This window comes from Pseudomonas sp. GZJR-8 (assembly GCF_002916705.1).
GTDB lineage: Bacteria > Pseudomonadota > Gammaproteobacteria > Pseudomonadales > Pseudomonadaceae > Aquipseudomonas > Aquipseudomonas synxantha_A.
In genome coordinates, this window is the sequence record NZ_JXSI01000014.1 from 57,672 (window position 1) to 98,588 (window position 40,917).

40 protein-coding genes (1 of these 40 cut by a window edge) are annotated in these 40,917 nt (G+C 60.7%); 20 read left to right on the forward strand and 20 right to left on the reverse strand.

Going from position 1 to position 40,917, the window contains the following annotated elements:
- The 4 genes in view from pqqB to pqqE are tightly spaced (at most 11 nt apart) and all read left to right on the forward strand, a layout consistent with a single transcriptional unit that may run on beyond the window.
- Positions 1 to 10: the 3' end of a pyrroloquinoline quinone biosynthesis protein PqqB gene (gene pqqB, locus TK42_RS23255; RefSeq protein ID WP_103735240.1), read on the forward strand. Its footprint begins 902 nt before the window's first position; 10 of the gene's 912 nt are visible here — the last part of the coding sequence; the start codon falls outside the window, past its left edge; it ends in the stop codon at positions 8 to 10.
- Positions 11 to 21: 11 nt separating this feature from the next.
- On the forward strand, positions 22 to 774 hold the full coding sequence (gene pqqC, locus TK42_RS23260) for a pyrroloquinoline-quinone synthase PqqC (RefSeq protein ID WP_017138042.1): 753 nt from the start codon (positions 22 to 24) through the stop codon (positions 772 to 774).
- On the forward strand, positions 771 to 1,046 hold the full coding sequence (pqqD, locus tag TK42_RS23265) for a pyrroloquinoline quinone biosynthesis peptide chaperone PqqD (protein WP_032879124.1): 276 nt from the start codon (positions 771 to 773) through the stop codon (positions 1,044 to 1,046). Before pqqC ends, pqqD begins: the two co-directional genes overlap by 4 nt.
- On the forward strand, positions 1,039 to 2,169 hold the full coding sequence (gene pqqE, locus TK42_RS23270) for a pyrroloquinoline quinone biosynthesis protein PqqE (RefSeq protein ID WP_050549385.1): 1,131 nt from the start codon (positions 1,039 to 1,041) through the stop codon (positions 2,167 to 2,169). The genes pqqD and pqqE overlap by 8 nt, the downstream gene beginning before the upstream one ends.
- 5 nt (positions 2,170 to 2,174) lie before the next feature.
- Here the strand turns inward: pqqE and TK42_RS23275 are convergent, their stop codons facing one another.
- The 4 genes from TK42_RS23275 to TK42_RS23290 form a co-directional block, all read right to left on the reverse strand.
- Positions 2,175 to 2,333: a YqaE/Pmp3 family membrane protein gene (locus tag TK42_RS23275; protein ID WP_003194776.1), complete on the reverse strand. Its 159-nt coding sequence runs from the start codon at positions 2,331 to 2,333 to the stop codon at positions 2,175 to 2,177.
- Positions 2,334 to 2,426: 93 nt separating this feature from the next.
- A complete protein-coding gene (locus tag TK42_RS23280; RefSeq protein ID WP_032879122.1) occupies positions 2,427 to 2,747 on the reverse strand; it encodes a DNA-binding transcriptional regulator in 321 nt (106 codons plus the stop codon).
- Positions 2,731 to 3,096, reverse strand: a complete 366-nt coding sequence (locus TK42_RS23285; RefSeq protein ID WP_032879120.1) for a type II toxin-antitoxin system RelE/ParE family toxin — start codon at positions 3,094 to 3,096, stop codon at positions 2,731 to 2,733. The genes TK42_RS23280 and TK42_RS23285 overlap by 17 nt, the downstream gene beginning before the upstream one ends.
- A gap of 225 nt (positions 3,097 to 3,321) precedes the next feature.
- Positions 3,322 to 4,590, reverse strand: a complete 1,269-nt coding sequence (locus TK42_RS23290) for an aspartate aminotransferase family protein (protein WP_103735241.1) — start codon at positions 4,588 to 4,590, stop codon at positions 3,322 to 3,324.
- 209 nt (positions 4,591 to 4,799) lie between these two features.
- Here TK42_RS23290 and TK42_RS23295 point away from each other — a divergent pair, with 209 nt between their 5' ends.
- Positions 4,800 to 5,699: a LysR family transcriptional regulator gene (locus tag TK42_RS23295; RefSeq protein ID WP_005792083.1), complete on the forward strand. Its 900-nt coding sequence runs from the start codon at positions 4,800 to 4,802 to the stop codon at positions 5,697 to 5,699.
- A 226-nt stretch (positions 5,700 to 5,925) separates the two neighbouring features.
- On the opposite strand, the gene TK42_RS23300 is transcribed toward TK42_RS23295, so the two are convergent.
- From TK42_RS23300 to bioB, 9 genes are all read right to left on the reverse strand, one after another.
- Entirely contained in the window at positions 5,926 to 7,704 is a 1,779-nt protein-coding gene (locus tag TK42_RS23300; protein WP_078822486.1) for an acyl-CoA dehydrogenase C-terminal domain-containing protein, read from the reverse strand.
- A 143-nt stretch (positions 7,705 to 7,847) separates the two neighbouring features.
- The gene (locus TK42_RS23305; RefSeq protein WP_103735242.1) at positions 7,848 to 9,137 is read right to left on the reverse strand and encodes a diguanylate cyclase; all 1,290 of its coding nucleotides are present in this window, start codon (positions 9,135 to 9,137) and stop codon (positions 7,848 to 7,850) included.
- 218 nt (positions 9,138 to 9,355) lie between these two features.
- The gene (locus TK42_RS23310; protein WP_103735243.1) at positions 9,356 to 11,161 is read right to left on the reverse strand and encodes a phenylacyl-CoA dehydrogenase; all 1,806 of its coding nucleotides are present in this window, start codon (positions 11,159 to 11,161) and stop codon (positions 9,356 to 9,358) included.
- A gap of 334 nt (positions 11,162 to 11,495) precedes the next feature.
- Complete coding sequence (locus tag TK42_RS23320; protein ID WP_032879113.1) at positions 11,496 to 11,777, reverse strand: hypothetical protein; 282 nt, start codon at positions 11,775 to 11,777, stop codon at positions 11,496 to 11,498.
- Between the two features lie 105 nt (positions 11,778 to 11,882).
- Positions 11,883 to 12,563, reverse strand: a complete 681-nt coding sequence (gene bioD, locus TK42_RS23325) for a dethiobiotin synthase (RefSeq protein ID WP_032879112.1) — start codon at positions 12,561 to 12,563, stop codon at positions 11,883 to 11,885.
- The gene (bioC, locus tag TK42_RS23330; RefSeq protein WP_103735245.1) at positions 12,560 to 13,372 is read right to left on the reverse strand and encodes a malonyl-ACP O-methyltransferase BioC; all 813 of its coding nucleotides are present in this window, start codon (positions 13,370 to 13,372) and stop codon (positions 12,560 to 12,562) included. The genes bioD and bioC overlap by 4 nt, the downstream gene beginning before the upstream one ends.
- Complete coding sequence (locus TK42_RS23335) at positions 13,365 to 14,096, reverse strand: alpha/beta fold hydrolase (RefSeq protein WP_032879110.1); 732 nt, start codon at positions 14,094 to 14,096, stop codon at positions 13,365 to 13,367. Before TK42_RS23335 ends, bioC begins: the two co-directional genes overlap by 8 nt.
- Positions 14,089 to 15,270 carry an 8-amino-7-oxononanoate synthase gene (bioF, locus tag TK42_RS23340; RefSeq protein ID WP_103735282.1) on the reverse strand — a complete coding sequence of 394 codons (1,182 nt, stop codon included), beginning with the start codon at positions 15,268 to 15,270 and terminating at the stop codon, positions 14,089 to 14,091. Before bioF ends, TK42_RS23335 begins: the two co-directional genes overlap by 8 nt.
- A gap of 11 nt (positions 15,271 to 15,281) precedes the next feature.
- Positions 15,282 to 16,337 (reverse strand): biotin synthase BioB, encoded by a 1,056-nt coding sequence (gene bioB / locus TK42_RS23345; RefSeq protein WP_005792092.1) that lies wholly within the window; start codon positions 16,335 to 16,337, stop codon positions 15,282 to 15,284.
- 92 nt (positions 16,338 to 16,429) lie between these two features.
- Between bioB and TK42_RS23350 the strand changes: the two genes are divergently transcribed.
- The 5 genes from TK42_RS23350 (at position 16,430) to rarD (ending at position 22,114) form a co-directional block, all read left to right on the forward strand.
- Positions 16,430 to 17,167: a ComF family protein gene (locus TK42_RS23350; protein WP_032879109.1), complete on the forward strand. Its 738-nt coding sequence runs from the start codon at positions 16,430 to 16,432 to the stop codon at positions 17,165 to 17,167.
- A 57-nt stretch (positions 17,168 to 17,224) separates the two neighbouring features.
- Positions 17,225 to 17,989: a TOBE domain-containing protein gene (locus TK42_RS23355; protein ID WP_103735246.1), complete on the forward strand. Its 765-nt coding sequence runs from the start codon at positions 17,225 to 17,227 to the stop codon at positions 17,987 to 17,989.
- Positions 17,990 to 18,059: 70 nt separating this feature from the next.
- Positions 18,060 to 19,958, forward strand: a complete 1,899-nt coding sequence (locus TK42_RS23360) for a PhoX family phosphatase (protein ID WP_078822492.1) — start codon at positions 18,060 to 18,062, stop codon at positions 19,956 to 19,958.
- A gap of 169 nt (positions 19,959 to 20,127) precedes the next feature.
- A complete protein-coding gene (locus tag TK42_RS23365) occupies positions 20,128 to 21,102 on the forward strand; it encodes a serine/threonine protein kinase (RefSeq protein ID WP_103735247.1) in 975 nt (324 codons plus the stop codon).
- 127 nt (positions 21,103 to 21,229) lie between these two features.
- Positions 21,230 to 22,114, forward strand: a complete 885-nt coding sequence (gene rarD / locus TK42_RS23370; protein WP_005792097.1) for an EamA family transporter RarD — start codon at positions 21,230 to 21,232, stop codon at positions 22,112 to 22,114.
- A gap of 222 nt (positions 22,115 to 22,336) precedes the next feature.
- On the opposite strand, the gene TK42_RS23375 is transcribed toward rarD, so the two are convergent.
- Entirely contained in the window at positions 22,337 to 22,849 is a 513-nt protein-coding gene (locus tag TK42_RS23375; RefSeq protein ID WP_005792098.1) for a glycine cleavage system protein R, read from the reverse strand.
- A gap of 267 nt (positions 22,850 to 23,116) precedes the next feature.
- On the opposite strand from TK42_RS23375, the gene TK42_RS23380 reads away from it, so the two are divergent.
- Positions 23,117 to 25,294: a malate synthase G gene (locus TK42_RS23380; protein ID WP_103735248.1), complete on the forward strand. Its 2,178-nt coding sequence runs from the start codon at positions 23,117 to 23,119 to the stop codon at positions 25,292 to 25,294.
- Positions 25,295 to 25,456: 162 nt separating this feature from the next.
- On the opposite strand, the gene TK42_RS23385 is transcribed toward TK42_RS23380, so the two are convergent.
- Positions 25,457 to 25,903 (reverse strand): response regulator, encoded by a 447-nt coding sequence (locus TK42_RS23385; protein WP_032879104.1) that lies wholly within the window; start codon positions 25,901 to 25,903, stop codon positions 25,457 to 25,459.
- A 245-nt stretch (positions 25,904 to 26,148) separates the two neighbouring features.
- Between TK42_RS23385 and TK42_RS23390 the strand changes: the two genes are divergently transcribed.
- The 8 genes from TK42_RS23390 to TK42_RS23425 all read left to right on the forward strand — a co-directional run bounded on the left by TK42_RS23390 (position 26,149) and on the right by TK42_RS23425 (position 35,134).
- Complete coding sequence (locus TK42_RS23390) at positions 26,149 to 28,071, forward strand: putative nucleotidyltransferase substrate binding domain-containing protein (RefSeq protein ID WP_103735283.1); 1,923 nt, start codon at positions 26,149 to 26,151, stop codon at positions 28,069 to 28,071.
- The gene (locus tag TK42_RS23395; protein WP_005792102.1) at positions 28,068 to 28,775 is read left to right on the forward strand and encodes a PolC-type DNA polymerase III; all 708 of its coding nucleotides are present in this window, start codon (positions 28,068 to 28,070) and stop codon (positions 28,773 to 28,775) included. Before TK42_RS23390 ends, TK42_RS23395 begins: the two co-directional genes overlap by 4 nt.
- Before the next feature lie 100 nt (positions 28,776 to 28,875).
- The gene (locus tag TK42_RS23400; RefSeq protein ID WP_103735249.1) at positions 28,876 to 29,394 is read left to right on the forward strand and encodes an RNA polymerase sigma factor; all 519 of its coding nucleotides are present in this window, start codon (positions 28,876 to 28,878) and stop codon (positions 29,392 to 29,394) included.
- The gene (locus TK42_RS23405; protein WP_103735250.1) at positions 29,391 to 30,359 is read left to right on the forward strand and encodes a FecR domain-containing protein; all 969 of its coding nucleotides are present in this window, start codon (positions 29,391 to 29,393) and stop codon (positions 30,357 to 30,359) included. Before TK42_RS23400 ends, TK42_RS23405 begins: the two co-directional genes overlap by 4 nt.
- A gap of 207 nt (positions 30,360 to 30,566) precedes the next feature.
- Entirely contained in the window at positions 30,567 to 32,996 is a 2,430-nt protein-coding gene (locus TK42_RS23410; RefSeq protein WP_103735251.1) for a TonB-dependent siderophore receptor, read from the forward strand.
- Positions 32,997 to 33,059: 63 nt separating this feature from the next.
- Positions 33,060 to 34,163 carry a PepSY domain-containing protein gene (locus tag TK42_RS23415; protein ID WP_005792106.1) on the forward strand — a complete coding sequence of 368 codons (1,104 nt, stop codon included), beginning with the start codon at positions 33,060 to 33,062 and terminating at the stop codon, positions 34,161 to 34,163.
- Complete coding sequence (locus TK42_RS23420; protein WP_078822500.1) at positions 34,160 to 34,342, forward strand: hypothetical protein; 183 nt, start codon at positions 34,160 to 34,162, stop codon at positions 34,340 to 34,342. Before TK42_RS23415 ends, TK42_RS23420 begins: the two co-directional genes overlap by 4 nt.
- A gap of 162 nt (positions 34,343 to 34,504) precedes the next feature.
- Complete coding sequence (locus TK42_RS23425; protein WP_032879098.1) at positions 34,505 to 35,134, forward strand: glutathione S-transferase family protein; 630 nt, start codon at positions 34,505 to 34,507, stop codon at positions 35,132 to 35,134.
- A gap of 186 nt (positions 35,135 to 35,320) precedes the next feature.
- Here TK42_RS23425 and creD read toward each other — a convergent pair whose 3' ends face one another.
- The 4 genes from creD to TK42_RS23450 are packed head-to-tail and all read right to left on the reverse strand — an operon-like array spanning position 35,321 to position 39,339.
- Entirely contained in the window at positions 35,321 to 36,670 is a 1,350-nt protein-coding gene (gene creD, locus TK42_RS23435; RefSeq protein ID WP_103735253.1) for a cell envelope integrity protein CreD, read from the reverse strand.
- A gap of 52 nt (positions 36,671 to 36,722) precedes the next feature.
- A complete protein-coding gene (creC, locus tag TK42_RS23440; protein WP_103735254.1) occupies positions 36,723 to 38,162 on the reverse strand; it encodes a two-component system sensor histidine kinase CreC in 1,440 nt (479 codons plus the stop codon).
- Entirely contained in the window at positions 38,162 to 38,830 is a 669-nt protein-coding gene (creB, locus tag TK42_RS23445; RefSeq protein WP_078822503.1) for a two-component system response regulator CreB, read from the reverse strand. The genes creC and creB overlap by 1 nt, the downstream gene beginning before the upstream one ends.
- Positions 38,831 to 38,838: 8 nt before the next feature.
- Positions 38,839 to 39,339, reverse strand: a complete 501-nt coding sequence (locus TK42_RS23450; RefSeq protein WP_103735255.1) for an ATP-dependent zinc protease — start codon at positions 39,337 to 39,339, stop codon at positions 38,839 to 38,841.
- A gap of 173 nt (positions 39,340 to 39,512) precedes the next feature.
- Between TK42_RS23450 and TK42_RS23455 the strand changes: the two genes are divergently transcribed.
- Positions 39,513 to 40,421 carry an acyltransferase gene (locus tag TK42_RS23455; RefSeq protein WP_032879094.1) on the forward strand — a complete coding sequence of 303 codons (909 nt, stop codon included), beginning with the start codon at positions 39,513 to 39,515 and terminating at the stop codon, positions 40,419 to 40,421.
- A gap of 92 nt (positions 40,422 to 40,513) precedes the next feature.
- Here TK42_RS23455 and TK42_RS23460 read toward each other — a convergent pair.
- Positions 40,514 to 40,917 (reverse strand): hypothetical protein (locus tag TK42_RS23460; RefSeq protein WP_158254348.1); only part of this gene is annotated, 404 nt, incomplete at its 5' end.

Genomic DNA, 40,917 nt, shown 5'->3' on the forward strand with positions numbered 1-40,917 from the left:
TGAATTGTAGGAGCCACTGAAATGACTGACACACCGCTGACGACCGCCGAGTTCGAAGCAGCCTTGCGGGCCAAGGGCGCCTTCTACCATATCCATCACCCCTACCATGTGGCGATGTATGAAGGCCGCGCTACCCGCGAGCAGATCCAGGGCTGGGTCGCCAATCGCTTCTATTACCAGGTGAACATCCCCCTGAAAGACGCCGCGATCCTGGCCAACTGCCCGGACCGTGAGATCCGCCGCGAGTGGATCCAGCGTTTGCTCGACCACGACGGCGCACCGGGGGAAGACGGCGGTATCGAAGCCTGGCTGCGCCTGGGCCAGGCTGTTGGCCTCGACCCGGACCAGCTGCGCTCCCAGGAACTGGTGCTGCCCGGCGTACGCTTCGCGGTGGACGCCTACGTCAACTTCGCCCGCCGCGCCAGTTGGCAGGAAGCTGCCAGCAGCTCGCTGACCGAGCTGTTCGCGCCGCAGATCCACCAATCGCGCCTCGACAGCTGGCCGCAGCACTACCCGTGGATCGACCCGGCCGGCTACGAATACTTCCGCACCCGCCTGGGCCAGGCTCGTCGCGATGTGGAACATGGTTTGGCGATCACCTTGCAGCACTACACCACCCGCGAGGGGCAGGAGCGCATGCTGGAAATTCTCCAGTTCAAACTGGATATTCTATGGAGCATGCTCGATGCAATGAGCATGGCCTACGAACTCAAACGCCCGCCCTATCACAGCGTGACCGAGCAGCGGGTGTGGCATAAAGGGATCACCCTATGAGCTTTGATCGCAGCAAAATACCGACCTGGCGCCAGGGCTACCGTTTCCAGTATGAGCCTGCGCAAAAAGGCCATGTGTTGCTCTACCCGGAAGGCATGATCAAGCTCAACGACAGCGCCGCGTTGATCGGCGGTTTGATCGACGGCGAGCGCGACGTGGCAGCCATCATCGCCGAGCTGGACCAACAATTCCCCGGCGTACCGGAGCTCGGTGAAGACATCGAGCAATTCATGGAGGTCGCCCGTGCTGAGCACTGGATCACCCTTGCCTGAAAAACCCGCCATCGGCTTGCCGCTGTGGCTACTCGCCGAGTTGACCTATCGCTGCCCGCTGCAGTGCCCGTACTGTTCCAACCCGCTGGATTTCGCCGAGCAGGGCAAAGAGCTGAGCACCGAGCAATGGATCAAGGTGTTTCGCGAAGCCCGCGAGATGGGTGCCGCACAGCTGGGGTTTTCCGGGGGTGAACCACTGGTGCGACAGGACTTGGCCGAACTGATCGCCGAGGCCCGCAAGCTGGGCTTCTATACCAACCTGATCACCTCCGGTATCGGCCTGACCGAGCAGAAAATCAGCGACTTCAAAAAAGCCGGGCTGGATCATATCCAGATCAGTTTCCAGGCCAGCGACGAACAGGTGAACAACCTGCTGGCCGGCTCGAAAAAAGCCTTCGCGCAAAAGCTGGAAATGGCCCGTGCGGTCAAGGCACACGGCTACCCGATGGTGCTGAACTTCGTCACCCATCGGCACAATATCGACAAGATCGACCGCATCATCGAGCTGTGTATCGCGCTGGAAGCGGATTTTGTCGAACTCGCCACCTGCCAGTTCTACGGCTGGGCGCAGCTTAATCGTGTGGGCTTGTTGCCGACCCGAGACCAGTTGGTGCGCGCCGAACGCATAACCAACGAATACCGCGCCAAACTGGAAGCCGAGGGTCATCCATGCAAGCTGATCTTCGTGACACCGGATTATTATGAAGAGCGTCCTAAAGCCTGCATGAACGGCTGGGGCAGCATATTTCTGACGGTGACACCGGACGGCACCGCCCTGCCCTGTCACGGCGCGAGGCAGATGCCGGTGCAGTTTCCCAATGTGCGCGACCACAGCATGCAGCACATCTGGTACGACTCGTTTGGTTTCAATCGCTTTCGCGGCTACGACTGGATGCCCGAGCCCTGCCGCTCATGCGATGAAAAGGAAAAGGATTTCGGCGGCTGCCGTTGCCAGGCGTTCATGCTCACCGGTGACGCCAGCAATGCCGACCCTGTATGCAGTAAGTCCGAGCAGCACGGCATCATCCTGCAGGCACGGGAAGAAGCCGAACATGCCACCCAGACCATCGAGCAACTGGCCTTTCGCAATGAGCGCAACTCACGGCTCATTGCAAAAGGCTGAGGGCTTCAACGCTTGGCGATGATGTACACCGCGTGGATGATGCCAGGGAAGTAACCGCACAGGGTCAGCAGGATATTCAGCCAGAATGCACCGCCGAAGCCTACTTGCAGGAACACACCCAGTGGCGGCAGCAGAATAGCGATGATGATACGAATAATGTCCATGGGTCAGCTCCAGAAAATCGGCTCGTGTGAGCCGTGTAGCTAATCGACATTGGCGGCTCGTGAGGGTTCAGTGGATTCTGGCATCGGGCCATCTCACGCCAGAATCTGCAGACCATGCTTCTTCACGACGCTCAACAACTTGAGTGCCATGCCGCTGGGCCGTTTCTCGCCCGACTCCCATTTTTTGACCGTGGAAGCACTGGTGTTCAGGTAGCGGGCAAATACAGGTTGGCTGACATGGCTGCTTTCACGCAGTTGCTTGATCTGTTCGGCAGGGATTTGGTCCGGCATGGCAGATAAGCATGCTTCATCATATTCTCGAAGCGTGGTTTTGCTGATGGCGCCGATGGCATGAAGCGCTTCGGCAGACTGATGAATGGACTCAAGCGCCTCACTTTTATACTTCTTGGTCATGATGTATCTCCACAAACTCCCTGAGATCCAGCATGCGCTGAATCTGTGCTTCGTTTAACCCTTCATAAGTTTTGGCAAGTGTTCGAAACCAGACAAGTTCGCTCTGCGTTATATTGCTTTGATCCTGCTTCGCGAACAGAAACTGATAAACCCAATAATGCCTGCCCTTGGCCAATACAACAGACCGATGCCGATTCTGGTTGAGACGTTTTTTCCAGACACCACCTCCCAGATTATCTGCCTGCCCCCTCAACATTTCGCCAAACGCCTTCCTCAACTCAGAATCGCAGATCCAGACTTTAGTGGCCGCCTCGGCAAATCGCCTTGTTTTGAACAACCTGAGCCTCATGGAGATCCCTTCCTAAAACATACCACCCAGTGGTATAGATTAAAAGTCGAGCACGTCGTGCCCCTCCGGCAGTCCTTGCCGACGCTCGCTAAAAAGCCATCGTTTCCAAAGAGACTCAATAAACGTTTTCACACCAGAAATTACTCAGGCAAAAAAACGCCCCCAGCCAAAAGAATCAGGCTGAGGGCGCCGCGTATACCGCGAGACGGTTCAGGAATTGGACGGTTAAACAGCAATGCCCTTTCGGCATTGCAGTTGCGCGGTGCGCACCCGTGAGAAGGCGCGGGCCAGGCGCAGGAGCATTTCGTCGATGTTGCTTTTGCTCACCGTCAGCGCCGGTGTGAAGCGCAGGCAGTCGGGTTGCGGCGCGCTGAGGATCAGTCCCTCTTGCAGCGCGGCTTTTACCACCGCATCCGCAGAATCATCCGACAAGGTAAGCCCCCACATCAGGCCATTCCCGCGCAATGGGCCATGGCCGTAGCGATAGGCCAGACGGGCAAGCCCTTCGCCCAGGTGACAGCCCAACACGCGTACATGCTCAAGAAAACCGGGCTCAAGCACGGTATCGGTGACGGCCAACCCAGCCGAGGCCATCAATGCATTGCCATGATGGGTACCTTCCAGCTCACCCACTTCAAAGCAACAGGCCTTGCCCCGTGCCAGCAGCGCCGCCAACGGAACACCGCCGCCCAGGCCCTTGCCCAGGGTGATGATGTCGGCATGCACGCCGTACTGTTGCTCGGCAAGCAAGGTGCCACAGCGGCCCATGCCGGTTTGCACTTCGTCGAGGATCAGCAGGATCCCCAGTTCGCGGCACAGCCGCTCGACGCCTTTGAGATAGTGTTCGGTCGCCGGGATCACGCCGGCTTCGCACTGGATCGGTTCCAGCAGAATGGCCACCGTCTGGGCATCCACGGCAGCATGCAGGGCGGGAAGATCATTGAAGGGAACGTGACTGAAGCCCGACAATTGCGGTTCGAAGCGGTTTACCAAGGTACCAGCCGAAGCGGCTAGCGTAGCGAAGCCATGTCCATGGCAACCGTTGCTGGCGCTGATAATGCGATAGGCCCCGCCACGGTGCAGTTGCCCCCACTTGCGCGCCAGTTTGATTGCCGCCTCGCAGGCTTCCGCGCCGCTATTGAGCAGGTAAGCCTGGTCGCTGCCGGTATGCTGGCAAAGGCGCTCGACGAGATTGAGTTGGGCACGGTTATGCAGGCCATTGCCGGGATTGATCAGCGCCTGGGTTTGCGCAGCCAGGGCCTTGATCAATACCTGTGGGCTATGGCCCAGGCTGTTGGCGGCATTGCCTTGGCTGAAGTCCATATAGGCACGCTCATCACTGTCCCACAGCCACGAGCCCTGGCCTCGCACAAACACTTGAGGTGGGCGCGCCACAGTGGGCATCAAATGCTCGGTTGAATGCGTGTCGCGTGGGGCATCCTGGATCAGGTCATCCAGGCTCGGGGCGGGGCGGCGGATGTTGAACAGATTCACAACTTACCCCCGTTGGCAACCTGACCTTGGTGGTTACGGCCGGACCATTGCACCTGAGTTTTTTTTGCCTTGCCTATGTAAACGCTATCAACAAAAACGCTGTTCATTGTCCGATCCGGCCCTGTAAGCCCTGCGAATAGGCGCTAGACTAGGCGTCTCGGGGGCCAGCGGCCATTTCGATTTTCCAGCTTTTTCGATAAGTAAGCCTTATGGATTTCAAGCAACTGCGTTATTTCGTCGCGGTGTATGAGGAAGGCCACGTAGGGCGTGCTGCGGAGCGTCTTTCGATCTCGCAACCGGCCTTGTCACAACAGATTCGCCAGCTGGAGCAGAACCTTGATGTAAGTCTGTTCGAACGCAGCAGCAAGCGGCTGCTGCCGACCCTGGCGGCGCACACCTTATACAACCACGCGTTGCCGCTCATTGATGGCATGCAGCAAGCCGTCGAAGCGCTACGCAACTTCAAGGGCCAGGCCATGCGGACCCTGGCCATCGGCGTGCTGCAAACCGTGCACACCAGCCTGGTGCCGCAAATGCTTGAGCGCGTGCGCAAGGCCCAGCCTCATTTGGTGGTGCAGATTTACGAGCTGACGGGGCTTGAGATTGAGCGGCGGTTGCTCAACGGCTCCCTCGACATTGGCATCAGCTACCTGCCGCCACGTCAGCCGGGCCTGCACGGTGTGCTGCTGTATGAAGATGAGTTGAAGGTGGTGATTCCCGACGACCATCCGCTGCGCGAATTCAAGAAAGTCTCGCTCAAACAAGCTGCCGAGTTACCGATGCTGCTGTTGGGGGAGGAGTTTCAAGTCAGGCAGATCTGGCAGGGCCAGTTGGCCAACCTGGGGCGGCGCCCGCAGGTGCAAGCGGAGCTCAACACCATGGTGGGAATACTCGACAGCCTGCCCCACACCAAGCTGGCGACGGTGCTACCGGGGCGTTCCCAGGACGAACACAACAGCCAGGCGCTTTTGTGGAAACCCTTGAGCGAACCGAGGGTGCCATTGAAGGTGGGGCTGGTGTGCCGCGATGTGCAACGCCAACAGGCCACCGTCGCATTGCTGCGCACCCTGCTGGAAGACGTGATGAATGCCCCGCAGGCAAGCGCCTGACTTTTTCGCGGGCAAAAGAAAACCCCGCCGAAGCGGGGCTTTGCAGACTGTTTCCCTGACATCCATTTCACTCCGCCGTCCTGGCAGAATCCTACGTGTCCGTGTTGTTGCTTTGCGCTTCCTGCGCGACGTCCATGTGAAGTAGATTATCCGTGGATCCAATTTGGCGATAGAGGACGATTAGCAGCACGTCATGTAAGAGATTGCTTACACGCCCTACAGGCCCTTAAAACAGTGCTTCATCCATCAGGAACAACGATTCGCTACCGGCTTTTACCGACGCGCTCAACGAATGGATACGCGGCAGCAGACGGGCAAAGTAGAAACGTGCAGTCCCCAATTTGCTGGCGTAGAAAGCCTCCTCGGCCTCTTTGCCCAACGCGGCCTTGGCCATGCGCGCCCACATATAGGCGTAGGCCATGTAGCCGAATGCATGCAAGTACTCCACCGACGCTGCGCCGATTTCATTCGCGTTGCTCTTGGCGCGGTCCAGTACCCAGGCCGTCAATTCATCCAGGTTATCCACCGCTGCGCTGAGCGGCGTGGTGAACTCGGCCAGCTCGGCCCCCGATTCAGCGATGAACTGGCGGATCTCATCGGCGAACAGCGTGTAGAACGCACCGCCGCTGCCGACGATCTTGCGTCCCATCAAATCCAGCGCCTGAATGCCGTTGGTGCCTTCGTAGATCTGGGTGATGCGCACGTCACGCACCAACTGCTCCTGGCCCCATTCGCGAATATAGCCATGGCCACCAAACACTTGCTGGCCGAGCACAGTGGTTTCCAGGCCCAGGTCGGTGAGGAACGCCTTGGCCACGGGTGTCAACAACGCCACCAGGTTATCGGCGCGCTCGCGCGCCTGCGCATCGTCGCTGAACTTGGCGATGTCCAACTGCGTCGCCACGTAGGTGGAGAACGCACGACCGCCTTCGTTGGCCGCCTTCATGGTCAGCAGCATACGGCGTACGTCCGGATGCACGATGATCGGATCTGCCACTTTATCCTTGGCCTGTGCACCCAGCGGGGAGCGGCTTTGCAGGCGGTCGCGGGCGTATTCAATCGCGTTCTGATAGGAGCGCTCGCCGGACGCCAGGCCCTGGATGCCCACCCCCAGACGCTCGTAGTTCATCATGGTGAACATCGCCGCCAGGCCACGGTTAGGCTCACCGACCAGATAACCCACGGCTTCGTCGAAGTTCATCACGCAGGTCGCGGACGCCTGGATCCCCATCTTGTGTTCAATCGAACCGCAGGTCACCGGGTTGCGCGCGCCAAGGCTGCCGTCGGCGTTCACCATGAACTTGGGCACCAGAAACAGCGAGATGCCCTTGGGCCCCGCCGGTGCATCCGGCAGTTTGGCCAGCACCAGATGGATGATGTTCTCGGTCAGGTCGTGCTCGCCACCGGTGATGAAGATCTTGGTGCCGCTGACCTTGTAGGAACCGTCCGCCTGAGGCTCGGCCTTGGTGCGAATCATGCCCAGGTCGGTGCCGGCATGGGCTTCGGTCAAGCACATGGAACCTGCCCACTCACCGGAATACATCTTCGGCAAGTACGCGGCCTTGAGCTCTTCGCTGGCGTGGGTGTTGATCGAGACACAGGCGCCGGAGGTCAGCATCGGGTACAGGCCGAATGCCAGGCTCGACGAGTTGATCATTTCTTCAACCTGCGCCGACACCGCCTTGGGCATACCCATGCCGCCATAGGTCGGATCGCCCCCCACACCCACCCAGCCGCCTTCGGCGTAGGTCGCATAAGCCTGGGGGAAACCGTCCGGGGTACGCACCGCGCCGTCGGTCCAATGGCAGCCTTGCTCATCGCCGCCGCGGCTCAAGGGCGCGATGGATTTGGCGGTAACCTTGCCGGCCTCTTCGAGGATCGCCTCAACGGTTTCGGCATCAACGGTGTCTGCCAATGCCGGCAGTTCGGCCCAAGTCTTGGCGACTTCAAAAACTTCGTTGAGGACGAAGCGCATATCACGCAACGGCGCTTTGTAATCAGCCATGGCAAACCTCGTGAGAACATGAAAAGTGATTCGATAGGATCGGTTTTACAGACCCCGAGTGTACCCGAACAACTTTTCAGACACATAGGGTCTGCTTGTGACTATCTGGTATTTTTAAGTCACAGTAAATACAGCGCGCTGACTCAACCCGCAGCGCTTTGCGTGCGCACCGCGCCACGACGGGTTTGCCCGGCCGCAATCACGCAGTTACGCCCGGCGCCCTTGGCGGCGTACAGCGCCTGGTCGGCGGACTTGAGCACCTCTTCAGGGTTACGCTGCTCGGCCTGACGCTCGGCCACCCCGATGCTGACCGTCACCGACACGCAGGAGGCTCCGCTGCCCGCACGCCGTTGACGGCCTTGGTGGTCGTCATGAGGACGATCCGGGTTACGCAACTTGATGGCGTAGCCGGCAATGATCTCGCGAATCTCCTCCAGGTGCGGCATGCATTCATCCAAGGTCTTGCCGGCAAACACCACGGCAAATTCTTCACCGCCATACCGGTAGGCGCGCCCGCCGCCGTTGACCTTGGACAGCTTGCTCGCCACCAGGCGCAGCACCTGGTCGCCCACGTCGTGGCCATGGGTGTCGTTGAAACGTTTGAAGTGATCAACGTCACTCATCGCCAGCACATAGTTGCGCCCCAGCCGTTGCATGCGTTCGTTGAGGGCGCGTCGTCCCGGCAAGCCGGTCAGTTCGTCGCGGAACGCCATTTGATAGGCTTCGTGGGCCACACCGGCAGCAATCATCAACATCACTTGGCTGCACATGATGTTGAGGGTGAACGGCAGGATGAAGGTTTGCGGCAACATCCAGAACAGGCCCAAAAACCCCACCAATTGGGCGGCGTGCAGCGGGCGCGGCTGATACCAATACTGGGCGGCCAGGGTAAGGAAGCCGATCAGGAACATGGGATAGGACAGCTGGATCAGGCTCATCCACGCGCCATGCAGCATCGGCCAGCGAATCTCCGCCAACCAGCCCAGCAAAGCCTGGGGGAAACTTTGCTCCAGGGCCAGCGCCACACTGCCCACCGCCAGCAACACCGCGCAGCGGGCGACGAAGTCACGGAACAGATGGGTTTTTTCCTGCCACAGCGCGTAGATGCTGAATAGTAGCGGCAACAGCAGGCAACACAGGTGGAACACCACCGCGGCGTCGTCACGCACGCGGCCATTGTCGCGGTAGAAATCGGTCTGGGTATCCAGCAGGAAATAGGCGACGTACACCGTGATCATCAGGAACAGTTCACGCTGGCGCCGATAGACCGCGCAGTACGCGCCGCCGAGCAGCAGGACCAGGGTCGGCAACACGTTGAAGAGCGAGGTGAAGAAGACGTTGAGGTCCTTGACGTACGCAGCCGAAAGCCCGGCCAGCAACAGCAGCAGCGAAGGTAGGAAATGACTGAAACGTACAGCAGACACGCGTGACAAGGGTAAAACTCCGACCCGCAAAATAATGGCACTGTGCCTTTATGCAGCCAGTTAAGCACAACCGGGCTGACACGTATCACATTGCCACTACTGTAACGGCAGCGGGTTGTAATCCCTGAGTGCATTACTGCGGTTTTTTATGCCCGTACTCTGTAGGAGGGCAAAAAAAACCGCCGCGTCCCGAAAGAGGCGGCGGTTGCAGAAAGAACCGGTAAGGCTTAGTAAGCCAGGCCGAAGTCTTCTTCTTTCATGTCCATCAGGTTGTTGGCGCCCGACAGCATGGTCGCCACGTGGGTACGGGTACGCGGCAGGATGCGCTGGAAGTAGAAGCGCGCGGTCTGCAACTTGGCGGTGTAGAACGCCTCTTCGCTGGTACCGGCAGCCAGTTTCTCGGCGGCCAGGCGCGCCATGTCGGCCCAGAAGTACGCCAGGCACGCGTAGCCGGAGTACATCAGGTAATCCACCGAAGCGGCACCGACTTCTTCGCGGTCTTTCATCGCGGCCATGCCGACCTTCATGGTCAACTCGCCCCACTCTTTGTTCAGTGCCGCCAGCGGTGCAACGAACTCTTTAACCGCGTCGTTACCTTCGTTGGCCTGACAGAACTTGTGCACAATCTTGGTGAAGCCCTTGAGCGCTTCGCCTTGGGTCATCAGTACTTTGCGGCCGAGCAAGTCCAGGGCCTGGATGCCGGTGGTGCCTTCGTACAGCATCGAAATACGGCTATCGCGCACGTTCTGTTCCATGCCCCACTCGGCGATGAAGCCGTGGCCACCGTAGATCTGCACGCCGTGGTTGGCCGATTCAAAGCCGACTTCGGTCATGAACGCCTTGGCGATCGGGGTCATGAATGCCAGCAGGCCATCGGCCTGTTTCTTGGCTTCGTCGTCGGTGCCGTACTTGACGATGTCCACTTGCTTGGCGGTGAAGTACACCATCGCGCGGTTACCTTCGGCGAAGGCTTTCATGGTCAGCAGCATGCGGCGTACGTCTGGGTGCACAATGATCGGGTCAGCGGCTTTGTCCGGTGCTTTAGGGCCGGTCAGGGAGCGCATCTGCAGGCGATCACGCGCATATTTCAGGCCGCCCTGGAAGCCGATTTCGGCGTGGGCCAAGCCTTGCAGGGCAGTGCCCAGGCGAGCGGTGTTCATAAAGGTGAACATGCAGTTCAGGCCTTTGTTCGCCGGGCCGATCAGGAAACCGGTGGCTGCGTCGAAGTTCATAACGCAGGTGGCGTTGCCGTGGATGCCCATCTTGTGTTCCAGGGAACCACAGGTGACCGCATTGCGCTCGCCCACTGAACCATCGGCGTTGGGCAGGAACTTGGGCACGATAAACAGCGAGATGCCTTTGGTGCCGGCCGGTGCGTCCGGCAGGCGGGCCAGTACGATGTGGACAATGTTGTCGGCCATGTCGTGTTCACCGGCCGAGATGAAGATCTTGGTGCCGGAGACTTTGTAGGAACCGTCAGCCTGAGGCTCGGCCTTGGTGCGCAGCATGCCCAGGTCGGTACCGCAGTGTGGCTCGGTCAGGCACATGGTGCCGGTCCATTCGCCCGACACCAGCTTGGTCAGGTAAGCCTCTTGCTGCTCGGGGGTGCCGTGCTCGGAAATGGTGTTCATCGCGCCATGGGACAGGCCAGGGTACATGCCCCACGACCAGTTGGCTTCGCCGACCATTTCGCTCACGGCCAGGCCCAGGGACTCCGGCAAGCCTTGGCCGCCGTGCTCCACGTCATGGGCCAGGCTCGGCCAGCCGCCTTCGACGAACTGTTTGTAGGCTTCTTTGAAACCGGTAGGGGTCTTAACGCCTGACTCACTCCAGGTACACCCTTCGATGTCGCCCACGCGGTTCAGCGGTGCCAGGACTTGCTCACAGAACTTGGCGCCTTCTTCGAGGATGGCGTCGACCATGTCCGGGGTAGCGTCCTGGCAAGCCGGCAGGCTCTGATAGTGCGCTTCATAACCGAGCAGTTCGTCACGAACGAAGCGAATATCACGCAAGGGGGCCTTGTAGTCAGGCATAGCGATAAACCTCTGCTGATGTATCTGGGATGAACAACCGCGTGGATTTGTTATGGCGGTCAAACAGGTGTTTGAAACATACGTTTACGACCCAGGGTTGTCAAGCGTCGGCCAGATGCCGTTTGTCTTGACGCAGGTCATCGCCAGGCACGGCAAGGCCTGCGGCGGGATGCCACTGCAAAAAACGAATAGAGAACTAGCTCAGGGCCAGGCACAGGCAAATATGGGAGGGGGCTTGCTCCAGATAGCGGTAGGTCAGCTATGAATGGGCACGCTGATACACCGCATCGGGAGCAAGCCCCCTCCCACATTTTTAATTGAGTTCAGCAGGGGATCAGGCGTAGGTATCGATCAACGTACCGAGCATTTCGTCCGAAGCCTTGGCGACTTTTGCCCCCAGCTCGACTTGAAACTTGCCCTGGGCCATTTCCACCATATTGCTCGCCGAGTTTGACGCTTGGGCGCGGTCATTAGCTTGCAGACGATCGCTTTGCGCGGCCGATGGCTGGGCTGTTGCGGCGCTGGCAATCTTGCCGGCCGCCTGGTCGACACGGCTCTGCCCGGTCTGAATACTGCTCAGGCCCGAATAAAACGCGCTGCTTCCAGAGATTTCCATGGCTTAAGCCTGCCTTGAGAGAATCGTGAAGGTGGATTGAAGCAGACATCCCGGCAAAAGGCCCGTCAAAAACACTAATGGCATAATGCCTTGCGATAGCCAAAATCAGTCAAGCAGGTCCAACTCCAGGTACTCCGCCACGGCGGCGGCACTGGCATCCTTGAGCTTCGGCACGCGCCCCAGGCAGGGCGCCGGCAAGCGCTCGGCCAGGGTGGCGAGGTTTTCTTCCAGACGGGAGGTCTTGGGATCGATGATATTCGCCACCCAACCGGCCAGCGGCAAGCCGTCCCGTGCGATCGCTTCGGCGGTCAACAACGCGTGGCTGATGCAGCCCAGGCGCACACCCACCACCAGGATCACCGGCAATTTGAGCGCGATGGCCAGGTCAGACAGGTTGGCCTGATCGGCCAAGGGCACGCGCCAGCCGCCCGCCCCTTCGATCAAGGTAAAGTCGGCTCCACGGGCCAGAATCTGTTGCATCGGCTTGAGCAACGATTGCACCGTCAGCCCCACGCCCGCCTCGCGCGCAGCCAGATGCGGCGCGATAGCCGGCTCGAATGCCACCGGGTTGACCTCGGCATAACTGAGCGGCAATGAGCACTCGGCCAGCAACGCCAGGGCATCGGCATTGCGCAAGCCCTGGGCAGTCAACCGGCACCCCGACGCCACCGGCTTCCCGGCGGCCGTGCTTTTGCCCGCGAGCCTGGCAGCATGCAACAGGCCGGCCGCGATAGTGGTCTTGCCCACATCGGTGTCGGTGCCGGTGATGAAGTACGCGACGCTCATAGCGGTTTCTCCAGTACGGCGTACACCACCTGATACGTGGCGGGCAGGCCCTGAGCCTGACGGAACTGCTCGTATGCGTCTACCAGTGCAACAATCCGCGCGCGCCCCGTCAAGCCGCCGGGGCGGCCGGGGTTGAGGTTATGGGCGCCCAACGCTTTGAGCTCGTGGGTCAGGCTGCGCACATCCGGGTAATGCAGCACATGGGGCTGTCGCGCGAGACTCACCACCCGCAAGCCGCTGGCCGCACATAACTGCTGATAAGCCTCGAAGGTGCGAAAGCGATTGACGTGAACCAAGCCGTCTACCGCTCGCCAGCTTTCGCGCAGTTCATCCAGGGTACCCACGCACAGGCTCGCGAACGCCAACACACCGCCAGGTTGCAATACGCGCTGAGCTTCGCTGAGCACTGCATCGAAGTTGGCACACCATTGCACGGCGAGGCTGGAGAAGAGCAGCTCGAAGCTGTCAGCCTTCAGCGGCAAGCGTTCAGCATCGCCAGCCATGAAATGCGCGGCGCCGCCCAACGGACGCGCGTGGTTGAGCATGCCTTCGGCGATATCCAGCGCCACGCCCTCGCTTCCGGGCAAACGCTCACCCAGCACGCGACTGAAATACCCTGTGCCGCAACCCATATCCAGCCATCGTTGTGGCGAAAGCTCGCTGGGCAAACGGCGGACCAACTCATGCCCTACTGCGCGCTGCAACTCGGCCACGCTGTCGTAGCTGGCCGCTGCACGGGAGAACGAGGCAGCAACCTGGCGCTTGTCCGGCAAGGCACCCGGCAAACAAGGGTGGGATAATTCAGTCATCAACACACTCATGCAAAAAAGCCTGGATGGCCCCCGCTACACCGTGGGGGTCTTCCAGAAGAAACGCGTGACCGGCCTGTTCAATCAGGCCGACTTCTACATCCGGGAGCAACGCCAGCAGGTCACTGGCAGCTTCGGCAGGTACCAGCCCATCCAGGCCGGCAAACAGATGCAACTGCGGCCCGCGAAATGCCTGCAAGGCCGCGCGGGTATCCAGTTGGGCCAGCAGCTCCAGGCCGGGCATCAACACGCTGGGGGCGGTATGCGGCGCGCCGCTGACCAGCAAGCGCGAGAGCCCGCGAGGCTCCTGCGCGCCCTTGGCACACAACAGGCCGAAGCGCTTGAGGGTGACCTGGGAGTCGGCGTGGCAGCCCGCCAGGAACGCATCGAAGGTCTCGGCGGGCATCCCGTGAGGCCAACCGTCATGGGCGACGAAGCACGGGTTGCTCGCCAAAGTCAGCAAACCGCAGCAACGTTCGCCACGGCGTGCCGCAAGCTCCGAAGCAAGCATCCCGCCCAGGGACCAGCCCCCGAGCCAGACGTCGTCCGCCAGCGTCGCATCGAGCTCGTCAAGCCACTCATCCAGATCACTGGAATCCAGCGCCGGCAAGGGTTCGATCTGTACCCGCAGGTGCTCGTTGAGGCCCTGCAGTGCCGCGGCCAACGGTTCCAGCGGCGACACACCGAGCCCCCACCCGGGCAGCAGTATCAGGCGATCACGCATGGTCGGGCTCCGCTGCGTTCAACAACCGGAAACATTGCTCTAATCCGTTTAACAATAGCTGCACCTGCGCTTCGCTGTGCGCCGCCGTCAATGTCACACGCAACCTTGCACTGCCGGCCGGTACAGTCGGCGGGCGGATTGCAGTCACCATCAGCCCACGCTCGCGCAGCATCTGTGACAGACGCAATGCCCGGGCGCTGTCGCCAATCAAGATCGGCTGGATCGGCGTAAAGCTGTCCATCAATGCCAGGCCCATCTGCTCGGCACCGCGACGGAACTGGCGGATCAACCCATTGAGGTGCTCACGCCGCCAGTGTTCGCTGCGCAGCAATTCCAGGCTTTTGAGGGTGGCGCAGGCCAGTGCCGGTGGCTGGCTGGTGGTGTAGATATACGGCCGGGCAAACTGGATCAGGCTTTCGATCAAGTCTTCACTGCCTGCCACAAATGCCCCGGCGGTGCCGAAGGCTTTGCCCAAGGTGCCAACCAGCACCGGTACATCGTCCTGGCTCAAGCCAAAATGTTCGACGATGCCGCCGCCATGGGCACCCAGCGGGCCAAAACCATGGGCATCATCCACCATCAGCCAGGCACCTTTGGCCCTGGCTTCCCGGGCCAGCGCTGGCAGGTCGGCCAGGTCGCCGTCCATGCTGAACACACCATCGGTGACCACCAGCGTACTGCCGGTGGCCTTTTCCAGGCGCTTGGCCAGGCTGCCCGCGTCGTTATGCAGATAGCGGTTGAACCGCGCCCCGGACAATAAGCCGGCATCCAGCAACGAAGCATGGTTGAGGCGGTCTTCCAGCACCGTATCGCCCTGCCCCACCAGCGCCGTGACCGCGCCCAGGTTGGCCATATAGCCGGTGGTAAACAGCAACGCACGCGGGCGCCCGGTCCAGTCAGCCAGGGCTTCTTCCAACTCATGGTGCGGCGTGACGTGACCCACCACCAAATGCGAAGCGCCGCCACCCACGCCCCAACGAGCCGCACCGGCGCGCCAGGCTTCGATCACCTGCGGGTGATTGGCCAGGCCCAGGTAATCGTTGTTGCAGAACGCCAGCAATGGCTGGCCATCCACCACCACTTCAGGGCCTTGGGGGCTCTGAAGCAACGGGCGTTGACGGTAAAGATGTTCGGCACGGCGGGCCGCGAGGCGCGCGGCGAGATCAAAAGACATGCTGGCCTCGATCAAACAGCGGCGTTATAGAACTGCTCGCTGCTCTTTTGCTCCACCAGCGCCTGCTCGATCGCTGCCTGATGCACTTCATCGGCGTGCTCTTCACGAGCTTCGGGCAGGATGCCCAGGCGTGCGAACAGCTGCATGTCCTTGTCAGCCTGAGGGTTGGCGGTGGTCAGCAATTTATCGCCGTAGAAGATCGAGTTGGCACCGGCAAAAAACGCCAGGGCCTGCATCTGCTCGTTCATGGCTTCGCGGCCAGCGGACAGGCGCACGTGGGATTGCGGCATCAGGATGCGCGCCACCGCCAGCATACGGATGAAGTCGAAGGGGTCGATGTCCTCGGCGTTTTCCAACGGCGTACCGGCCACCTTCACGAGCATGTTGATCGGCACCGACTCCGGATGCTCTGGCAGGTTGGCCAGTTGGATCAGCAGGTTGGCACGGTCGTCGAGGGACTCGCCCATGCCGAGGATGCCGCCCGAGCAGATCTTCATCCCCGAATCACGCACGTAGGCCAGGGTTTGCAAGCGCTCGCTGTAGGTACGGGTGGTGATGATCGAGCCGTAGAACTCTGGCGATGTGTCGAGGTTATGGTTGTAGTAATCCAGGCCGGCCTGGGCCAGCGCTTCGGTCTGGTCCTGGTCGAGACGACCCAGGGTCATGCAGGTTTCCAGGCCCATGGCCTTTACGCCTTTGACCATCTCCAGCACGTAGGGCATGTCTTTGGCCGACGGGTGTTTCCACGCCGCGCCCATGCAAAAGCGCGTCGAGCCGATGGCCTTGGCGCGGGCGGCCTCTTCGAGGACCTTCTGCACCTCCATCAGCTTCTCTTTTTCCAGGCCGGTGTTGTAGTGACCCGACTGCGGACAATATTTGCAATCTTCCGGGCAGGCGCCGGTCTTGATCGACAGCAGGGTCGATACCTGCACGCGGTTGGCGTCGAAATGCGCGCGGTGCACGGTCTGCGCCTGGAACAACAGGTCATTGAACGGCTGCACGAACAGGGCTTTGACTTCGGCCAAAGACCAGTCGTGACGCAGGGTGGCAGAGGTGCTGGCGCTCATGGGCGATTCCTTGATTATGCTTTGGCTAACGCTGCGGGAAGGGCAATACCCACAGGCACGACACGGATGCTCGGCATATTTAAGGAAGATTCATGCACTGTCAACCTGAGTACAAACACCAAGTTTACATCTGGTTAAAAAACAAACAGATCTGTCTGATCTGTGACGAATGCACAGACTCCGCCGAAAATGTATGCAATACCTGCGAAACAGAACTGCCATGGCTGCTTGAGCATTGTGAACAGTGCGCCTTACCTTTGCCGATGGACGGGTTGATCTGCGGCCAGTGCCAAAAACACCCTCCGGCCTTTAACCAGGTGATCGCACCCTGGACCTACAGTTTTCCCATCGACACCCTGGTCAGCCGCTTCAAGCATCAGGCTCGCTGGCCGCTGGGCCACATGCTGGCGCGCCTGCTGGGGCAGCACCTGCAGCACCGCTTCGATAACGCCGAACTCAACCGCCCCGACTATCTACTGCCGGTCCCCATGGCCCGCAAACGCCTGCGCCAACGCGGCTTTAACCAGGCGCAGATGGTGGCTCGCTGGCTCAGTAGCGCGCTCGACATTCCCCTCAATGAGCACGCGCTGCTGCGCCCGCTTGAAACCGTGGCGCAGCAAGACCTCGACGCCAAGACGCGTAAGCGTAACCTGCTCAACGCCTTTGCCCTGGCGCCCGGCGCTCAAGTCGCAGGGCAACACCTGGCGCTGGTGGACGATGTACTCACCACCGGCGCTACCGCCCACAGCCTGGCGCGGTTATTGATGGGCGCCGGCGCACGCCAGGTCGATGTCTACTGCCTGGCCCGCACCCCCAAACCCGGCCCCTGACTTGACTCCCCTGCTTCAGGGCGGCAACGTCGGCTTATCTCATCCAAGCGTATGCCCATGTCTCTGCCCAGCCCACTCAGCCAGCACATCATCCGTCGCCCCCAACGCATTGCCTTGCTGGGGCATATCGCCGAGCAGGGCTCCATCACCCGTGCCGCCAAAAGTGCGGGGTTGAGTTACAAGGCCGCCTGGGACGCCATCGATGAACTGAACAACCTGGCGCAAAAACCGCTGGTGGAACGCAGCGTCGGTGGCAAAGGCGGTGGCGGCGCCAAGCTGACGCAAGAAGGTGAACGAGTGCTGCGCCTTTATCAGCGCCTGCAAGTGCTGCAGGCCGAGCTGCTCGGTTCGGACGAAGCGGCCAGTGACTTCAACCTGCTCGGCCGCTTGATGCTGCGCACCAGTGCACGCAACCAATTGCACGGCCAGGTCATCGCCATCGACAGCCAGGGCCGCAACGACAGGATTCGCCTGCAACTGGCCGGCGACCTGTACCTCGACGCCCAGATTACCCACGACAGCACCCAACGGCTGGAGCTGCAGGCCGGCGTGGAGGTGGTCGCCCTGATCAAAGCGGGATGGCTGGAGTTGCGGGCGATCGGGCACCCAGAAACACCTGGACACAATTGCATGAGCGGTGTGATCGAGACGATTCTCGACGCCAAGGATGGCCCCAGCGAGGTGCGTATCGCCTTGCCCAACGGCCAAGTGTTATGCGCGCTGGCACCGCCCGCTGCACTCCTGGTACTCAACGCTGCCGAGGGCCAGCCGATCCAGGTGCAATTCGCACCCAGCAATGTGCTGCTCGGGACCCCGGTATAACGTCTTCAGGCTGCAACAATTTGGTCACAACCGCTCCTTAAGGTATCTGCAAAAATCGCGGGAGCCTGAGATGAGCCTATTAGAAGAAAACCAAGCCACTGACCTTGAACAAATGGTCGGCCTGACCCGCCGTCGCTTTATCGGCGCGGGCGCCCTGTGCGGCGCCGCGATGTTCCTCGGCGGTAACCTGCTGAGCCGCAGCGCCCTGGCGGTGAATGCTGCCTCCGCCAGCCCGCTGCTGGGTTTTACCAGCATCGCCGCCGCCACCAGCGACACCATTACCCTGCCCCCTGGCTACAGTGCTTCGGTGCTGATCAGTTGGGGCCAGCCGCTGCACAAGAACGCCCCGGCTTTCGACCCGTCGGGCAATGGCACGGCCAAGGCCCAGGAACAGCAATTTGGCGACAACAACGACGGCATGAGCCTGTTTCCGTTCCCGGGCGACGACAACCGCGCCTTGATGGCGATCAACAACGAATACACCAACTACCGCTACCTCTACGCCCACGGCGGCGCGCCACAATCGGCCGAGGAGGTACGCAAGGCCCTGGCCAGCGAGGGCGTGTCGGTGATCGAAGTACGGCGCAAGGGCGACACCTGGCAGTTCGTCCAGGACTCACGCTACAACCGGCGCATCCATGGCAACTCACCAATCCGCTTGAGCGGCCCCGCTGCCGGCCATGACTGGTTGAAAACCACTGCCGACAAAACCGGCAAGAAAGTCCTGGGTACGTTCCAGAACTGCGCCAACGGCAAGACACCGTGGGGCACCTACCTGACCTGCGAAGAGAACTTCACCGACTGCTTCGGCAGCAGCAACCCGCAGCAAGCGTTCGACGCCGGGCAGAAACGCTACGGCGTAGTGGCCGCCAGCAAAGACATCAACTGGCACCCTCACGACCCACGCTTCGACATGGCCAAGAACCCCAACGAACTCAACCGCCATGGCTGGGTGGTGGAAATCGACCCGTTCGATCCGCAATCCACTCCGGTCAAGCGCACGGCCCTGGGCCGCTTCAAACATGAAAACGCGGCGCTGGCCGAAACGCGCGACGGCCGCGCCGTGGTGTACATGGGCGACGACGAACGCGGCGAGTTCATCTACAAGTTCGTCAGCCGCGATCAGATCAACCACAGCAATCCGAAAGCCAACAAAGACCTGCTCGACCACGGCACCTTGTACGTGGCCATCTTCGATGCGGGCGACGGTAACGCCGATCATCCCAAGGGCAAAGGCCAATGGGTTGAACTCACCCATGGCAAAAACGGCATCGACGCCGGCAGCGGTTTCGCCAACCAGGCAGAGGTGCTGATCCATGCGCGCCTGGCCGCCAGCGTAGTGAAGGCCACGCGCATGGACCGCCCGGAGTGGATCGTCGTCAGCCCCACCGACGGCCAGGTCTATTGCACCCTGACCAACAACGCCAAGCGCGGCGAAGACGGCCAGCCGGTGGGCGGCCCCAACCCGCGAGAGAAAAACGTCTACGGCCAGATCCTGCGCTGGAAAGCCGACGCCGATAACCACGGCGCCACAGACTTTACCTGGGACCTGTTCGTAGTGGCCGGAAACCCGGGCGTGCACGGTGGTACGCCGAAGGGCGGCTCGTCCAATATCAACCCACAGAACATGTTCAACAGCCCCGACGGCCTGGGCTTCGACAAGGCCGGGCGCCTGTGGATCCTCACCGACGGCGACTACAGCAACGCGGGCGACTTTGCCGGCATGGGCAACAACCAGATGCTGTGTGCCGACCCGAGCACCGGGGAAATCCGCCGTTTCATGGTCGGGCCGGTGGCGTGTGAGGTCACCGGGATCAGCTTTGCGCCGGATCAGAAGACGTTGTTTGTGGGGATTCAGCATCCGGGAGAAACCGGTGGTTCGACTTGGCCTGAACATCTGCCGAACGGCAAGCCGCGTTCGTCGGTGATGGCGATTCGGCGGGATGATGGCGGGATCGTAGGCGCCTGACAGGGCCTCATCGGGGGCAAGCCCCCTCCCACAATTCTGAATTGCGAATACATTCAAATGTGGGAGGGGGCTTGCCCCCGATTGCAATAGCACAGCCACCACCTATCCCAGCCCCGGTGCGTTACCATACCCGGCCGGACGCGGCGCCCTGCTGCGCGCAGGAGTTCGCATGGCTCACCCGTTTGAAACACTCACCCCTGATCTGGTCCTCGACGCCGTCGAAAGCATCGGCTTTCTCAGCGATGCGCGCGTGTTGGCGCTCAACAGCTACGAAAACCGCGTGTACCAGGTGGGCATCGAAGACGCCGAACCGCTGATCGCCAAGTTCTACCGGCCCCAACGCTGGACTAACGAGGCGATCCTCGAAGAGCACCGCTTTACCTTCGAACTGGCCGAGTGCGAAGTGCCCGTGGTGGCCCCGCTGATTCACAACGGCGAGAGCCTGTTCGAACACGCAGGTTTCCGCTTCACCCTGTTTCCCCGCCGTGGCGGCCGCGCGCCGGAGCCGGGCAACCTCGACCAGCTTTATCGCCTTGGGCAGTTGCTCGGCCGTTTGCACGCCGTGGGGTCAACCCGCCCGTTCGAACATCGCGAAGCCCTGGGCGTGAAGAACTTCGGTCACGATTCCCTCAACACCTTGCTCGAAGGCAACTTCATTCCCAAAAGCCTGTTGCCGGCCTATGAATCCGTGGCCCGCGACCTGCTCAAGCGTGTGGAAGAGGTTTATAAAGCCACGCCGCACAAGAACATCCGCATGCACGGCGATTGCCACCCCGGCAACATGATGTGCCGCGACGAGATGTTCCATATCGTCGACCTCGACGACTGCCGCATGGGCCCGGCGGTGCAAGACCTGTGGATGATGCTCGCTGGCGACCGCCAGGAATGCCTGGGCCAGCTGTCGGAACTGATGGACGGCTATCAGGAGTTCCACGATTTCGACCCCCGCGAACTCGCCCTGATCGAACCGTTGCGCGCCTTGCGCCTGATGCACTACAGCGCCTGGCTGGCACGGCGCTGGGACGATCCGGCGTTTCCCCACAGCTTCCCGTGGTTTGGCACCGAACGGTATTGGGGCGACCAGGTGCTGGCGTTGCGTGAGCAACTGTCGGCGCTCAATGAAGAACCGCTAAAACTCTTCTGACTGCTTTGCTTTATGTGGGAGCGAGCCCCCCTCCCACATAAAAATCCCCATTGCCAAGCAAGTCCCCATTGTCTGACAAATATCCTTACAATCGCGCTTTGTTAGCTGCCTAAGCAAGGATTTTGAAATGCAAGCCGCCAACCCTCGCAAGGGGTACATCCTGGGCCTGAGCGCCTACGTCATCTGGGGTCTGTTCCCGCTCTATTTCAAAGCCATCGCCAGCGTGCCCGCCGCCGAGATCATCGTGCACCGCGTGCTGTGGTCAGCGCTGTTCGGCGGCTTGCTGTTGATGGTGTGGAAGCACCCTGGCTGGTTTCGCGAACTGCGTGACAACCCCAAGCGCCTGGCGATCCTGGCACTCAGCGGTTCGCTGATCGCGGCCAACTGGCTGACCTATGTGTGGTCGGTGAACAGTGGGCGCATGCTTGAAGCCAGCCTGGGTTACTACATCAACCCGCTGGTGAATGTACTGTTGGGTATGTTGATACTCGGTGAACGCCTGCGCCGCCTGCAATGGGTGGCGGTGGGGTTGGCGGCGGTCGGTGTGGCGCAACAAGTGTGGCAGGTGGGTAGCTTGCCATGGGTGTCGCTGGCGCTGGCGTTGACGTTCGGTTTTTACGGCTTGATCCGTAAACAGGCCCCGGTCAAGGCACTTCCGGGGCTGGTGGTGGAAACCTGGATGCTGGTGCCGATTGCCGTCGCCTGGTTGCTGTTCAATCCATCAGCCCACAGTGCACAACTGGAATTCTGGAGCACCTCCGAAGCCTGGTGGTTGGTGGCCGCAGGTCCGGTAACCCTGATTCCATTGGTCTGCTTTAACGCCGCAGCACGGCATTTGCCCTATACCGCACTGGGCTTTTTGCAGTACGTGGCGCCGACCCTGGTGCTGTTGGAAGCGGTATTGCTGTTCGGCGAACACCTGGCGCCGGCCACGCTGATTGCCTTCGCCTTCATCTGGGCCGGGCTGGTGATCTACAGCGTGGATGCATGGCTGACGGTGCGCAAACGCTGATCAAATAACGCACAAACCTTTGCAAGCCACGGCGCCCGTGGCTTGCAGCGTTTCACCCCAAGGTTATCCACAACCTGATCCCCGCCATTTGTGCACAAGCCCTTGAAACTGCTCGTTTTTTGCTCAGCTGACGGAGAAGTCCGGCCGACGTGGCCTGGCGCCGGGTCTCTACAGGTTATCCACAGGCCCATGCAAGATTTCCATGCATAACCTTGTGGGTGGTTATTCCTCGTTGCGCAGTTCCACCATCAAGTCGTCGGCCAAGGTCTCAAGCGATTCCTGCAAGCGCTCCAGAGACAACGTAGACGGCACCTGCAACAAAGCCTCGGCGTTGAACAACGGGTCCCCGCTCATGGGCGCCGGGCGTACATCGGTACTCAAGCGCTCCACGTTGACACCCTGCTGGCTCAACAGCGCAGTAATCTCGCGCACGATGCCCGAGCGGTCATTGCCCACCAGCGTCATCACAATCGATTTGGACACTGCCGCCTGCCCTGTACTGCCCTCGCCCACCAGCACGCGTATGCCGTGTGTGGATAAGTCTTCCAGCGCGCCCACCAGTGCCTGACGTTGCTCCGTCGGCACGCTGACCCGCAGGATCCCGGCAAACTGCCCAGCCATGTGGGCCATGCGGCTTTCCAGCCAGTTACCACCGTGGGCGGCAATGTTCTGCGCGATGCGTTCAACCAGGCCGGGTTTGTCGGCAGCGATAATTGTGAGTACAAGATGGTCCATGGCGAAGCCCTCTGGAATTCAATCTACAAGGTGGACCCGGGAGCCCTCGAAAACAAATCGTGTACCATTTTTATATTTATCTGGAACAATCCAATAGTTTTTTGAGAACATCCGATTCTCCGCTGTGACCGTACGACCAAAGTGGGTCGCTAAACGACGTATTTAGTCTAATTTTCACAACCGCAAGTCATCATGTAGTATGCCCAACCGTGCACTACATAATGAAAATCTGAAAAAGCGCATAAGCTCCGCAGAGTGAGGCAAGCAATGACTGAACACGTTCAAGTCGGTGGCCTGCAGGTCGCCAAAGTCCTGTTCGACTTCGTGAACAACGAAGCCATTCCCGGTACCGGCATTACTGCCGACCAGTTCTGGGCCGGTGCCGACAAGGTCATCCACGACCTGGCACCGAAGAACAAAGCCCTACTCGCCAAACGCGACGATTTCCAGGCGCGGATCGATACCTGGCACCAGACTCACGCCGGCCAGGCCCACGACCCGGTGGCCTACAAAGCCTTCCTGCAAGACATCGGATACCTGCTGCCAGAAGCCGCAGACTTTGAGGCCTCGACGCAAAACGTCGACGACGAAATCGCGCGCATGGCCGGCCCGCAACTGGTGGTGCCGGTGATGAATGCGCGCTTCGCCCTCAACGCCTCGAATGCGCGCTGGGGCTCGCTGTATGACGCGTTGTACGGCACCGACGCCATCAGCGAAGCCAACGGCGCCGAAAAGGGCAAGGGCTACAACAAGGTGCGTGGCGACAAGGTCATCGCCTTCGCCCGCGCCTTCCTCGACGAAGCCGCACCGCTGAGCGCGGGCAGCCACGTCGATTCCACCGGCTACAAGATCGTCGACGGCAAGCTGATCGTGAGCCTCAAAGGCGGCAGCAACAGCGGCCTGCGTGACGATGCCCAGTTGATCGGTTTCCAGGGCCCCGCGGCCGAGCCGATTGCGCTCCTGTTCAAACACAACGGCCTGCACTTCGAGTTGCAGATCGACGCCAGCACTCCGGTCGGCCAGACCGATGCCGCCGGCGTCAAAGACGTGCTGATGGAAGCCGCGCTGACCACCATCATGGACTGCGAAGACTCCGTTGCCGCCGTGGATGCCGATGACAAGGTGGTGATCTACCGCAACTGGCTCGGGCTGATGAAGGGCGACCTGGCCGAAGAAGTGGCCAAGGGCGGCAAGACCTTTACTCGTACCATGAACCCTGATCGCGTCTACACCGGCATCGACGGTAACGACGTGACCCTGCACGGCCGTTCGCTGTTGTTCGTGCGCAACGTTGGCCACTTGATGACCATCGATGCGATCCTCGATAAAGACGGCAACGAAGTGCCCGAAGGCATCCTCGACGGCCTGATCACCAGCCTGGCGGCGATCCACAGCCTCAATGGCAACAACACGCGCAAGAACAGCCGCACAGGTTCGGTGTACATCGTCAAACCGAAGATGCACGGCCCGGAAGAAGCCGCGTTCACCAACGAGCTGTTCGGTCGCATCGAAGAGGTGCTGAACCTGGCGCGTAATACGCTCAAAGTCGGGATCATGGACGAGGAGCGCCGTACCACGGTCAACCTCAAGGCCTGCATCAAGGCCGCCAGCGAGCGCGTGGTGTTTATCAACACCGGCTTCCTCGACCGTACCGGCGACGAAATCCACACCTCCATGGAAGCCGGGGCGATGGTGCGCAAGGCCGCCATGAAGGCGGAAAAATGGATCGGCGCCTACGAAAACTGGAACGTCGATATCGGCTTGAGCACCGGCCTGCAAGGCCGTGCACAAATCGGTAAAGGCATGTGGGCCATGCCCGACCTGATGGCGGCGATGCTTGAGCAGAAAATCGCCCATCCATTGGCCGGTGCCAACACCGCCTGGGTACCGTCGCCGACCGCTGCGGCGCTACACGCGTTGCACTATCACAAGGTCGACGTATTTGCCCGCCAGGCCGAACTGGCCAAGCGCGAACGCGCCTCGGTGGACGATATCCTCACCATTCCTCTGGCCAGCAACACCGATTGGTCGGACGAAGAGATCCGCAATGAACTGGACAACAACGCCCAGGGCATCCTTGGCTATGTGGTCCGTTGGATTGACCAGGGCGTTGGCTGTTCGAAAGTACCGGACATCAACGATGTGGGCCTGATGGAAGACCGCGCCACCCTGCGTATCTCCAGCCAGCACATTGCCAACTGGCTGCGCCACGGCGTCGTCAACCAAGACCAAGTGATGGAAAGCCTCAAGCGCATGGCGCCGGTGGTGGACCGTCAGAATGCCGGGGACGCGTTGTATCGTCCGTTGGCGCCGGATTTCGACAGCAATATCGCGTTCCAGGCAGCGGTGGAGTTGGTGATTGAAGGGACCAAGCAGCCCAATGGGTATACCGAGCCGGTGTTGCACCGCAGGCGTCGGGAGTTCAAGGCTAAAAACGGCCTGTAAATGAAAAAGCCCTGATCGAGAGATCAGGGCTTTTTAGTTGGGTTGAGGATGACTGAACTGGCGCAATCGGGAGCAAGCCCCCTCCCACATTCTAAAAGTGTTCGCAGTTCAAAATGTGGGAGAGGGCTTGCTCCCGATGAGGCCATCACAGCATCACAAAAATCAGGAAGCCATCCCCAACTCCCGCTTCACCAACTTCGCCAACTTCACGCTATCTATCGGCTTGAGCAAGAAATCCACCACACTCAAGTGCATCGCATCGATCACATCCGGCGCTTCGGCGTCACCCGACATGATGATGATCGGCAGCGCCGCCCGGGTCGACTCACGCACCTGACGGATCAACTCCAGGCCGTTGCTGGGCTGCATGCGCAGGTCGGTGATCAGCAAACCGATAGAGCCGCTCGATTTCAACAAATCCCATGCCGCCTCACCACTGTCGGCGGTCAAGCAACGAATACCGTCCAGCCCCAGGATTTCCGCCAACAGTTCACGCGCATCCTTGTCGTCGTCCACGATCAATACGCGTTGGGGCGGTAAATCAGGCTCGAGCATCACGGCGCTCAGCGCCTCGCGCTCGGCATCACTCAAAATATCGTGGTCGGACATACGTTTCTCAGCAGTTCTAAATCAATCTCCCAGCACTCGTCAGACATCTGTGCAAGGTCGAACAATGTGCACTTCGTCGGAAAGTTTGCCTAGTGGGCGTTCTACGGGGTTTGGACGATAGTCATGTAAGGTTTTTCCCTAGTTTTGCAGCGTTTTCACCGACCTAGACTTACGTCCAATGGGCACCCGCGGTGCAGGAGTCGACCATGCAGCACGATAACGACAAAAAAACTGCGGTCACTGTTATGAGTAAAGCTGATGCATTCGAACAGGCGGGTAAAACTGCTGTGTTGCAGAACATCCACGGCACCTTGCAATTGCTGCAACGCTTCCCGCCGTTCAACCAGATGGAACAGGCGCACCTGGCCTTCCTGGTGGAACAGTGCCAATTGCGCTTCTATGGCCAGGGCGACAGCATCCTCAAACCGTCGGGCGGGCCGGTCGAGCATTTCTATATCGTCAAACAGGGCCGGGTGATTGGCGAGCGGCCAGACTCGCCAGATCCCACCTTCGAAATCACTACCGGCGAGTGCTTCCCCCTCGCCGCATTGCTGGGTGAACGTGCGACCCGCACCGAACATAAAGCCGCGCAAGACACCTTCTGCCTGCAACTGAACAAGCCGGCGTTTATCAAGCTGTTTGCCCTTTCCAGCCCGTTTCGTGATTTTGCCTTGCGTGGTGTCAGTAGCCTGCTCGACCAAGTCAACCAGCAAGTGCAGCAAAAAGCCGTGGAAACCCTCGGTACCCAATACTCCCTGAATACCCGCCTGGGCGAATTGGCCATGCGCCACCCGGTGACGTGCAGCCCGCACACGCCGTTGCGCGAAGCGGTCACGTTGATGCACGAGCAACAGGTCGGCAGCATTGTGATCGTGGACGAACACAAGGCGCCCCTGGGCATCTTTACCTTGCGTGACCTGCGCCAGGTGGTGGCCGACGGCACCAGCGATTTCAGCCAGGGCATTGACGGCCATATGACCCAGGCGCCGTTCTTCCTGAGCCCGGACCACAGTGCCTTCGACGCCGCTATCGCCATGACCGAACGGCATATCGCCCATGTGTGCCTGGTCAAAGACCAGCGCCTGTGCGGCGTGGTGTCCGAGCGTGACTTGTTCTCGTTGCAACGCGTGGACCTGGTGCACCTGGCCCGCACTATCCGCAACGCGCCCCGGGTCGACAACCTGGTGGCAATCCGCGGTGAAATCGGTCAGTTGGTGGAACGTATGCTTGCTCATGGCGCGTCGTCCACCCAGATCACCCACATCATTACGCTGCTCAACGACCACACCGTCTGCCGGGTGATCGAGCTGACCCTGGCGGAAAAAGGCGACCCCGGCGTGCCATTCAGTTGGCTGTGTTTCGGCAGCGAAGGCCGCCGCGAGCAAACGCTGTACACCGATCAGGACAACGGCATTCTGTTCGAGGCCAAGGACGCAGTCGAAGCTGCCCAGATCCGTGAGCGGCTGCTTCCCCTGGCACAGCACATCAATCAAAGCCTGGCGCTGTGCGGCTTCAGCCTGTGCAAAGGCAATATCATGGCCGGCAACCCCGAGCTGTGCTTGTCCCGGGTGGAGTGGGCGCGGCGCTTCGGCGCGTTTATTCGCGAGGCGACGCCGGAGAACCTGCTTAGCTCGAGCATCTATTTTGATTTGCGTGCAGTGTGGGGCGACGAGCGTGGTTGCGAGCAACTGCGTCAGGGCATTCTCGATCAGGTCGCGGACAACCGTTTGTTCCAGCGCATGTTGGCCGAAAACGCATTACGCCAGCGCCCGCCGGTGGGACGCTTTCGCGAGTTCGTGCTGACCCGCAAGGACGGCGAAAAGGCCACCCTGGATCTCAAGGTGCAGGGCTTGACCCCCTTTGTCGATGGCGCACGCCTGCTCGCCCTGGCCAATGGTATCCACGCCAACAACACCCTGGAGCGCCTGCGTCAGTTGGTCGACAAGCAAGTGATCGAGCCCCTGGATGGCGCGGCCTACGAAGAGGCCTACCACTTCATTCAGCAAACCCGTATGCAGCAGCACCAATTGCAGACCCGCGAGAACCAGCCCTACTCCAACCGCGTCGACCCCGACAGCCTCAACCACCTCGACCGACGCATCCTGCGTGAATCCCTGCGCCAGGCCCAGCGCCTGCAAAGCAGCCTGACCTTGCGGTATCAACTGTGAGTTGGTTCGGCTGGTTTCATAAGCAAAAACCGGGGCTGAATGCCGCGCAACAACAGCGCCTGGAACAACTGCCCAAGCCTTGCGCATTGGGCGATGGTTCGTTGCGCAACCAACGCTGGGTCGTGGTGGATCTGGAAACCAGCGGCCTGAACCTAAACCGTGACCAGGTGCTGTCCATCGGCGCCGTGGTGATCGAGGACGGTGCGGTGGATTTTTCGCAACTATTCGAACGTACCCTGCAACGCACCGACACCAAGCTCAGCCCCAGCGTATTGATTCATGGTCTCGGCCCCAGTGCGATTGCCGCCGGCAGCGACCCGGCCGAGGCACTGCTGGATTTCATGGCATTCGTGGGCGACAGCCCGTTGCTGGCCTTCCATGCACCGTTCGATCAACACATGCTGGGCCGGGCGCTCAAGGACAGCCTGGGTTATCGCCTGGCCCACCCGTTTCTCGACGTGGCCGACCTGGCACCGCTCTTGTGCCCCGACGCCACGCTGCGCGAGGCCGGACTGGACGACTGGGTCAAGCATTTCCAGCTGCAGGTCGGCGAGCGTCATCACGCCAGCGCCGATGCACTGGTCACGGCGGAGCTGATGCTGATCCTGTTCAGCCGTGCACGGCAGCAGCAGATCGACACGCCCCACGCGCTGCAAGAGCGTTTGGCCCAGTGGAAACGGCGCCAACAAGCGCCATCGTTTTAATGTCACCTCCCGACAGACGCTAATTGCGCCCACCCCACGCCTCTGACACAATCGCGAATAATTCTCGTTAGTTTAAACCTACTATTTATTCGGTGATGCCTTGTCGTCGGTCCAGACCCCACACAGTGAGCTTGTTGGCGCGTTGTATCGCGACCATCGTGGCTGGCTGTTGGCCTGGCTACGCCGCAATGTAGCCTGCCCGAGCCGCGCCGAAGACCTGAGCCAGGACACCTTCATGCGCCTGCTGGGCCGCGACGGCTTGCGCGAGCCCCGTGAGCCCCGGGCGTTCCTGGTGGCCATCGCCAAGGGCCTGCTGTTCGACTACTTCCGTCGAGCCGCTCTGGAACAGGCGTATCTCACCGAATTGATGCTGATCCCCGAAAGCAAACACCCTTCGCCGGAAGCACAGCAACTGATCCTTGAAGACCTCAAGGCCATCGACCGCCTGCTCGGCAAGTTGTCGAGCAAGGCCCGCGCCGCGTTCCTCTATAACCGCCTCGACGGCCTGGGCCACGCAGAAATCGCCCAGCGCCTCGGTGTGTCGGTGCCCCGTGTGCGCCAGTACCTGGCCCAAGGTATACGTCAGTGCTACATCGCGCTGTATGGCGAGCCCTCGTGACAACCATTAGCTCCAAACCGGTTTCGGCACGGGTGCTGGATGCCGCGATTGCCTGGCAACTGTCTCTGGACTCGGGCGACGGCAGCGCGGTGGAACAGCAAGAGTTCACCAAATGGCTGGCCAGCGATGAGGAACATGCCCGCGCCTGGCGCCAACTGGGCATGCTCGATCAGCGCTTCAGCGTGGCCGCCGGCCCGGCCCGGGCGGCGTTGCTGCAATCGCGCCACGGCATTCGCCAGCGCGTACGCAAGTTGGGCCGTGGCCTGGCGAGTATCGTACTGGTGTGTGGCCTGGGCTTGTTTGCCGGCGAGCGTTACGTGCCGATCCACTACTGGCTGGCCGACCAGCGCACCGCCACCGGCGAGCAACGCACACTGAAACTGGACGATGGCACTTCCATCAACCTCAATACCCATAGCGCCATAGATGTGCGCTTCGACGAACAGCGCCGATTGATTGTGTTGCAGGAGGGCGAAATCCTCGTCGAAACCGGCCACGACGATTCACGCCCGTTCTATGTGCAAACCCGCGACGGCAGCCTGCGAGCGCTGGGTACCCGGTTTATCGTCAAGCGCGAAGACGACGCTACGCGCTTGAGCGTGTTGCAGTCCGCCGTGGCCGCCCAGCCTGAAGCGCTGCATCAGGAGCACGTTTTCAAAGCAGGCCAGCAAGTGTTGATGCGCAGCGATGGCCTTGGCCCGCTGCTGGCCGTGACACCCGCCACCGACGCCTGGACCCGCGGCATGTTGGTGGTCGACAACGCCCGCCTGGGCGATGTGATCGAAGAACTGGGCCGCTACCGCACCGGGCACTTGGGCGTGGATGACAACGTGGCCGACCTGCGCATCACCGGCAGCTTCCCCCTGCACGACACCACGCTGGCGTTGAATGCGCTGTTGCCGACCTTGCCGGTGCAGATCAAGCAGCACACGCCGTGGTGGGTGACTGTAGCTGCCAAGCCTTAGTTCTGTGGTGACCGGGCAATCGCCATCGGGAGCAAGCCCCCTCCCACATTGGAAGGTACTCACACATCCAAATGTGGGAGGGGGCTTGCTCCCGATGAGGCCCTGAAACACACCGCCAAAAAAATAGTTTCACCCAGCCCTATCACTTTCCGATTCTCGCTCGGCACCTAAGCAATTGAGAAATATTTCCATTCAGGAGCCGCCCTTATGTCCCGCACGCTAGACACCTTGTTGCGTCCCAGTCTGTTAGCCCTGGCCATCGCCCTCAGCGCCCCGCTGGCGAGCACTTCGCTGATCGCTGCTGAACAAGCCTTGAGCGTGCGCGCCTATAACCTGCCGGCAGCCCCATTGGCCAGCACCCTGAACCAGATCGCCAGCCAGGCTGGCCTGGCGCTGACCCTCAACCCGACACTCGCCGCCGGCAAGACCTCGGCCCCGGTCAAGGGCCAGTTCGATGCACAGAGCGCGTTGCGCGAGGCCTTGCGCGGTACTGGCTTGCAGTTGGAACAAAGCAGTACGGGCACTTACACCCTGGTGCCGGTTCCGGAGGGCGTCGTCGCCTTGCCGACTACCAACATCACCGGCCAGGGCAGCTATGAAAGCGCTTGGGGGCCGGTGGAGGGGTATGTGGCAAAGCGCACCGCCGCCGGCACCAAAACCGATACCGCGCTGGTCGAGGCGCCACGCTCGATTTCGGTAGCCACCCGCGAGCAGATGCAAGACCGCAACGTGCAGAACCTCGACGATGCGGTCAAATACATGCCTGGCATCGTTTCCGCCAGCTACGGCAGCGACACCCGCTACGACTGGATGCGCGTACGCGGCTTCGAGCCGACGCAATTCCTCGATGGCCTGCCACTGCCACGCGGGGTGTATGCCAACCCGAAAGCCGAAACCTGGAACCTGGATCGCCTCGCTTTGCTGCGCGGTCCGGCCTCGTCTGTCTACGGCCAGACCCCACCGGGTGGCCTGTTGGACATGGTCAGCCGCCGCCCCAGCGCTGAATCGAGCCACGCCATCCAGGTGCAATACGGCAGTGACAACTACCGCCAGATCAATTTCGAAAGCACTGGCAAGATCGATAATGAAGGCCAGTTTCTCTACAGCGTTGGCGGCGTGGTGCGCGATGCTGGTACCCAGGTCGATCACATCGACAACAAACGCTACAACATCGCACCGAGCCTGACCTGGAATATCGACACCGATACCAAGCTGACCTTGCTGTCGCAGTTCACCCGTGACGATACCGGGGCTACCAGCCAGTTCCTGCCGATAGTCGGCACCAAGATCAAGTCGCCGCTGGGTGACGTTTCGCATCATAAGAACCTGGGCGATCCGGACTACGAGTTCTACGACCGTACCTATTACGCACTCGGCTACGCATTCGAGCACCGTTTCAGCGATACATGGCAGTTCAAACAGAACCTGCGTTACACCAAATCGGAACTGTCGTTTCAGCAATTGACCGTGGGGGCCTATGGCTGGGCGCCGGTCGACGCTGAGGGCAATATCGATCGATCGTCCACCAACGTGGACGAGAACATCGGACAATTGGCGGTCGATAACAACTTTCAGGCCGACTTCGCCACCGGTGACGTCACCCACACCCTTCTCCTCGGACTGGACCACCAGCGTACCGATACCTCGTACTTGTCGATTTACGGGCAGGCCGGAAGAGTCAACATCTTCAACCCGGTCAACACCACGCCGGTTGAACGCCCCGCACGCTCCGGCGCTTTCTACGACTACAACCAGAAAACCATCCAGACCGGTCTCTACGTGCAGGACCAAATGGCGCTGGACAACTGGCGCCTGACCCTGGGCGGCCGTGAAGACTGGGTGCACCAAGGTACAACTTACTTCAACAAAAACGACGCGACCAATACTGACCGCAGCAAGAATTTCAGCGGTAACGCGGCACTGAGCTATGTGTTCGACTCGGGCTTCGTACCGTACATTTCCTACGCCGAATCGTTCCAACCGGCGAGCAACGCCAGCGCTTCACCTACAGAGTCCTATAAACCCACCGAGGGCAAGCAGTGGGAATTGGGGATCAAGTACCAACCGCCGGGCTCGAACACGCTGCTCAGTGCAGCGGTGTATGACCTGACCCAGAAGAACGTTCTGGTCAGCAGCTTCCAATCCGGTGGTGTATCTGTCACCGACCAGACCGGCGAGGTGAAAGTCAAAGGTCTGGAGCTGGAAGCCATCTCTGACGTCACCGAAAACCTCAAGGTGATCGCGGCGTATACCCTGGCCAAATCCGAAGTGCAAAAAGGCGATTTCAAAGGCAATCGCCTGCAATTGATGCCCAACCAACAAGCCTCCTTGTGGACCGACTACACCTGGCACACCGGCGCCCTCGACGGTTTCGGTATCGGCTTCGGCGCACGCTACACCGGCAATACCTATGGCGACCAAGCCAATACCTGGGCCGGCAAGGCCAATGCCTACACCGTGTTCGACGGCGCCGTGCACTACGACCTCGGTCGCCTCGACAACAGCCTTAAAGGCGCGTCGGTGAAAGTGAACGCGACCAACCTGTTCAACAAGGACTACATTTCCACCTGTGATGGCTCGTACTGCTACTTCGGCGACCAACGCAGCGTCGTCGCCAGCGCCACCTACCAGTGGTGATCAGCTTGAGTTAACAACCAGGCCGCCCCACAGGGCGGCTTGGGTGCATCTGAAGGCTCGAAAATGAAAAGCAAAACCATCCGCCGCTGGTCCTTCATCCACACCTGGACCAGCCTGATCTGCACCGTATTCCTGCTACTGCTCGCCCTCACCGGCTTGCCGTTGGTGTTCCACCACGAGATCGACCACCTGCTGGGTAACGAGCCCGAGCTGGCACAGATGCCGGCCGATACGCCGCAGCTCAACCTTGAGCAGCTTGTGGCCAAAGCCCAGGCCCATCGACCCGGCGAGGCCATGCAGTACCTGGCGTGGGACGAAGACGACAAGAACGGTGTGATCGCGATCATGGCCGCCACGGCCGGCACCGAGCCGAACTCGTCGCACACCTTCATGCTCGACGCCCGCACTGGCGAAGCAGTGGAAACCCCGGCGGCCAATGGCGGGCTGACCCTGTTCCTGCTGCGTCTGCATGTGGACATGTTCGCCGGCCTGCCGGGCAAGTTGCTGCTGGCGTTCATGGGCCTTCTGTTCGTGCTGGCGATTGTTTCGGGCACGGTGTTGTACCTGCCGTTCATGCGCCGCTTGAAGTTCGCCACCGTGCGCCAGGACAAGTCCACCCGCCTGCGCTGGCTCGACCTGCACAACCTGATCGGCGTGGTCACCCTGACGTGGGCGCTGGTGGTGGGCGTGACCGGCGTGATCAGCGCCTGCGCCGACCTGATCATCGCCGCCTGGCGCCAGGACAGCCTCAGCGCCATGATCGAACCCTACCAGAACGCCCCGCCGCTGACCCACCGCGCACCGGCCACCGAGCTGCTGAGCATTGCCGCCCAGGCAGCGCCGGGCATGGAGCCGGACTTTATCGCCTTCCCCGGCACACGCTTCTCCAGCGAGCATCACTATGCGGTGTTCATGAAAGGCAGCACGCACCTCACCTCCCATCTGCTCACGCCGGTGCTGATCGACGCCAGCACCCTGGCCGTCACCGCCATCGCCGAGCGCCCTTGGTACATGGACGCCATGGGCATGTCCCAACCGCTGCACTTCGGTGATTACGGCGGGATGCCGATGAAAATCTTGTGGGCAGTGCTGGATGTGCTGACCATCGTCGTGCTGGTCAGCGGCATTTACTTGTGGATCGTGCGGCGCAAGGCGGCCAAGGTATGAAGCCTCGGCAGTCGAATTTCTGGAAAGTGTTTGGCATACCAATGGGGATTGGCCTGCTCAGTGCCGCCGGGTTGTTTGCGGCGTTGCTGGGGGATGGGGTGTGGGATTCTTTGAGTTGGGTGGGGTTGGGCGTACCTGCTGCCATTGGCGCTTGGGCGTTGGGCAAGCGGCGCGGCTGAGGGCGCTATCGGGGGCAAGCCCCCTCCCACATTTGATTTGTGAACGCCGTCCAGTGTGGGAGGGGGCTTGCCCCCGATGAGGCCCTCTGGATCACAAAAATCCCCCTCGCCAGCCACTGCGCAAGCATCTACGCTAGCCCCAGTCCATTTCGAGGAATGCCCATGTCCGCCCCCAGCATGACCTTGTTCCACAACCCCGCTTCGCCGTTCGTACGCAAAGTCCGCGTGCTGCTGAGCGAGACCGGCCAGCAGGACCGCGTGGCCCTGCACGCTTGCCTGCCGACACCGGTCAACCCGGATGCCCAAGTACTGCAAGGCAACCCGGTGGGCAAGATCCCGGCGCTGCGCCTGGCCGACGGTTCAGTACTGCACGACAGCCGGGTGATCCTCGATTACTTCGACCACCAGCATGTCGGCAACCCGCTGATCCCTCGCGATGGCTCGGCGCGCTGGCGGCGCCTGACGTTGGCCTCGATGGCCGACGGCATCATGGATGCCGCCGTGCTGGTGCGTTACGAGACCGCCATGCGCCCGCTGGAAAAACACTGGGATCAATGGCTCGACGAACAGCGCAACAAGATTCGTCGCGCTCTCGCCGAGCTGGAGCAGGACGCCATCGCCGAACTGGCCAGCCATTTCGATATCGCTTCGATCAGCGTCGCCTGCGCCCTGGGCTACCTCGACTTTCGCCATCCGGATATGCAGTGGCGCTCGGACAACCCCAAGCTCGCCGCCTGGTACGCCGAGGTCAGCCAGCGGCCTTCGATGCAGCAGACCCAACCGCCCGCCTGACATGCATACCTACCCCCTGTGGGAGCGGGCTTGCCCGCGATTGCGGCGTGTCATTCAGTACATCTGCTTCTGAACCACCTCTATCGCGGGCAAGCCCGCTCCCACAGGGGACGGTGGTGGTATTGAGGAAGGTGGCGATCCTTAAGGCCAACTGCGCCCCCGCTTGCTGATCCTCCCGCAACCCAATCATTGCACTTGCTCCACCTTGCGCTTACCCACCCCATACCAATCCAGCTTGCGCGTCAGCACCATGACCGTGCCCAGCAGGCCAAACAGCAACAGCGAGCCCATCAACAGCGCGTAATCCTCGGCACTGAGCAACCCGAACAACAAGCCATACAACGCCGCCAACCCTGCCGAGAACCCCAGCCCATGGACGACGCTACGCAGCACGTGGCACACGTAGAAACCGATCAACAGCACACAGGCACTGGCCGATATCAGGTACGCCAAGGCAAAGCCCACATGCTCGGACAGCGACAACAGCAACAGGTAGAAGAACGCCAGCGCCACACCCACCAGTGCATACTGAATCGGGTGCACCGCCAGGCTCTTGAGCACTTCGAACAGGAAGAAGCCAGCGAAGGTCAGGGCGATAAACAACAGCGCGTATTTGATCGCACGGTCGCTCTTGAGGTACTGGTCCACCGGGTCGATGAAGTTCACGCCAAAGCTGAGGTTGTTGAAGTCTTCGCAGCCCTGGCGGTCCAGGCAGCTTTGCAGCGCTTGTTCAAGGTTGGTGGAGAAGAATGAGGTCTGCCAACTGGCACTGAAGCCCTGGTCGTTGACTTCCCGTTGAGCCGGCAGAAAGTTGCCGATGAAACTCGGGTGCGGCCAGTTGGACGCCAGGGACACCTGGCTGGTCTTGCCCACCGGCACCACTTGCAGTTGTTCGGTGCCTTGCAGACGCAGGTCGAAGGCGAAATCCAGCACGGCAGGTTTCTTGCCGTCTTGCGTCGGCAACATCACATGCACGCCCTCGCCCAGCCAGTCCACCTGCGAGCCCGGCGAGAACTCCAGGCGCTGATCACCCAGCTCCAGCTTCAAAGCGTTTTCAATGCCGCGAATATCGCTGATGCCCACCGCCAGAAACGCAGGCTCAAAGCGGTAATCAGCAAAGTCTTCGGTGATTCCCAACTGCGCAGGCAATTCAAAACGCCCGCTGATACGGTTGTCGGCATGGAACAACCGCGCCTGGTAGATACCCCGCGCACGCAGTTCGGTTTGCACCTTGCCGTCGAGCTCGAAATGCTCCGGCAGGAAATACAACCGGCCACGCTCTTCACGGGTTTCTTCGTAGCGTTTATTGAGCCTTTCATTGAGCTTCCATTCACGCACCGTCTTGCGAAACGGCACCACCATCACCGGCCCGGTGAGGCGCTGGGCGTAACTGGAGCTGCGGGCGATGTCCATCAATACGCCGTCGCGCAGTTGCTGGCGGTCGGTGATGATGCCGTTGATCATCAGCAACGGAATCAGCAACAGCAGGATCAGCAGCGCAATCGCGCCAAGTTTGAAAAGCAGGCTGCGGTTCATGGGTCTCTCCCTGTTTGAATGGGGGAGAGTCTGCCCAGCCGGTATGGGGGATTTATGTGGGCAATGTGGAGACTGTGTGGAGATGCAGCACTGCTTGCACGCCGCCTGGCACATTGCCGATCTGCAGCGAGCCGCCATGCAGCTTCATCACCTCCTCGACAAAGTTGAGCCCCAGGCCCGTGCTTTTACGCCCGCTGGCCGGACGTGGCAGCGAGTAGAACCGCTCGCTCAGGCGCGGCAGCGCGTAATCGGGAATCGCCGCGGCCTGGTTGAACAGACTGACCTGCACATCGTTATGCCGCACCTGGGCGCTGAATCTCAGCGTGCCGCCGGGAGGGGTGAAATCCAGCGCATTGTCGAGCAGGTTGCCCAGGGCCTGACGCAGCAGGAAGGGTTCGCCAAACACCTTCACATCGGCGGCGATGACCTGCTCCACCTGCAAGCCGGCACCTTCGATTCGCGCACATTGGGCCTTGAGCACCTCATCGACCAACACCGCCAGCGGGATGTTCGACTGTTCCTCCAGCCCCTGACGTTGCTCAACCTGGGCCAGGTTCAACAGGCGTTCGATCAACTGTTGCAGGCGCGCGCTTTCGCTGTCGATATTGCCGACAAACCGCTGCTGCTGCTCACGGCTCATATCGCCCTGCAACAGCTCCGCCGCACCGCGAATCGCCGCCAACGGGCTTTTCAATTCATGGGTCAGCGTATGCACGTAGCGCTCTACGTAAGCCTTGCCTTCCAACTGCGTGCGCATGTGTTCCACGGCGGTGGACAACTGCTTGAGCTCGCCGCCGCGATAATGCGGCAACTCGGCGCGGCGGCCCTCGCTCACGGCTTCGGCATAGGCAGTAAGGCGTCGGAGGGCGACGGTCAGCCACCACGACAATAGCGCGCCCAGCAGCAGGCCCAGAATGACCAGCCCCGCGCCGTACCACAGCAGGCGGCGCTCAGTGCGATCCACGTAGGGTTGCAACGAGCTGTTGGGCTTGGCCACGGTGACCACGCCGATGATCTGGCCGTTATCGCGAATCGGCGCCCCAACGTGCATCACGGATGACGCGGGATCGTCCACGTCGCTGCGGGTGGAGCGCGCACCGTATTCGCCGCGCAGGGTCAGGTACACGTCGTTCCACTTCGAATAGTCCTGGCCCACTGCTTCACCGCTGGAGTCAAGCAGGACCCTGCCCTTGGCGTCGGTCACATAAATACGATGGTTGACCTGGTTTTTCGGCAGGCCCCAGATCACCGCACCCGGCTGGCGATTGCCGTAAGCCTTGAGCAGCGCTGGCCAATGACTCTGGCCCAGGGTGCCGTTCTTCACATCTTCGCGCAGGATTTCAGCCAGCAGGTTGGCGGTGTCTACCAATGTTTCTTCGGTAGACTGGCGCACGCCGGGGCGGATTTCCTTCATCACCGTGTTGAGTACGAAGTAGCCGGTCAGGCCGATAAACAGCGCATACACCAGGAAAATCCGCAGCCCCAGGCGCATCAGCTGTGGCTCGGGCTGTAGCTGTAGCCCAGGCCGCGATGGGTCTGGATCGGCTCGGCCTGTGCCGCCACGCTACGCAATTTGCTGCGCAGGCTTTTGATGTGGCTGTCGATATTGCGCTCGTAGCCGGCATCGGCGGGCACACCGACGGCGTCCAGCAGTTGCTCGCGGCTGAACACGCGCTCGGGTTGTTCCAACAGGCTTTGCAGCAGGCGGAACTCGTGGCGCGTGAGGCTCAGGGGTTGCCCGCGATAGTGGATCTGCATGCGCTCCAGGTCCACCTGGAACAGCATCGGGGCCGCACCCGGGCCAACACGCTTGAGAATCGCCCGGACCCGCGCCGCTACTTCCCGAGGGCTGAAGGGCTTGACTACATAATCGTCGGCACCGATTTCCAGCCCCACCACCCGGTCGATCTCGGCATCCCGGGCACTGAGGAACATCACTGGCACTTCGCTGAACCGGCGCAGGTGCTTGCAGGTTTCAAAGCCAGTGATGTCCGGCAGACCGATGTCGAGAATGATGAGGTCGGCCGGGCTCTGGCGCTGATGCTCCAGCGCCGCCTGGCCAAGGGTCAGCCAGGTGGTGGTGAAGCCCTCGCCTTGCAGGGCAAAGATCAGCGTGTCGGCTATCGCCGCTTCGTCTTCGACAATCAGGATGTGCGGCATGGGTTCAATCAGCAGTCCGGTTTGTCGGCAGTGTAGCGACGTGCCGGGTTCACCGCCGCGCCAAATTCACGCAGGGCCTTGGCGCCGATCAACAGCGGGTAGTTGAAGCTGCTGCGGTCGGTGAGGTTAACCTCGACGGTGCGCTTGACGTCGCCCAGGCACATCTCCAGATCGATCACCGGACGCTTGGCCACGCTGGCTTCGTCCTTGTCGTCATCTTCGTCGGCACGGCTCTTGATCTTGCTGATGCGCGACACCTTGTGCTCGTAGACCTTGCTGCCGGCGTCCTTGCCGCCGAGGCGGAAGCGCACCCAATCATCGCCGTCGCGGGTGAAGGTCTCGATGTCCCGGGCCGACAGCGAGGCGGTCAGCGCGCCGGTATCCATCTTGGCCTTGAAGGTTTCGCCGATCTCCGGCAACTGGATGTATTCGTAGCGACCATAAAGGGTCGGTTCGGCAGCCATGACAGGCAGGGCCAGCAGAGCGAGGGAGGCAAATAACAGTTTCACGAAGTGAGTTCCTCGGAAAGAAGTAGGCGGATTCTAGACCGCAAACGCGGCACTTGGTTAGTGACTGCCACCCTACACGGCACATTGTGAAACATTCGTCCGCTGATTTGCGATTTGGCCTCTAGACTCACCTTGCTTATCATGGCCCACCCACAAGATTCCAAGAGTTATTTATGCGCCGCCTGCTCACCGGCTGTTTGGTCACACTGCTGCTGTTACTCAACACGCTGATCCTGATCGGCCCCTTGATGGTGTTTGCCCTGCTCAAGCTGGTGGCGCCGGGCCGCTCGCGTGACTATGCGTCCTGGGCGGTGATGTGGATCGCCGAGACCTGGGCCGAGATCGACAAGTTGATTTTCTCGCTGTGCATTCCAACCCAATGGGATATCCGCGGCGGTGAGAACCTGCGCAGTGACACCTCCTACCTGGTCATCAGCAACCACCAATCCTGGGTCGATATTCCGGCGCTGATCCAGGCGCTGAACCGGCGCACGCCGTTCTTCAAATTCTTCCTGAAAAAAGAGCTGATCTGGGTGCCCTTCCTCGGCCTGGCCTGGTGGGCGCTGGATTACCCGTTCATGAAGCGCTACACCAAAGCATTTCTGGCCAAGCATCCTGAACTGGCAGGGCAGGATCTGAAAATCACCAAGGAGGCCTGCGAGCTATTCAAGCGCCAGCCGGTGACGGTGGTCAATTACCTGGAAGGCACGCGGTTCAGCGAGGCCAAGCGCGCGCAACAGGATTCACCCTTTACCCGGCTACTCAAGCCCAAGGCAGGCGGCGTCGCGTTTGTACTGGCGGCGATGGGTGAACAGCTGGACGCGGTACTCGACGTCACCGTGGTCTACCCGCAACACAAGATCCCGGGGTTCTGGGACTTGATCAGTGGCGCGGTGCCGAAGGTGATCGTGGATATCCGCACCCGCGAGCTGGACCCGGCGTTGTGGCAAGGGGATTACGAGAATGATCCGGCGTTTCGCCAGACCGTCCAGAACTGGGTCAACCAGCTCTGGGCGGAAAAGGACCGTCGAATCCATGAACTGCTGGAAAACGACGGCATGCAATGCGAAAGCCAACGATGATGGAACCTTCCAAGGTCATACACGAGACCTTGAAAGGTAATCCATAGTGGTGTCTTGCTTCCTGCAGCTCCCTACTGTTTCGACGCTACCGCTCAAGCCAGCTCATTTATGCTGTTGCGCAGAGCATCTCGTACCTGCGTAGGGTTGGTCCTGTCAAAAAGGGAATCCAAAGCCGTGCGCATCTTTGCTGATGCTTGCGAGATATCACCTCCAGCAGCCTGGGCGCCCAACACCTCAACGAGATTGGAAATCACTGCGTCAGCGGAAGCCTGCACAGACGAGGGTACATTTGCCAAATCGCTGCGCGGCACTCCGGATGCATCAACCTCTTTTGGTTGGCCGTCCTCACCCTTCACAAGGTGCACGCCACCTTCAGGCAACGGTTTGTCTACCGGCCACTCTTTAGCAGCAGTGACTGCTTCTGGTTGACCGTCCGCACCCTTCACAAGGTGCACGCCACCTTCAGGCAACGGTTTGTCTACCGGCCACTCTTTAG

Bases quoted from the DNA above. Each gene is read 5' to 3' on its own strand.
- TK42_RS23415 (WP_005792106.1), top strand. From the start codon at position 33,060: ATGAAAAGCAAAACCATCCGCCGCTGGTCCTTCATCCACACCTGGACC.
- creD (WP_103735253.1), bottom strand. From the start codon at position 36,670: ATGAACCGCAGCCTGCTTTTCAAACTTGGCGCGATTGCGCTGCTGATC.
- TK42_RS23300 (WP_078822486.1), bottom strand. From the start codon at position 7,704: ATGGCTGATTACAAAGCGCCGTTGCGTGATATGCGCTTCGTCCTCAAC.
- TK42_RS23420 (WP_078822500.1), top strand. From the start codon at position 34,160: ATGAAGCCTCGGCAGTCGAATTTCTGGAAAGTGTTTGGCATACCAATG.
- bioF (WP_103735282.1), bottom strand. From the start codon at position 15,270: ATGTCTTTTGATCTCGCCGCGCGCCTCGCGGCCCGCCGTGCCGAACAT.
- TK42_RS23380 (WP_103735248.1), top strand. From the start codon at position 23,117: ATGACTGAACACGTTCAAGTCGGTGGCCTGCAGGTCGCCAAAGTCCTG.
- TK42_RS23280 (WP_032879122.1), bottom strand. From the start codon at position 2,747: ATGACCAAGAAGTATAAAAGTGAGGCGCTTGAGTCCATTCATCAGTCT.
- creB (WP_078822503.1), bottom strand. From the start codon at position 38,830: ATGCCGCACATCCTGATTGTCGAAGACGAAGCGGCGATAGCCGACACG.
- TK42_RS23390 (WP_103735283.1), top strand. From the start codon at position 26,149: ATGAGTAAAGCTGATGCATTCGAACAGGCGGGTAAAACTGCTGTGTTG.
- bioC (WP_103735245.1), bottom strand. From the start codon at position 13,372: ATGACTGAATTATCCCACCCTTGTTTGCCGGGTGCCTTGCCGGACAAG.
- TK42_RS23275 (WP_003194776.1), bottom strand. From the start codon at position 2,333: ATGGACATTATTCGTATCATCATCGCTATTCTGCTGCCGCCACTGGGT.
- TK42_RS23385 (WP_032879104.1), bottom strand. From the start codon at position 25,903: ATGTCCGACCACGATATTTTGAGTGATGCCGAGCGCGAGGCGCTGAGC.
- TK42_RS23360 (WP_078822492.1), top strand. From the start codon at position 18,060: ATGAGCCTATTAGAAGAAAACCAAGCCACTGACCTTGAACAAATGGTC.
- TK42_RS23350 (WP_032879109.1), top strand. From the start codon at position 16,430: ATGCACTGTCAACCTGAGTACAAACACCAAGTTTACATCTGGTTAAAA.
- bioB (WP_005792092.1), bottom strand. From the start codon at position 16,337: ATGAGCGCCAGCACCTCTGCCACCCTGCGTCACGACTGGTCTTTGGCC.
- pqqC (WP_017138042.1), top strand. From the start codon at position 22: ATGACTGACACACCGCTGACGACCGCCGAGTTCGAAGCAGCCTTGCGG.
- rarD (WP_005792097.1), top strand. From the start codon at position 21,230: ATGCAAGCCGCCAACCCTCGCAAGGGGTACATCCTGGGCCTGAGCGCC.
- TK42_RS23295 (WP_005792083.1), top strand. From the start codon at position 4,800: ATGGATTTCAAGCAACTGCGTTATTTCGTCGCGGTGTATGAGGAAGGC.
- TK42_RS23365 (WP_103735247.1), top strand. From the start codon at position 20,128: ATGGCTCACCCGTTTGAAACACTCACCCCTGATCTGGTCCTCGACGCC.
- TK42_RS23335 (WP_032879110.1), bottom strand. From the start codon at position 14,096: ATGCGTGATCGCCTGATACTGCTGCCCGGGTGGGGGCTCGGTGTGTCG.
- TK42_RS23285 (WP_032879120.1), bottom strand. From the start codon at position 3,096: ATGAGGCTCAGGTTGTTCAAAACAAGGCGATTTGCCGAGGCGGCCACT.
- TK42_RS23425 (WP_032879098.1), top strand. From the start codon at position 34,505: ATGTCCGCCCCCAGCATGACCTTGTTCCACAACCCCGCTTCGCCGTTC.
- creC (WP_103735254.1), bottom strand. From the start codon at position 38,162: ATGCGCCTGGGGCTGCGGATTTTCCTGGTGTATGCGCTGTTTATCGGC.
- bioD (WP_032879112.1), bottom strand. From the start codon at position 12,563: ATGAGCGTCGCGTACTTCATCACCGGCACCGACACCGATGTGGGCAAG.
- TK42_RS23455 (WP_032879094.1), top strand. From the start codon at position 39,513: ATGCGCCGCCTGCTCACCGGCTGTTTGGTCACACTGCTGCTGTTACTC.
- TK42_RS23320 (WP_032879113.1), bottom strand. From the start codon at position 11,777: ATGGAAATCTCTGGAAGCAGCGCGTTTTATTCGGGCCTGAGCAGTATT.
- pqqD (WP_032879124.1), top strand. From the start codon at position 771: ATGAGCTTTGATCGCAGCAAAATACCGACCTGGCGCCAGGGCTACCGT.
- TK42_RS23375 (WP_005792098.1), bottom strand. From the start codon at position 22,849: ATGGACCATCTTGTACTCACAATTATCGCTGCCGACAAACCCGGCCTG.
- TK42_RS23355 (WP_103735246.1), top strand. From the start codon at position 17,225: ATGTCTCTGCCCAGCCCACTCAGCCAGCACATCATCCGTCGCCCCCAA.
- TK42_RS23410 (WP_103735251.1), top strand. From the start codon at position 30,567: ATGTCCCGCACGCTAGACACCTTGTTGCGTCCCAGTCTGTTAGCCCTG.
- TK42_RS23310 (WP_103735243.1), bottom strand. From the start codon at position 11,161: ATGCCTGACTACAAGGCCCCCTTGCGTGATATTCGCTTCGTTCGTGAC.